This window comes from Micromonospora sp. MA102 (assembly GCF_025460765.1).
GTDB lineage: Bacteria > Actinomycetota > Actinomycetes > Mycobacteriales > Micromonosporaceae > Micromonospora > Micromonospora halotolerans.
Map to the genome: position 1 here is coordinate 222,879 of NZ_JAMWEG010000009.1, position 56,263 is coordinate 279,141.

Annotated in this window: 55 protein-coding genes and 1 tRNA gene (2 of these 56 only partly in view); 22 read left to right on the forward strand and 34 right to left on the reverse strand. The window is 73.3% G+C overall.

Annotation, left to right across the window (positions count from 1 at the left end):
• Positions 1–253, forward strand: the 3' portion of a protein-coding gene (locus tag NFX44_RS20085) for a hypothetical protein (protein ID WP_262285088.1). The gene continues 5 nt to the left of window position 1, outside the view; only the last 253 of its 258 coding nucleotides appear in the window; its start codon lies beyond the left edge, outside the window; its stop codon occupies positions 251–253.
• 59 nt (positions 254–312) lie between these two features.
• On the opposite strand, the gene NFX44_RS20090 is transcribed toward NFX44_RS20085, so the two are convergent.
• From NFX44_RS20090 to NFX44_RS20140, 11 genes are all read right to left on the reverse strand, one after another.
• Complete coding sequence (locus NFX44_RS20090) at positions 313–801, reverse strand: SRPBCC family protein (protein WP_262285089.1); 489 nt, start codon at positions 799–801, stop codon at positions 313–315.
• Complete coding sequence (locus NFX44_RS20095) at positions 801–2,498, reverse strand: ABC transporter permease (RefSeq protein ID WP_262285090.1); 1,698 nt, start codon at positions 2,496–2,498, stop codon at positions 801–803. Before NFX44_RS20095 ends, NFX44_RS20090 begins: the two co-directional genes overlap by 1 nt.
• The gene (locus tag NFX44_RS20100; protein ID WP_262285091.1) at positions 2,483–3,247 is read right to left on the reverse strand and encodes an ABC transporter ATP-binding protein; all 765 of its coding nucleotides are present in this window, start codon (positions 3,245–3,247) and stop codon (positions 2,483–2,485) included. Before NFX44_RS20100 ends, NFX44_RS20095 begins: the two co-directional genes overlap by 16 nt.
• A 138-nt stretch (positions 3,248–3,385) precedes the next feature.
• Entirely contained in the window at positions 3,386–5,026 is a 1,641-nt protein-coding gene (locus NFX44_RS20105) for a cation acetate symporter (protein ID WP_262285092.1), read from the reverse strand.
• A complete protein-coding gene (locus NFX44_RS20110) occupies positions 5,026–5,472 on the reverse strand; it encodes a hypothetical protein (RefSeq protein ID WP_262285093.1) in 447 nt (148 codons plus the stop codon). Before NFX44_RS20110 ends, NFX44_RS20105 begins: the two co-directional genes overlap by 1 nt.
• Positions 5,473–5,634: 162 nt before the next feature.
• Positions 5,635–6,297, reverse strand: coding sequence for a DUF5701 family protein (locus NFX44_RS20115; RefSeq protein ID WP_262285094.1), 663 nt, complete (start codon positions 6,295–6,297; stop codon positions 5,635–5,637).
• An 83-nt stretch (positions 6,298–6,380) separates the two neighbouring features.
• Positions 6,381–7,145: a LytTR family DNA-binding domain-containing protein gene (locus NFX44_RS20120; RefSeq protein ID WP_262285095.1), complete on the reverse strand. Its 765-nt coding sequence runs from the start codon at positions 7,143–7,145 to the stop codon at positions 6,381–6,383.
• Complete coding sequence (locus NFX44_RS20125; protein WP_262285096.1) at positions 7,142–8,365, reverse strand: sensor histidine kinase; 1,224 nt, start codon at positions 8,363–8,365, stop codon at positions 7,142–7,144. The genes NFX44_RS20120 and NFX44_RS20125 overlap by 4 nt, the downstream gene beginning before the upstream one ends.
• Before the next feature lie 27 nt (positions 8,366–8,392).
• Positions 8,393–9,631, reverse strand: a complete 1,239-nt coding sequence (locus NFX44_RS20130) for an ROK family transcriptional regulator (RefSeq protein WP_262285097.1) — start codon at positions 9,629–9,631, stop codon at positions 8,393–8,395.
• Between the two features lie 33 nt (positions 9,632–9,664).
• The gene (locus NFX44_RS20135; protein WP_262285098.1) at positions 9,665–11,173 is read right to left on the reverse strand and encodes a sugar transferase; all 1,509 of its coding nucleotides are present in this window, start codon (positions 11,171–11,173) and stop codon (positions 9,665–9,667) included.
• 324 nt (positions 11,174–11,497) lie between these two features.
• Positions 11,498–12,358, reverse strand: a complete 861-nt coding sequence (locus tag NFX44_RS20140; protein ID WP_262285099.1) for an Fpg/Nei family DNA glycosylase — start codon at positions 12,356–12,358, stop codon at positions 11,498–11,500.
• A 24-nt stretch (positions 12,359–12,382) separates the two neighbouring features.
• Between NFX44_RS20140 and NFX44_RS20145 the strand changes: the two genes are divergently transcribed.
• A complete protein-coding gene (locus tag NFX44_RS20145; protein ID WP_262285100.1) occupies positions 12,383–13,648 on the forward strand; it encodes a glycosyltransferase in 1,266 nt (421 codons plus the stop codon).
• Positions 13,649–13,674: 26 nt separating this feature from the next.
• Here NFX44_RS20145 and NFX44_RS20150 read toward each other — a convergent pair whose 3' ends face one another.
• The 5 genes from NFX44_RS20150 to NFX44_RS20170 form a co-directional block, all read right to left on the reverse strand.
• On the reverse strand, positions 13,675–14,400 hold the full coding sequence (locus NFX44_RS20150) for a CDP-alcohol phosphatidyltransferase family protein (RefSeq protein ID WP_262285101.1): 726 nt from the start codon (positions 14,398–14,400) through the stop codon (positions 13,675–13,677).
• Positions 14,375–15,442: an iron-containing alcohol dehydrogenase family protein gene (locus tag NFX44_RS20155; RefSeq protein ID WP_262285102.1), complete on the reverse strand. Its 1,068-nt coding sequence runs from the start codon at positions 15,440–15,442 to the stop codon at positions 14,375–14,377. The genes NFX44_RS20150 and NFX44_RS20155 overlap by 26 nt, the downstream gene beginning before the upstream one ends.
• Complete coding sequence (locus tag NFX44_RS20160; RefSeq protein ID WP_262285103.1) at positions 15,430–16,161, reverse strand: phosphocholine cytidylyltransferase family protein; 732 nt, start codon at positions 16,159–16,161, stop codon at positions 15,430–15,432. The genes NFX44_RS20155 and NFX44_RS20160 overlap by 13 nt, the downstream gene beginning before the upstream one ends.
• A gap of 71 nt (positions 16,162–16,232) precedes the next feature.
• Positions 16,233–17,042: a hypothetical protein gene (locus tag NFX44_RS20165; RefSeq protein WP_262285104.1), complete on the reverse strand. Its 810-nt coding sequence runs from the start codon at positions 17,040–17,042 to the stop codon at positions 16,233–16,235.
• On the reverse strand, positions 17,039–17,488 hold the full coding sequence (locus NFX44_RS20170) for an NUDIX domain-containing protein (protein ID WP_262285105.1): 450 nt from the start codon (positions 17,486–17,488) through the stop codon (positions 17,039–17,041). Before NFX44_RS20170 ends, NFX44_RS20165 begins: the two co-directional genes overlap by 4 nt.
• Before the next feature lie 114 nt (positions 17,489–17,602).
• Between NFX44_RS20170 and NFX44_RS20175 the strand changes: the two genes are divergently transcribed.
• Positions 17,603–17,995, forward strand: a complete 393-nt coding sequence (locus tag NFX44_RS20175) for a cyclic nucleotide-binding/CBS domain-containing protein (protein WP_148429006.1) — start codon at positions 17,603–17,605, stop codon at positions 17,993–17,995.
• Positions 17,996–18,063: 68 nt separating this feature from the next.
• Here the strand turns inward: NFX44_RS20175 and NFX44_RS20180 are convergent, their stop codons facing one another.
• The 8 genes from NFX44_RS20180 to NFX44_RS20215 all read right to left on the reverse strand — a co-directional run bounded on the left by NFX44_RS20180 (position 18,064) and on the right by NFX44_RS20215 (position 30,318).
• A complete protein-coding gene (locus tag NFX44_RS20180) occupies positions 18,064–21,135 on the reverse strand; it encodes a malectin (RefSeq protein ID WP_262285106.1) in 3,072 nt (1,023 codons plus the stop codon).
• A gap of 219 nt (positions 21,136–21,354) precedes the next feature.
• A complete protein-coding gene (locus NFX44_RS20185) occupies positions 21,355–22,398 on the reverse strand; it encodes a glycoside hydrolase family 26 protein (RefSeq protein WP_262285107.1) in 1,044 nt (347 codons plus the stop codon).
• A gap of 68 nt (positions 22,399–22,466) precedes the next feature.
• On the reverse strand, positions 22,467–24,011 hold the full coding sequence (locus NFX44_RS20190; protein WP_262285108.1) for a lipopolysaccharide biosynthesis protein: 1,545 nt from the start codon (positions 24,009–24,011) through the stop codon (positions 22,467–22,469).
• A complete protein-coding gene (locus NFX44_RS20195; protein ID WP_262285109.1) occupies positions 23,999–24,859 on the reverse strand; it encodes a sulfotransferase in 861 nt (286 codons plus the stop codon). The genes NFX44_RS20190 and NFX44_RS20195 overlap by 13 nt, the downstream gene beginning before the upstream one ends.
• The gene (locus NFX44_RS20200; protein WP_262285110.1) at positions 24,856–26,082 is read right to left on the reverse strand and encodes a hypothetical protein; all 1,227 of its coding nucleotides are present in this window, start codon (positions 26,080–26,082) and stop codon (positions 24,856–24,858) included. Before NFX44_RS20200 ends, NFX44_RS20195 begins: the two co-directional genes overlap by 4 nt.
• A complete protein-coding gene (locus NFX44_RS20205) occupies positions 26,082–27,548 on the reverse strand; it encodes an O-antigen ligase (protein WP_262285111.1) in 1,467 nt (488 codons plus the stop codon). Before NFX44_RS20205 ends, NFX44_RS20200 begins: the two co-directional genes overlap by 1 nt.
• Positions 27,545–28,519 (reverse strand): DUF3048 domain-containing protein, encoded by a 975-nt coding sequence (locus NFX44_RS20210; protein WP_262285112.1) that lies wholly within the window; start codon positions 28,517–28,519, stop codon positions 27,545–27,547. The genes NFX44_RS20205 and NFX44_RS20210 overlap by 4 nt, the downstream gene beginning before the upstream one ends.
• 17 nt (positions 28,520–28,536) lie before the next feature.
• Positions 28,537–30,318 carry a Wzz/FepE/Etk N-terminal domain-containing protein gene (locus NFX44_RS20215; RefSeq protein WP_262285113.1) on the reverse strand — a complete coding sequence of 594 codons (1,782 nt, stop codon included), beginning with the start codon at positions 30,316–30,318 and terminating at the stop codon, positions 28,537–28,539.
• A gap of 319 nt (positions 30,319–30,637) precedes the next feature.
• Here NFX44_RS20215 and NFX44_RS20220 point away from each other — a divergent pair, with 319 nt between their 5' ends.
• Positions 30,638–31,474 (forward strand): hypothetical protein, encoded by an 837-nt coding sequence (locus tag NFX44_RS20220; RefSeq protein WP_262285114.1) that lies wholly within the window; start codon positions 30,638–30,640, stop codon positions 31,472–31,474.
• Between the two features lie 45 nt (positions 31,475–31,519).
• Here NFX44_RS20220 and NFX44_RS20225 read toward each other — a convergent pair whose 3' ends face one another.
• Complete coding sequence (locus tag NFX44_RS20225; RefSeq protein WP_262285115.1) at positions 31,520–32,419, reverse strand: sulfotransferase; 900 nt, start codon at positions 32,417–32,419, stop codon at positions 31,520–31,522.
• 334 nt (positions 32,420–32,753) lie between these two features.
• Between NFX44_RS20225 and NFX44_RS20230 the strand changes: the two genes are divergently transcribed.
• Genes NFX44_RS20230 through NFX44_RS20245 form a run of 4 tightly spaced genes read left to right on the forward strand, consistent with a single transcriptional unit; the run spans position 32,754 to position 35,654 of the window.
• The gene (locus NFX44_RS20230) at positions 32,754–33,194 is read left to right on the forward strand and encodes a UDP-N-acetylglucosamine--LPS N-acetylglucosamine transferase (protein ID WP_262285116.1); all 441 of its coding nucleotides are present in this window, start codon (positions 32,754–32,756) and stop codon (positions 33,192–33,194) included.
• Positions 33,191–33,784 carry a glycosyltransferase gene (locus tag NFX44_RS20235; protein ID WP_262285117.1) on the forward strand — a complete coding sequence of 198 codons (594 nt, stop codon included), beginning with the start codon at positions 33,191–33,193 and terminating at the stop codon, positions 33,782–33,784. Before NFX44_RS20230 ends, NFX44_RS20235 begins: the two co-directional genes overlap by 4 nt.
• Positions 33,781–34,743, forward strand: a complete 963-nt coding sequence (locus NFX44_RS20240) for a sulfotransferase (RefSeq protein ID WP_262285118.1) — start codon at positions 33,781–33,783, stop codon at positions 34,741–34,743. Before NFX44_RS20235 ends, NFX44_RS20240 begins: the two co-directional genes overlap by 4 nt.
• The gene (locus NFX44_RS20245; RefSeq protein ID WP_262285119.1) at positions 34,740–35,654 is read left to right on the forward strand and encodes a glycosyltransferase family A protein; all 915 of its coding nucleotides are present in this window, start codon (positions 34,740–34,742) and stop codon (positions 35,652–35,654) included. The genes NFX44_RS20240 and NFX44_RS20245 overlap by 4 nt, the downstream gene beginning before the upstream one ends.
• 10 nt (positions 35,655–35,664) lie before the next feature.
• Here the strand turns inward: NFX44_RS20245 and NFX44_RS20250 are convergent, their stop codons facing one another.
• Positions 35,665–36,822 (reverse strand): hypothetical protein, encoded by a 1,158-nt coding sequence (locus NFX44_RS20250; protein ID WP_262285120.1) that lies wholly within the window; start codon positions 36,820–36,822, stop codon positions 35,665–35,667.
• Positions 36,823–36,922: 100 nt separating this feature from the next.
• Complete coding sequence (locus NFX44_RS20255) at positions 36,923–37,738, reverse strand: 3'(2'),5'-bisphosphate nucleotidase CysQ (protein WP_262285121.1); 816 nt, start codon at positions 37,736–37,738, stop codon at positions 36,923–36,925.
• Between the two features lie 200 nt (positions 37,739–37,938).
• Between NFX44_RS20255 and NFX44_RS20260 the strand changes: the two genes are divergently transcribed.
• A complete protein-coding gene (locus tag NFX44_RS20260) occupies positions 37,939–39,033 on the forward strand; it encodes a PLP-dependent aminotransferase family protein (protein ID WP_262285122.1) in 1,095 nt (364 codons plus the stop codon).
• A gap of 368 nt (positions 39,034–39,401) precedes the next feature.
• Positions 39,402–40,550, forward strand: coding sequence for a magnesium/cobalt transporter CorA (gene corA / locus NFX44_RS20265; protein ID WP_262285123.1), 1,149 nt, complete (start codon positions 39,402–39,404; stop codon positions 40,548–40,550).
• Positions 40,551–40,617: 67 nt separating this feature from the next.
• Here the strand turns inward: corA and NFX44_RS20270 are convergent, their stop codons facing one another.
• Positions 40,618–41,421: a hypothetical protein gene (locus NFX44_RS20270; protein WP_262285124.1), complete on the reverse strand. Its 804-nt coding sequence runs from the start codon at positions 41,419–41,421 to the stop codon at positions 40,618–40,620.
• 84 nt (positions 41,422–41,505) lie between these two features.
• Here NFX44_RS20270 and NFX44_RS20275 point away from each other — a divergent pair, with 84 nt between their 5' ends.
• Positions 41,506–42,036, forward strand: coding sequence for a peptidylprolyl isomerase (locus NFX44_RS20275; protein ID WP_151465136.1), 531 nt, complete (start codon positions 41,506–41,508; stop codon positions 42,034–42,036).
• 25 nt (positions 42,037–42,061) lie between these two features.
• Positions 42,062–43,003: a rhomboid family intramembrane serine protease gene (locus tag NFX44_RS20280; protein WP_262285125.1), complete on the forward strand. Its 942-nt coding sequence runs from the start codon at positions 42,062–42,064 to the stop codon at positions 43,001–43,003.
• A gap of 6 nt (positions 43,004–43,009) precedes the next feature.
• Here NFX44_RS20280 and NFX44_RS20285 read toward each other — a convergent pair whose 3' ends face one another.
• Complete coding sequence (locus NFX44_RS20285; protein ID WP_262285126.1) at positions 43,010–43,444, reverse strand: PH domain-containing protein; 435 nt, start codon at positions 43,442–43,444, stop codon at positions 43,010–43,012.
• A 99-nt stretch (positions 43,445–43,543) separates the two neighbouring features.
• On the opposite strand from NFX44_RS20285, the gene NFX44_RS20290 reads away from it, so the two are divergent.
• The 8 genes from NFX44_RS20290 to NFX44_RS20325 all read left to right on the forward strand — a co-directional run bounded on the left by NFX44_RS20290 (position 43,544) and on the right by NFX44_RS20325 (position 52,082).
• Complete coding sequence (locus NFX44_RS20290; protein WP_262285127.1) at positions 43,544–44,716, forward strand: acetyl-CoA C-acyltransferase; 1,173 nt, start codon at positions 43,544–43,546, stop codon at positions 44,714–44,716.
• Positions 44,717–44,759: 43 nt separating this feature from the next.
• Positions 44,760–45,737 (forward strand): phosphotransferase, encoded by a 978-nt coding sequence (locus NFX44_RS20295; protein WP_262285128.1) that lies wholly within the window; start codon positions 44,760–44,762, stop codon positions 45,735–45,737.
• 207 nt (positions 45,738–45,944) lie between these two features.
• A complete protein-coding gene (locus NFX44_RS20300; RefSeq protein WP_262285129.1) occupies positions 45,945–47,678 on the forward strand; it encodes a hypothetical protein in 1,734 nt (577 codons plus the stop codon).
• A gap of 140 nt (positions 47,679–47,818) precedes the next feature.
• A complete protein-coding gene (locus NFX44_RS20305) occupies positions 47,819–48,331 on the forward strand; it encodes a hypothetical protein (RefSeq protein ID WP_262285130.1) in 513 nt (170 codons plus the stop codon).
• A gap of 69 nt (positions 48,332–48,400) precedes the next feature.
• Complete coding sequence (locus tag NFX44_RS20310) at positions 48,401–49,093, forward strand: response regulator transcription factor (RefSeq protein ID WP_262285131.1); 693 nt, start codon at positions 48,401–48,403, stop codon at positions 49,091–49,093.
• A complete protein-coding gene (locus NFX44_RS20315; RefSeq protein ID WP_262285132.1) occupies positions 49,086–50,531 on the forward strand; it encodes a HAMP domain-containing sensor histidine kinase in 1,446 nt (481 codons plus the stop codon). Before NFX44_RS20310 ends, NFX44_RS20315 begins: the two co-directional genes overlap by 8 nt.
• 56 nt (positions 50,532–50,587) lie before the next feature.
• On the forward strand, positions 50,588–51,193 hold the full coding sequence (locus NFX44_RS20320; RefSeq protein ID WP_262285133.1) for a hypothetical protein: 606 nt from the start codon (positions 50,588–50,590) through the stop codon (positions 51,191–51,193).
• 181 nt (positions 51,194–51,374) lie between these two features.
• Positions 51,375–52,082 carry a glycosyltransferase family 2 protein gene (locus NFX44_RS20325; protein ID WP_091316602.1) on the forward strand — a complete coding sequence of 236 codons (708 nt, stop codon included), beginning with the start codon at positions 51,375–51,377 and terminating at the stop codon, positions 52,080–52,082.
• Between the two features lie 68 nt (positions 52,083–52,150).
• On the opposite strand, the gene NFX44_RS20330 is transcribed toward NFX44_RS20325, so the two are convergent.
• Together NFX44_RS20330 and NFX44_RS20335 are read right to left on the reverse strand one after the other, a co-directional pair.
• The gene (locus NFX44_RS20330) at positions 52,151–53,044 is read right to left on the reverse strand and encodes a transketolase family protein (RefSeq protein ID WP_262285178.1); all 894 of its coding nucleotides are present in this window, start codon (positions 53,042–53,044) and stop codon (positions 52,151–52,153) included.
• An 8-nt stretch (positions 53,045–53,052) separates the two neighbouring features.
• Positions 53,053–53,745: a transketolase gene (locus NFX44_RS20335; RefSeq protein ID WP_262285134.1), complete on the reverse strand. Its 693-nt coding sequence runs from the start codon at positions 53,743–53,745 to the stop codon at positions 53,053–53,055.
• A 46-nt stretch (positions 53,746–53,791) separates the two neighbouring features.
• On the opposite strand from NFX44_RS20335, the gene soxR reads away from it, so the two are divergent.
• A complete protein-coding gene (soxR, locus tag NFX44_RS20340) occupies positions 53,792–54,250 on the forward strand; it encodes a redox-sensitive transcriptional activator SoxR (protein ID WP_262285135.1) in 459 nt (152 codons plus the stop codon).
• Between the two features lie 3 nt (positions 54,251–54,253).
• Here soxR and NFX44_RS20345 read toward each other — a convergent pair whose 3' ends face one another.
• Complete coding sequence (locus NFX44_RS20345; protein ID WP_262285136.1) at positions 54,254–55,228, reverse strand: NAD(P)H-quinone oxidoreductase; 975 nt, start codon at positions 55,226–55,228, stop codon at positions 54,254–54,256.
• Positions 55,229–55,237: 9 nt separating this feature from the next.
• Positions 55,238–55,777 carry an AAA family ATPase gene (locus NFX44_RS20350; RefSeq protein WP_262285137.1) on the reverse strand — a complete coding sequence of 180 codons (540 nt, stop codon included), beginning with the start codon at positions 55,775–55,777 and terminating at the stop codon, positions 55,238–55,240.
• 97 nt (positions 55,778–55,874) lie between these two features.
• Between NFX44_RS20350 and NFX44_RS20355 the strand changes: the two genes are divergently transcribed.
• Positions 55,875–55,961, forward strand: a tRNA-Ser gene (locus tag NFX44_RS20355).
• Between the two features lie 54 nt (positions 55,962–56,015).
• On the opposite strand, the gene NFX44_RS20360 is transcribed toward NFX44_RS20355, so the two are convergent.
• On the reverse strand, positions 56,016–56,263 hold the 3' portion of the coding sequence (locus NFX44_RS20360; protein WP_262285138.1) for a hypothetical protein. Its footprint extends 1 nt past the window's final position; 248 of the gene's 249 nt are visible here — the last part of the coding sequence; its start codon straddles the right edge of the window (only 2 of its three bases are visible, at positions 56,262–56,263); it ends in the stop codon at positions 56,016–56,018.

A 56,263-nucleotide genomic window follows, 5' to 3' on the forward strand; every position in this document is an offset into this window, starting at 1 on the left:
TCTCGTCCCACCCCAGAAGCTCGCCCAGGAACGCGTCGCCAGCGCCGACGCCATCCTCGGCGGTCAGGTCGACCTGCGCGCCTACCCGCACCGGCACCTCGTGATCACCGCGAAGCACGCCTGGGGGCGTAGCGGGTTCCCGCCGCTCATGGAGGCGGTCGAGCACCTGTCCCACTACGGCTGGGAGCTGGTCAACGTGACAAGCATCGGCGACGGCCACCACCTCTACGCGGCCATGCGCCGCACGGCCTGACCCCGCGGGTCTTGGACAGTTCCCGTTCACGACGGACGGCAACTCTCCAAGATCTCCGGTTACGCGGCGAGGGAGCGGCGGGCGGCGGCCAGCACCTCGGGGTCGGCGCAGCCGGCGGCGTACCCGGCGATCCGGCGGCGGATGTCGCGGCCGAGCAGCCACACCCCGATCCGGTCGGCGACCGGGCGCAGGAACGCGGGCCGGCACCGGAAGTTGTACCGCCAGGTGGCCACCGTCGTGCCCGGCTCGGGGCCGGGCGCGAACCGCCACCCGCCGCCGAACCGCTCGAAGAACCACGGCCCGCGCACCATCTTCATGCCCACGTTGGTCGGCGGCGCCCACGAGACGTACTCGCTGACCATGACGAGGCCGTGCCGGGACCGGGTGAAGGTGCGCACGCCCTTGCCGGGGCGGGTCGCCCCGTCGACGAAGTGCTGCTCCCGGACGAAGGGGTCCCAGCGGTAGCGGACCGGCGCCACGGTCTGCGACACCGCGAAGGCCAGCTCCGGTGGGACCGGGACGGTGGTCACCGCCTCGACGACCGGCATCAGCGCCTCGGGGTGACGGCGGCCAGCAGTTCCGGCTGGCGGCGGTCCAGCGCGTCCCCGGCCAGGTACGCGCCGAGCAGCGCGGCGCCCAGCCCGTACGCGAGACCGACCGGCAGGGCCAGCCAGAGCCAGACGTCGCCGAGCAGCGCGGCGGCCACCACCAGCGGCACGGCGGCCGCCGCGGTGGCCAGCATGGACAGCAGGGTGTACAGGCTCTTCGCGATCCCGGCGCCGGTGTTCATGGCGAACGGGTTGCTCGTCTCCGGCAGCGAGTAGCCGCCGAGCACCGAGACGGACGCGTTGATCGCCAGCCCGCAGCCGTACGCGGCGAACAGCGCGCCGGCCATCACACCGAACCAGCCGGGCCGCCCGAGCACCGCGGCCAGCACCACGGCGACCACACCGAGGATCGGCACCACGTAGAGCGAGAACGCAACCATCCGGGCCCGCAGCTCCACCCGCCCCGGCACGCCCGCCACCACGTTGGCCGCGTACGCGCTGCCGTCGAAACCGAACTGGTTGGCCAGGGTCACCGCGGCGAGCACCCCGACGAAGAGCATCGAGAGGCTGACCAGCACGGGGGACGAGTTGGCGGTGGCCTCGCCGAACGCCGCCCCGCCCTCGGTGACCAGCTGGGAGCCGCCCAGGTTGACCATCACCGGTACGAAGATGCCGACCACCGCCACGGTGATCAGGTTGGCCCGCCGCCGGGCGTCGCGCCACCAGTAGCGGCACTCCCGGGCGACCAGCGCGCCGAACCGGTCCCGTCGGGCCCAGCCGACGGCCCGGGGGAAGAGCTGCGCGACCGCCGCACCGGCGACCGTGCCGCGCCGGTCCCGGGACGGCCCGGCGCTCGCCGCGCCCACCATCGCCGACTCCAGCGACCGCGACCACCACAGCAGGAGTACGCCGATCGCGGCCACGCCGATCAGCAGCTTCAGCACGGCCGACCCGGCGTGCCCCTCGGCCACGTCGACGCCGGCCGTCCAGGGCGCACCGAACGGCGTCCAGCCGACCACCCGGGCCACGCCGGTGAGCCGGTCCCAGTCGGCCTGCTGGACCGCGCCGATCACCAGCAGTTGCAGCGGGCCGAGCAGGGCGGCGAGCACCGCGAGCAGCACGGCGGCCAGGTCCCGCACCCGGCGGGAGCGGAGCATGGTGGCGAAGGCGCTGGTCACCGCGCGGGCGGCGGCCACACAGAGCAGCAGGCCGAGGAGCACCCCGAGCACCTCGACCAGTGCGGCGGACCAGCCCCCGAGGCTGCCGGCGGTGACCACCAGCCCGGTGACCGCGACCAGTGTCGCCAGCACGGGGACGCTGACCAGGGCGGCCGCGAACAGGCCGCTGACGAGGGTGCGGCGGGACAGCGGCAGCAGCGCGAACCGGGCCGGGTCCAGCGTCTCGTCGACGCCGAAGAAGACCAGCGGGAACAGCAGCCAGCCGACGGTCAGCAGGCCACCACCGAAGGCGGCGGTCATCAGCGCGTAGCGGGACTCGCCGACCAGGCCGGGCGCGGCCAGCAGGAAGAAGCCGCCGGCGGCGAACCACAGGCCGACCACCACACCCACCACGAACAGCGCGACCCGCCAGGCCTGACCGCGGAAGTTGTTGCGCAGCACCCGCAGCTTGAGCCGGACGAAGTGCCGGGGCGAGACGGACCGGGCCAGCCGCTCGGCGGCGGTCACCGGGACAGCCACGACAGCTCCTCGCCCGTCGCGGTCCGCCCGCCGACCACCTCGACGAAGACCTCCTCCAGCGACCGCTCGCCGCGGACCTCGGTGAGCGTGCCGACCCGCATGATCCGGCCGTCGGCCAGGATCGCCACGTGCGAGCAGAGCCGCTCGACGACCTCCATGACGTGGCTGGAGAAGACGACCGTGCCGCCGCCCACCACGTAGCGGTGCAGGATGTCCCGGATCAGGGCCGCGGAGACCGGGTCGACCGCCTCGAACGGCTCGTCCAGCACCAGCAGCCGGGGGCCGTGCAGCAGCGCGCAGGCCAGGCCGATCTTCTTCTTCATGCCGGCCGAGTAGTCGACCACCAGGGTGCGGCCGGCGTCGGTGAGTGCCAGCACGTCGAGCAGTTCCGCCGCCCGCTGGTCGACCACCGCCGGGTCCATGCCACGCAGCAGCCCGTGGTAGGCCAGCAGCTCGGCCCCGGTGAGCCGGTCGAAGAGGCGTACGCCATCGGGCATCACGCCGAGCAGCCCCTTGGCGCGCACCGGGTCGGCCCAGACGTCGTGCCCGAGCACCCGGGCCTGGCCGGCGTCGGGCCGCAGCAGGCCGACGGCCATGGAAAGGGTGGTGGTCTTGCCGGCCCCGTTCGGGCCCAGCAGCCCGTAGAACGAGCCGGTCGGCACGTCGAGGTCGACGCCGGCGACCGCGACCTTGGTGTCGAACCGCTTGGCCAGGCCACGGAGGGACAGCGCCGGGTGCTGATCGGTCATGCCCACGACCGTAGCCCGCCCCGGCCAGCGGTCGATCCGGCCAGAGGAGGATCTTCCGTCCTACCTGAGAAGGTTTCCGGGACGGGCGCCGGCCGGTTCAGGCGGCGGAAGCCGAGCCAGCGGTGCGGAAGGAACGATCTACAGACGCAGCGTCTCCGGGGTGTGCAGGCGAAGCATCGTGACGCCGACGTCGCGGGGTAGCCGCCGGCGGGTGGCCATGGACACCGCCACCATCACGGTGAACGCGAGCGGCACCGTCCACGCGGCCGGCTGGGTGGTCAGCGTGGCCGGCCAGCCGGACAGCGGCGGCCCGAGCACGGTGAGCAGCACGGCGCCGATCGCGGCGCCGCCGCCGACCAGCACCCCGGCGGCGGCGCCCAGGTCGGTCAGGCCGCGCCACCAGATGCCCAGCACGAGCAGCGGGCAGAAGCTCGACGCGGCGACCGCGAAGGCCAGCCCGACCACCTGGGAGACGTCCAGCCCGGAGACGTTCAGCGCGAGGATCGCCGGCACACCGCCGGCGATCACCGTGGCCAGCCGGAAGCCGCGCACCGAGCCGCGGCCGAGGACGTCGGTGGAGATGACCCCGGCCACGCTGGTGAGCAGGCCGGACGAGGTGGAGAGGAACGCCGCGAACGCCCCCGCGGCGACCAGCGCGGCGAGCAGCCGGCCGGTGGTGCCGTCGCCCAGCGCGGCACCGGGCAGCAGCACCACCACGGCGTCGGTCTGGCCGGTGACCAGCAACTGCGGCGTGTAGACCCGGCCCAGCACGCCGTAGATCGTGGGCAGCAGGTAGAAGACGCCGACCAGGGCAAGCACGACCAGCGTGGTGCGCCGGGCGGCGGCGCCGTCGGGGTTGGTGTAGAAGCGCACGAGCACGTGCGGCAACCCCATGGTGCCGAGGAAGGTGGCCAGGATCAGCGAGTACGTCCCGAACAGGCCCCGGTCGTCGTCGCCGGCCGTGTCGGGCAGCAGCCAGTCGGTGGCGGCGGTGGCCGCGCCGGAGACCTCGGGCACCGGATCACCGGCGGCGAAGTCGAGACGGTCGCCGGGGCGTACCTCCCGGGTGTCGCCGTCGGGCAGGGTGAGCGTCGCGCGGTGCTCCACCACGACGGTGGTCGCGGTCCGGAACGCCGGCCCGTCGGGCGGGGTCACCGCCGGGCGGGCATCGGCCTGCCACTGCAACGCCAGGAAGATCGCGGGTACGGCGAGCGCGGTGAGCTTCAACCAGTACTGGAAGGCCTGCACGAAGGTGATCGCCCGCATCCCGCCCAGCGCCACGTTCGCGGTCACCACGACGGCGACCAGCAGCGCGCCCACCGGGTAGGGCGAGCCGGCCACCGTGGCCAGCGTCAGCCCGGCGCCCTGGAGCTGCGGCACCAGGTAGAGCCAGCCGATGAAGATCACGAAGACGGTGGCGAGCTTCCGGAGCCGCCGCGAGCCGAGCCGCACCTCGCAGAAGTCGGGCAGGGTGAAGGCCCCGGAACGGCGCAGCGGGGCGGCCACGAAGAGCAGCAGCGCCAGGTAGCCGGCCGCGAAGCCCACCGGGTACCAGAGGACGTCGACGCCGTACTTGAGGATCAGCCCGGCCACGCCGAGGAAGCTCGCCGCCGACAGGTACTCCCCACCGATCGCGGCGGCGTTCCAGGTGGGGCTGACGGCCCGCGAGGCGACCAGGAAGTCGGAGGTGGTCCGGGCCAGCCGCAGCCCGTAGAAGCCGATCCCGACGGTGACCAGGGTGACCGCCACGATCGCGGGGACCACGTAGCCGTTGGCCATCAGCGCTCCGGCCGCTGGACCAGGTCGGTGAAGTCCTGCTCGTTGCGTTCCGCCAGCCGCACGTACGCCCAGCCGACCCCGATCAGGAACGGGAAGGCGGCCACCCCGAGCAGCAGCCAGGGCAGGTTGACGCCGAGCACGGTGACCCGGCCGACCGAGGGCGCGATGGCGAAGAGCCAGGGCAGCCCGCCCAGCCCGATCAGCACCAGCAGGCTCAGCCGCAGGGCCAGCGAGAGCTGGGCCCGCATGAGGCCCTGCACCAGCGTCTCGCCGACCCGGGTCTGCTGGGTCAGCTCGGAGCGGGTGTGATCGGCGCGGCTGCGCGGGCGGGCGACCTCGGCGAGCACGACGCGGGTCCGCCGGGGTGGCTGCGGGGCGCGCGGGCCGGGGACCGGAGCCGACCCGTCGGGCCGCCCCGGAACGTCCTGCTCCTCCGCTCCGGTCATCCCCGGCAGTCTCGCCTGATCAGCGGGAATGTCAAGAGCGCCGGGGACGGCCCTGTGGACAACGTGTGGACAACGCTTCACTCCTGTGGACAACCCCGTGGATGACGGCCGCCTTGTTGTGGACGACGGAGGGCATGTCAGGGTGAGCAGGTAGGTGTGCGATCACGGCAGGCCGACTCGGACCGGGTCGGCCGTGGCCGAGCCCAGCCAGGTGTGCGGGTTGCCGAACCAGCACCAGCCCAGCTTCGGCGCGCCCTGGCTGATCCAGAGCGCCGGCACCCGCTTGTCCCCGCAGCGGGAGCCGACCAGCGAGAAGCATCGGTTGCTGGCCAGCGCCGGCGGGTGCAGGGTGACGAAGGCGAGGCCCTCGTCGATCGTGATCGGCAGCCGGCCCCGCTCGGTCATCTGGGCCAGCGCGGTGGACGGCGGCAGGTTGCGGTACTCCTCGCCCCGGTCGACGTCGAAGAGCAGGTACGCGGGCCCGGGCGGCACCTCCAGCTCCTTGATCGGGTCGAACGCCGGCAGGTCGTCGGCGGGGAAGTTCCGGTCGAGGATGCCGGGCTTCCGCTTCCCGTCGAGCGTGGTCAGCGCGATGCGCTCCTGGACGGGCACCAGCTCGCGCGTGGTCACCAGCAGGAAGGGCACCCGCCCGTCGGTGGGCGCGGCCAGGTCGCCGGCCCCGGTGACGGCCGCCGCGCGCAGCGGGGTGAGCAGGTCGCGGAAGGCCTGCTCGGTCAGCCCGGCCAGGGCCGGGTAGTCGAGCTGCACCAGTCGGTCGAGTTGCCGGTCGAATTCGGTCGCGGCGTCGTAGCGGCTGTCGGGCATGGAGCCTCCACTCTGTCGTACGGCGTCCCGTACAGCGTACGACAACGGGTGCGTATTCCCGACCGGCGGAAGAATTTCTGAAATCAGCGGTTCCAGTCCTGCTTGGCCGCGCGGACCAGCTTGTCCTTCAACTCCCGGGTGTGCCGGCGGCTCACCGGCAGCTCCGCCCCGTCGATCACCACCACGTAGCCGGAGTTGACCAGCCGCAGCTCGGCGATCAGCTTGAGCTGCACCAGGTAGGAGCGGTGCACCCGGACGAACCCCGCGTCGGCCCAGCGCTCGGCGAGGGTGGCCAGCGAGACCCGGACCAGGTGCGAACCGTCCGCGGTGTGCAGCCGGGCGTAGTCGCCCTGCGCCTCCACCCAGCGCACCGCCGAGCGGGGCAGCATCCGCGTGGTCCCGGCCAGCTCGATCGGGATGGTCGGATCCTCCTCGGCCCGGGCCAGCGCCGCCGGGTGCGAGGGCACCACCCGGGAACCGATCACCCGGCGCAGCGACTCGGCCAGCCGCTCCGCGCGGACCGGCTTGCGCACGTAGTCCGTGGCGCCCAGGTCGAAGGCGTCCACCGCGCCGTCGTCGTACGCCGTCACGAACACGATCGCCGGCGGCCGGGCGAACCGGCGCAGCACCCGGGCCAGCTCCATGCCGTCCAGCCCGGGCATCCGGATGTCCAGGAAGACCACGTCCACGTCGCCGTCGCGCAGCACCCGCAGCGCCTCGGTCGCGTCACCCGCCGTGTGCAGCCGGGCCACCCGCGGGTCGGCCCGCAGGTGGTACGCCAGCTCGTCCAGGGCCGGCGGCTCGTCGTCGACCGCCAGCACGCGGAGAAACCCGGTCGCGGTGTTCATGACGTCGCCCGTACCCCGGGGTGGAACTTCGGCACCCGCATGCTGACCTTCGTACCCGAGCCCAGACCGGTCTCGACGACCAGGCCGAACCGGTCCCCGAAGGCCGACCGGAGCCGCTCGTCGACGTTCGAGAGGCCGACGTGCTGGCCCGGGTCGTCGCCCGGGTCGCCGTCGGCGCCCGCGAGCTCGGCGATGCCGGCGGTCAGCGTCGTCGGATCCATCCCCACCCCGTCGTCCTCCACCGTGATGTGGCATTCGGCGCCCGCGTCCCGGGCCTCGATGCTCACCATGCCGGTGCCCGGCTTGCGGGACAACCCGTGCCGGACCGCGTTCTCGACCAACGGCTGGAGGCAGAGGAACGGCAGCGTCACCGGCAGCACCTCCGGGGCGATCTGGAGGCGCACCTGGAGCCGCTCGCCGAACCGGGCCCGCTCGATCGTCAGGTAGCGGTCGATCGAGCGCAGCTCCTCGGCCAGCGTGGTGAACTCCCCGTGCGCCCGGAACGAGTAGCGGGTGAACTCGGCGAACTCCAGGATCAGCTCGCGGGCCCGCTCCGGGTCGGTGCGGACGAACGAGCCGATCGCGGTCAGCGCGTTGTAGATGAAGTGCGGGCTGATCTGAGCGCGCAGCGCGCGCACCTCGGCCCGGGCCAGGCGCTCCCGGGAGGAGTCCAGCTCGGCCAGGGCGAGCTGGTCGCCGGCCCAGTGCGCGGTTTCCAGGGTCGCCTGCACCAGGCCCGGGGCGGGCCGCTCGCCGGCCACCGCCACCAGCGCCCCGACCACCCGGCCGTCCGCACTCAGCGGGGCCACCACCGCGCCCCGGACCGGGCAGTCCACCAGGTCGCAGTGCAGCTCCGACTCGCGCAGCACCGTCGAGCGCCCGGTGCCGACCGCCCTCCGGGCCGCCGCGAGCAGCTGGTCGCCGTGATGCGCGCCGTGCCCGTCGAGGGCCAGCAGGACCTCGCGGTCGGTCAGGGCCAGCCCGGCCGCGCCCACCAGGGCCCGCAGATGGCGTACGGCCTTCGCCGCGCCCGCCGCGCTCAGACCGCCCCGCAGCGGCTCGGCGGCGAGCCCGGCGGTGTGCAGGACCTCGTAGGTGGCCCGCTGGGTGGCCGTGGCGATGCCCCGGCGGGCGCGCAGCCGCAGCACCGCCCACAGCGCCGCGGCCAGCGCGGTGACCAGCGAGACGACGCCGAACACGGCCGAGAGGTTGCCACCCACGACACAGATCCTGGCCGGTGCCGGCCGCTACGCCAACCCGCCGTCGTCCGCCGCACGCCTACCGGCGGGTGGCAGCGCCGGGACGGCACCGCCCAGCGGATCCGCCAGCAGCGCCGAGAAGCCCAGCTCGGCGGCGCCGACCAGGGTGGCGTCGTCGCCCAGCGCCGAGGTGCGCAGCCGTACCCGCTCCCTGGCCACGGGCAGCACGTTGGCGGCGATGCGGGTACGGACCTGGTCCGCCGCCACGCCGGGGTAGACGTCGCGCAGCATCCCGCCGAAGATCACGATGCCCGGGTTGAAGAGGTTGATCAGATTCGCCACGCCGACTCCGAGCCAGTCCCCGATGCGGTGCAGCGCCTCGAGGGCCGCCGGGTCGCCGCGGCCGGCGTCGGTCACCACGTCCCGCAGGGCGTCGCGTCCGGACCGGTCGGCCGGCCGCCCGGCGGCGTCGAGCAGGGCCCGCTCGCCGACCTCCGCCTCCAGGCAGCCGTGGGAGCCGCACCCGCACGGCCGGCCGCCATGCGGGTTGACCACCATGTGCCCCAGCTCGCAGGCGTAGCCGCCGTCACCGTCGAGCAGCTTGCCGCCGACGATGATCCCGCCACCCACGCCGACGTCGCCATGTAGGTAGATCATGTTCTGGAAGCCGAGGCCCGCGCCGCGCCGCTGCTCGGCGACCGCCCCGAGATGGGCCTCGTTGCCCACCGGCACCGGACGGGCCAGGCCCAGCCGGTGGCCGAGCTCGGCACCGAACGCCTGGTCCACCCAACCCAGGTCCGGCCCGAACCGGACCATCCCGTCGCCCGGCCGGATCATCCCGCAGTACGAGGCGCCGACCCCGACACACACCGCCTCCGGCGGCGCCCCGTCGTGCAGTTCGCGCCCGAACCCGGCGAGGACCTCGACCACCCGGTCGAGGTCGGCCCCGGCGCGGGGGCGGGCCGCCCACCGGCGGTCCAGGATGACGCCGCCCAACCCGACGCGGGCGGCGGTCAGCCAGTCCACGGCGACGTCGAACGCCAGCACGTACACCCGGGTGGTCTCCGGTCGCACCACCAGCGACGGCCGTCCCGTGCGGCCGGTGTCCGTCGGGGCCTCCTCGCGGACCAGTCCCGCGGCGGTGAGCTCCAGGGTCAGGGCCATGATGGTGCTGCGGTTCAAGCCCATCCGCTCGGCCAGCGCCGCGCGGGAGACCGACCCGTCGAGGTGGACGTGGCGGAGCAGGGTGCCGAGGTTGCGCCGGCGGATCTCCTCCTGGAGCAACATGACCTCCCGCGTCGGTCGCTCCGGCCGCTCCGCCTAGTAGGCGCCCTTGCGGGCGAGCACCACCCCGACGGTCCGCCACAGGATGCTCAGGTCGTACGCCAGCGACCAGTTGTCGACGTAGTAGAGGTCGAGCCGGACCGCCTCGTCCCAGGAGAGGTCGGAGCGGCCGGAGACCTGCCACAGCCCGGTCATGCCCGGACGGACCAGCAGCCGGCGCCGGACGTCGCCCAGGAAGTCACCGTCGTCCGCGGGAAGCGGACGCGGGCCGACCAGGGACATCTCGCCCCAGAGCACGTTGATCAGCTGGGGCAGCTCGTCGAGCGAGGAGGCGCGCAGGAAGCGGCCCACCGGGAAGACCCGGGGGTCCTGCTTCATCTTGAACAGCATGCCGTCGGTCTCGTTCTGGTCGACCAGGCCGGCCAGCCGCTCCTCGGCGTCGACGTACATGGTCCGGAACTTCCAGACCCGGAAGGTCCGCCCCTCGTGCCCGACCCGGGGCTGCCGGAAGAAGACCGGCCCGGGGTCGGAGATCCGGATGGCGATTGCGATCGCGGCGAAGAGCGGAGCCAGCAGCAGCAGGCCCAGCCCGGCGGCGACCCGGTCCATCAGGTTCTTGGCGAGCAGCGCCGGCCCGGACAGGGTCGGCTCCTCGACGTGCAGCAGCGGCAGGCCCTCGATCGGGCGGATGTGCACCCGCGGGCCGGCGATGTCGGTGAGCTGGGGCGCGACCACCAGGTCGACGCCGGAGCCCTCCAGCTGCCAGGCCATCCGGCGCAGCTCGCCCGGCTCGGCGCTGGCCGAGCCGCAGACCGCGATGGTGTCGCCGCCGACCTCCCGCACCAGCGCGAGCACGTCCCGGCCGGCGTAGACCGGCACCGGCGTCTCGATGCCCCGGGCGGCGGCGTACCCGTCGGTCAGGTGGATGGCCACCGGGACCAGGCCGGCCCCCGGGTTGCGGGTGACCGCGGTGAAGACCTCCAGGCACTCCGGCAGGGTGCCGACCAGCACCATCCGGTGCCCGGCGTGGCCGACCCGGCGGCGGACGGCGTGCAGCGTCATCCGGGCGATCATCCGGCCCAGCAGGATCAGCAGCATGGCGCCGAGCAGGGCGAAGCCGACCGTCCACCGGGACAGCGAGTAGGTCTTGGTCGCGAAGGCGATGAACGAGACGGTGGCGGCCACCGCCACGCCGGCCCGGGTCACCCGCTTGAACTCGTCGGGCCCGAGGCCGAGATAGCGCCGGTCGTAGGCCCGGTTGCCCCACAGGATGAGCAGCCAGCCGAGCGGCAGCAGCAGGAACGCGACGGTGTAGAACCACGACTGGGGCGCGTGCCGGAAGCCCGAGTCGGCCTGCTCGAAGATCTGGATGGCCAGGTAGCTGGCCAGGGCCGCCGCGCCGAAGTCGAGCAGCAGGAGGATCGCGATGTAGGGCCGGTGCCAGCGGGACACCCGGCGGCGGGCGCGAGCCCACGCCAACCGGGGTACGCCGTTGTGCGACGGCGGAGTCGGCGGCTGGATCTCGAAGCTGTCGACGTGCCGCACGCTCTCGCTCCGGCCTGTGTTGGTTACCGGGCGCTGGAGGCTTGTCGTCACCTCAACCCATGTCCTCCCGCATGACTCGCGCCCTCACTCGCCGTGAGGGCCCGGGTCGCCCACCGTCCCAGTCTCCCACGCGGGCCCGGCCCGGACCGCCCCCGGAGGGGAAGCCGTCCGATGATGCTCGCGAGGATCTGGCCGGCTCCGAGTCGGTTGTGAAGCCGGGGACCGAGCCACTATACCGATGGATGGCGGCCCCGGTAGAGGTGCGGAGTGGGACCTTCGGCGATCCGCGGACGATTCCTCTCCGTAACCGAGGAGTGCCGTTACTCACCGTACGAGCCGGGACAACCGTCGGTCAGCCAGCGGCTTGCCGCCGGTCTGACAGGTGGGACAGTATTGCAGGCTCGAATCGGCGAACGAGACCTCTCGCACGAGGTCGCCGCAGACCGGGCACGGCAGCCCCTTCCGGGCGTGGACCTTGAGCCCGGAGCGCTTCTCGCCCTTCAGCTCCGCGGCCCGTTGCCCCATCGAGCGCCGGACCGCGTCACCGAGCACCGCGCGGGTCGCCGCGTGCAGCGTGGCGAGCTGGTCGTCGGTCAGCCGGTCGGTGATCGCGAACGGGGAGAGCTTCGCCGCGTGCAGAATCTCGTCGGAGTACGCGTTGCCGATCCCCGCGAGCACCGACTGGTCGGTCAGCACCCCCTTGACCTGCCCCCGCCGCCCGCGCAGCCGGGCGCCGAAGGTGGCCAGGTCGGCCTCCAGGGCGTCCGGGCCCAGCTTGCCCACCCCCGGCACCAGGGCCGGGTCGGTCACCAGGTACGCGGCCAGCTTCTTCTGCGTGCCCGCCTCCGTCAGGTCGAAGCCGGAGCCGTCGTCGAGACGTACCCGCAGGGCGATCGGGCCCTTGCCGGGGCGCAGCGGGGCGGTCGACGGGAACGCCTCCCGGTAGTGCAGCCAGCCCGCCCGGGCCAGGTGGACCACCAGGTGCAGGCCCTCGTCGAACCGGACGTCCAGGAACTTGCCGTACCGGCCCGCGCCGACCACCGCCCGGCCGGCGACCGCGCTCGGCGGCGGGTCGTACGTCTTCAGCGCGTTGATCGCGGCGACCTCGAACCGCTCGACCCGCCGGCCGACCGCCCGCTCGCGCAGGTAGCCGGCGAGCGCTTCCACCTCCGGTAGTTCAGGCACCGTACAACGGTAGCCTTCTTTCCCGTGAGAATCGTGGTGGCGCACAACCGGTACCGGGAAGCCCAGCCTTCCGGCGAGAACACCATCGTCGACGCGGAGATCGCCCAGCTGACCGCGGCCGGGGTGGAGGTGCTGCCGTTCCTGCGCAGCTCCGACGAGATCCCCGCGATGTCGAAACCGGCCAAGGCGCTGCTGCCGATCTCGCCGATCTGGGCCCCGAAGGCCCAGCACGACCTCGACCGCCTGCTCGCCGAGCACCGTCCGGACGTGCTGCACCTGCACAACCCGTACCCGCTGCTCTCGCCCTGGGTGGTGCGGACCGCGCACAAGCGCGGCGTGCCGGTGGTGCAGACCGTGCACAACTACCGCCAGGTCTGCTCCTCCGGGCTCTACTTCCGGGACGGCGTGATCTGCCAGGACTGCCGGGGCCGCGCGCTGGGGGTGCCGGCGATCGTGCACCGCTGCTACCGGGGCTCCCGGGCGCAGAGCGCCCTGATGGCCACCACGCTCGCCGTGCACCGCCCGACCTGGAAGTCGGTGGACCGGTACATCGCGCTCACCACCGCCGTCGCCGACCACCTGCGCGACTACGGCATCCCGGACGAGCGGATCGTGGTCAAGCCCAACGCGGTGCCCGACCCGGGGACACCTGCGCCGCCCGGGGACGGTTTCCTCTTCATGGGCCGGCTGAGCCCGGAGAAGGGCCTCGACCTGCTGCTCAACGCCTGGCGGCGGCACCCCGTGGGGTCGCTGGGCCCGCTGCGGATCGCCGGCGACGGCGAGCTGCGCCCCCTGGTCGAGGCGGCCGCCGCCGAGCGGCCCGACGTGGTCTACCTGGGCCAGCTCGACCGGACCGGGGTACGCGCCGCGCTGACCGACAGCGCCGTGGTGCTGGCCACCTCCACCTGGCACGACGTGCTGCCCACGGTGATCATCGAGGCGCTGGCCAGCGGCCGGCCGGTGCTCGGCACCGCGCTGGGCGGCATCCCCTACCTGGTCGGCGCGGACGCCCCCCGCGAGCCCGCGGGCACCGGCCCGGCCGAGGTGGCCACCTCGACGCCCGGCGACGGGCACGTCTCCCTGCCCACCGGAGTGCAGCGCGGCGAGGCCGGCTGGGTGGTCGCGCCCGACCCGGAGGCACTGGCCGCCGCCCTCCCCCTGGCCCGGGCCGGCGCGCCGACGCTCGCCCCGGCCGCCCGCACCCGTTACGAGCGCACCTTCCACCCCGACGTGGTGACGAAGCGCCTCATCGACATCTACGCCGACCTCTCCAGCACCACCCGCCGCTGACCCACCCGGTGCGGGGGTGGGGTGGGTCAGCGGAGGGAGGCTCGGGCTGAGAAGGCGATGCTGGCCAGGAGGAAGCCGCCGTTGACGATCGTGAAGGCGACGATCACCCAGACGGTCAGGGCGGGGGCCACGGTCAGGACCAGGCCGGCCAGGAAGATCACCGCGCCGTAGTCGCGGACCAGCTTCGCCAGGCGGACCGGGAGCGAGGTCGAGGTGACCATGCTCGCCGCGTTCGGGCCGGCCTGCATCACCGAGGTGACCAGGTTGACCATCCAGGTGCCCGCGAAGACCGCCACCAGCCAGGTGGGCGTCGAGGGGCGCTGCGCCACGGCGGTCGCCCCGAGCGCGGTCACCAGGGCGATCTGGGCGGCCACGTCGCAGAGCACGTCGACCCGGGCGCCGGCCGGGTTGTTCTGCTTCGTGACCCGGGCGAGCTGGCCGTCCGCGCAGTCCAGCGCGTACGCGATCTGCCAGGCGACCAGGGCGACCAGCCCGACGGCCCAGGCCGGGACGGAGCCCGCCGCCACGTCGTCGGCGAGCGCGACCACGGTGACCGAGGCGGCCAGGCCGAGCACCAGGTTGGTGAGGGTCAGCGCGGTCGGGCGCAATCCCAGGCGCTGCGCGACCAGCGCGAACACCGCGCCGATCCACTGGCTGATCGACTCGCTGAACAGGCCGCCGCCACGGTTGACCCGGTGGAAGTCGGCGACGGAGGGGCGGGACGGCTCAGCCAAGGCGGTCGCGGAGTGCACCGGCGTAGTCTGCCAGCCGCTCCCGCGTCTCGGTAGGCGACATCGCCAGGTGTTCGAGGATGGTGTAGCGGTCCGGCCGGGTGGCCGGCGCGAACTGCACCGCCTCCACGAACTGCTCGTCGGACAGGCCCACGTCGGCGGGCAGCCGGGGCAGGCCGTGCCGGGCCAGGCAGGCCGACATCTCGGTGAGCCGCCGCTCGTCGCCGCGGAGGAAGGTGCAGAACAGGGCGCCCAGCCCGGCCAGCTCGCCGTGCGAGGCCGTGCCCGGGTAGAGCGAGTCCACCGCGTGCATGATCTCGTGGCAGCCGCCGCTGGCCGGCCGGCTGGTGCCCTCGATGGCCATGGCCAGGCCGCTGGAGATCAGCGCCTCGGCCAGCACGGTGACGAAGGCGTCGTCGCTCATGTCGCCCGGGTGGTTGAGCACGGCCTCCGCGCCCGCCCGGGAGAGCGACGCGGCCAGTCCGTCGAACGACTCGCCGCGTACCTTCCGGGCCAGCTCCCAGTCGGCCAGGGCGCTGATGTTGCTGATCACGTCACCGATGCCGGCCCGGTTGTGCCGTTCCGGGCCGCTCTCCACGAAGTCCAGGTCCACGACCACGGCGATCGGGATGTGTACCCCGTAGGAGCCCTTGATCCCATCGGTGATGAGGCTCGCCACCGGGGAGGCGATCCCGTCGTTGGCGAGGCTGGTCGCCAGGGAGACCATCGGCAGGCCCCGGCGGGTCGCCGCGTACTTGGCCACGTCGATGGTCTTGCCGCCGCCGATCCCGACCACCGCGTCGTACGACCGGGCGCGGAGCTTCCCGCCGAGGTCGTCGGCGGCGTCCAGACTGCCCCCGGCGACGGTGAACACGTCGGCCGACCGCAGCGACGGGCGGAGCAGGTCGGCGACCTTCTCGCCCTGCCCCGGACCGACCACGACCGCCACGTCACCCCCGGAGGAGATGCGGCCGTCGGCGAGGATCGCTGCCAGGTCGGCCACCGCGCCCCGCCGCACGTCGATGTGGAGCGGGGTCAGCACGCTCCGGGCTAGTAGCGGCACGCGATCTCCCGCGCCCGGGCCAGGTCGGCGTGGTTGTCGACCTCGACCCAGGAGACGTCGCCGATCGGCGCGGCCCGCACCTCGCCGCCCCGGTCGGCGAACTCCTGGTAGCCGTCCTCGTAGTAGAGGTTCGGGTCGCGCCGCCAGGTCGCCTCCAGGGCGTCGGCGAGCGCGCCGGCCACCTGCGGCTCGATCAGCGTCGCGCCGATGTACTCCCCGAACGCCTCACCCGGGTCCATCAGCTTGGTGATCCGGGTGAGCTGGCCGGCCGCGTCGAAGGTGGTCTTCATCTCCTCCTCGGCCAGCGCCTTGATGTTGTCGACGGCCAGCAGGATGCCGGGCCCGCGCTCGGCCAGCAGCGTCTTCTCCACGCTCACCGGGTGCACGGTGTCGCCGTTGACCAGCAGCACCCCCCGGGAGAAGTACTCCCGGGCCAGCCAGAGCGAGTACGCGTTGTTCCACTCCTCGGCCTTGTCGTTGTGCACCAGGGTGATCGTGACGCCGTACTTCTCCTCCAGCGCGGCCTGCCGCTGCCGGACCGCGTCCGCCGCGTAGCCGACCACGATCACGACCTCGGTCAGCCCGACCTCGGCGAGGTTGCGCAGCGCGATGTCGAGGATGGTGATCTCCCCGTCGACCGGCACCAGGGCCTTGGGCAGGGTGTCGGTGTACGGGCGCAGCCGGCGCCCCGCACCGGCGGCGAGCACCATCCCGATCATGCCGGCACCATCCTCATCTCGACTCCGCTCCACTCGGTGGAGGATATCGTCGCGCCCCCGCGGGCCGTGGTTCAGCCCGGCAGGGCGGCCAGGTCGGCCAGCAGCTCCAGCCGCTCCTCGGCGGCGAGCACCGCCCACGGGCCGGCCGCCCGGCGGTCCGTCTCCTGCTCGATGGCCAGCCGCTCCGGCCCCGCGGGCAGCGCGGCGACGGTCGCCGCGGTGTGCCCCGCGGCGGTCCACGCCGCCGCGTGCGCGTCCGCACGGTGGTAGCGCAGGGTGCCCAGCCGGTTGAGCAGCAGCACGCCGGGCGGGGTGCCGTCCGGCTCGTGCGGCGGGGCCATGGTCGCGAAGGCGCCGGGCCTGGCCGACCCGATCGCGTGCGCCAGCACCCGGCCCAGCGCCGGGACGAGCCGCTCCACCCGCTCGTCGTGCCCGGCCCACAGTTCCTCGGTCACTTCGGCGTGCACGCCGAACAGCTCCGCCAGGAAGGCCAGCCCGCGCTCGGTGGCGCAGAAGCCGCCGTCCGGGAAGCGCTGGATCATCCCGTACGCGACCTGCTTGTCCAGCGCCCGCCGGACGGCGGCCGGGTCCCGGTAGCGGGTCACCGCCGCGAAGCCCGCCGCGTCGATCGTGCCGCCCGGCGCGGCGAGGCGGGTGCGGAACTCCACCAGGGCACCGGTGGCGGCCGGACCGCCGTACCGGGAACTCAGCTCGGCGCCGCCGCCGTCGCGACCGGCGAGCATGCCGGCGACGAAGGTCCGGTCGACGGCCGGTGCGACCAGCCCGGCGAACCGGTGCGGCGGCAGCTCGACGCCGTCGGGTGACCCGGCTCCCCGTGCCGGAGGTGGTGCCGCGCCGCGACCGGGGACGGTCTCCCTCACAGTCCGATCGAACGCAGGGCCGCGAAGCCGTTCTCGGCGATCCGCCGGATCAGCCCGTCGTTGACGTCGCGGTGCTCGTCGAGCAGGTCGACGTCCTGCTCCGCCAGCCAGCGGAACTCGGTGTGCTTGCCCTCCTCCAGCCGGGGCCGGCTCAGATCGCCGTCCACCCGGATCAGGAAGTCGGTCTCCACGCGGGTCAGCCCGTCGTCGCCCGTGTAGCGGTATTCGCCGACCTGGCCGAGCACGTGCGAGACGGTCCAACCGGTCTCCTCGGTGACCTCCCGGCGCAGCGCGTCCTGCACCTCCTCGCCCGGTTCGAGGTGGCCGCCGACGATGTCCCAGCAGTTGGGGAAGAGGCGCCGCTCGGGGGACCGGCGCTGGATGAAGATGCGGCCGTCGTCGTCCACGATCAGCGCGCCGGCGCAGTGGAGGGGCTCGGTGGGCACCTCACGACAGTAGCGATTCTTCGCCGTTCGTGGCGATGCCCGGTCTTGTCCCGTTCCGCATCGATGGCCCACCATGTCCGTACCGAGGCCGCCGTCCCACAGGGGTGATGCGTGATGCAGGTACGCGAAGCGATGTCCAGCGAAATTCTCGTGGTCGGCCCGGAGCACACGCTCCGCCAGGCGGCCCGGATGATGTCGGCCCGCCGGGTCGGGTCGGCGGTCGTGATCGACCCGGACTCCGAGGGGGTCGGGATCATGACCGAACGCGACGTGCTCAACGCCATCGGGGCCGGGCTCGACCCCGACGTCGAACGCACCGGGGCGCACCTGACCTGGGACGTGGTCTACGCGGGCCCGGACTGGACGGTGGAGGAGGCGGCCGCCGCCATGGCCCGGGGCGGGTTCCGGCACCTCGTGGTGCTCGACGGCCGGGAGGTCGCCGGGGTGATCTCGGTACGCGACCTGATGCGCGTCTGGGCGCGGGAGCACACCGCTCCCCGCGTCTGAACAACTGTGGAAAGGGCGATGGCCCGGCCGATACCGGCCGGGCCATCGTCGTGTCGTACCGCCTCGGGTCAGGGGCCGACGAAGACGGCGGTGCCCCGCCAGTCCACGTTGTCGACGCCCGGGCCGCTGCGCACGGTGGCGGAGCCGGTCGGCGCGCCGTCCGACCACGCCATCGAGGAGAGGTTGCCGGTGGTGCGGGAGACGACGTACAGGGTGTCGCCGTCCAGGAACATGCCGTTCGCGTCGGCGAACGCCGTGGTGCCGGTGACCGTGGCCCGCTCGGCACCGACGACGCCGGTGTCGGGCGCGAACCCGCGCCAGAACAGGGTGCTCTGGCCGGCCAGCGTGTAGTAGAGGCGGCCGCCGGAGTAGAACATGGCGGTCACGTTCGGCAGCTCCGCGGAGAAGTTGACCGTCTTGCCCGCGTAGGTCTGGCCTTCCGGCGCGGAGCCGGTGAGGACGAGGTCCCACTTGGCGTCGTGGTACGGGTCGAGCTTCTTCGGGGTACCGAACGCCTCGCCGTCGAAGGAGCGCTTGTAGAGATCGCCGTTGACCCCGTAGAACAGGTCACCGCCGACCCAGAAGGCACCCTTCACCGTGGACCACCGGGTGCTGTCCGAGTTCGCCACCGTGGTCGCGTTGCCCACCGCGGTGGCGCCGTCGTACGACCGCTTGGTGATGCTGTCCACCGTGGTGGCCGGCGGCACCGGCGGGAGCTTGACGATCTCGATGCCCTGCACCAGCGGGTTCTCCAGCACGCGGCCGAAGTCGACGTCGATGTTGCCGTCGCTGGTGACCGCGAAGGCCCGCATGGTGCCCTTGTTGGTGGCGCCGATGGAGGCGATCGGGTCGAAGTCGTTCAGCTTGAGCACGCCGTCGATGCTGACGTCGAACTTGCGCTTGCCGGCCGTGGCCGTGCCGGCGTACCGGTTGGCCAGGTAGAGCCGGACCTGCACCGGGGTGCCCGCCGGGACGGGGAAGTCCCACTGCATGTCCGGCGTGGTGGACTGGTCCCAGCGCTCGCTGTTGAACAGGGCGACCGGGGTGCCGGCCGGCACGGTGGCGTCCAGCGTCGCGTTCGTGGTGTAGGTCGTGACGGTGCTGCCGGCGTTGTGGTAGGCGCTCGGCACGGTGAGGCTGTCGGTGGCCCAGGCCGGGCCGCTCGGCGCGGCCAGCTGGTCGCCACCCGCGTTGACCCGGTAGAGGACGTCGGCCGCGTCCGGGGTCGGTGCGGTCTTCACGATCTCGATGCCCTGGATGAGCGGGTTCTCCAGCACCCGGCCGAAGTCGACGTCGACCACGCCGTCACTGACCGTCGAGAAGGACCGCATGGTGCCGCGGTCGGTGCCGCCGGCGGCGGCCACCGGGTCGAAGTCGTTCAGCTTGAGCACGCCGTCGATGCTGACGTCGAACTTGCGCTTGCCGACCACGCCCGTCCGGGCGTAGCGGTTGGCCAGGTAGAGGCGCACGTCGATGCGGGTGCCGGCCGCGACCGGGATGTCCCACTGCATGTCCGGGGCGGTCGCCTCGTCCCAGCGCTCGGTGTTGAACAGCGTCGCGGGGGTGCTCGCCGGCACCGTGGCGTCGAACGTCGCGTTGGTGGTGTACGTCGAGACGCTGCTGCCGGCGTTGTGCTGGGGGCTGGGCGCGGTGGCGCTGTCGCCGGCCCAGTCGGGGCCGCCGTCGGTCGCCGGGATGGCCGGACCGCCGGCGTTGACCCGGTAGAGGACCTCGGTCTGCGCCGCGCGGCCGGCCTGGTAGACGTTGCCGGGCAGGCCCTTCGTGCTGGTGGAGTGCGGCGCGTTGCCGCCGTCCAGGGGGAAGAAGGCGATCTTCTTCCGGAGGAACTCGCGGTCGCCGATGTAGTCCTGGTCGCTGCCGATCCAGAGGCCCTCCTGGGTCACCAGCATCTCGGTCACGCCGTAGCCGCGCGGGTTGCGGCCCGGGTTCCAGGCCAGCGGCAGGCCGCTGGCCGGGTCGAGGGCCGCGATGCTGGGCCGCGGCACCGCGCCGGGACCCGCCTGGTCGCGGGCGAGCGGGTTGTTCGCCCAGCGGAAGTGGCCGCCGACGTAGACGGCCTCCTCGCTGATGCCGGTGGAGAGGAAGGTGTCGCCGCCGCTGAAGTTGGTCCAGGTGGGCTTCTGCCCGTCACCGGTGGCGGCGGTCTCCCAGCGGGCCGCGGAGTCGCAGAGCGTCCCCGGGTAGGACGCGCCGGTGGTCACCACGACGAAGTACTTGCCGCTCGGGGCGAACTGCACATCGCGGACCCACGAGTCGAACGCGCTGTACTTGCAGGCTCCCGAGTAGCTGTCGGTGTTCCAGTCCGCGATGGTGGCCGCGCTGTCGCCCAGGTTGATCCGGACGATCTGGTCGTGGACGACGCCGTTGGCCTTCTTGAAGTTGCCGATGATGACCAGCTGCTTCTCGTCCGGCGACACGGCGAGCTTCTCAGCTCCCACACCGGCCTTGGCGACACCGGTGCTGCCCGGGGTCCAGTTGTGGTTCTCGGTCAGGGCGACGGTCAGGTAGTCGTCCAGCGCGCCGGTGTTGGCATTGATCGACGCCACCCCGTTGCGGACGACGTCGGTGCCGATCTTGCTGAAGATGCCGCCCACCAGCAGCCGGTCGCCGACCTTGGCGATGTCGTTGACCAGGCCGTTGAAGGCCGGCCCCTTGAAGGTGGTGACCAGCGAGCCGTCGGCGACGTTGAGCAGCGCCAGCTTCCGGCGGTTGACCCCGTTGACGGTGTTGAAGTCACCAGCGATGTAGACCGTCCCGGCAGTGGGGCCGGCGATGATCGCCAGGACGTCGCCGTCGAGCACGGGCGCGAACGCCTCGTCGACAGTGCCGGTGGCCTTGTCGAAGGCCAGCAGCCTGTTGCGGTCGATGTCGGTTGACTTGTTCCGGTTGCGCACCTGGGTGAAGGACCCACCCGCGATCACCTTGCTGCCGGCGTCGTGGATGGCGAAGACCGTGCCGTCCATGATGTTCGGCGTGTTGCTGGAAGTGTCGCTGCTGACCACGGTGTCGTGGCCCGGTGCGGCGAGCGCGGGGCTCGCCGACAGCACGCCGCCAACGCCGAGAAAGGCGGCGGTGACCAGCGCGAAGGATCGGCGCGTGATCCCTGGATGATTAAGCACGGGCAGCTCCGAGGGAGTGACGGAGAATGAGGTGGCCGGCCCTGCCGATCGGGCATGTGGTGCTGAGGGTTGCCGATCGGGGGCGCACGGCCGGTTGACGCGTGATGGGCACACACTTCCGCATTTCAGCTATGGCGTCCACCCCGGATGACCTTTATACCCGTCCACATGACGTGACGGATACCGGGAGAGGTGAACCGACCACACGAACGGTGGAGGTCAACTCACCGGGCCCCCCGGAGTGGCCGCCGGCGCGGGCGCCGAGAAGTACGGGTCCCCGGCCAGCTCGCGGTACGCGGCCAGGCCATCCGGGTCGTCGTCGAAGGTGCTGTCGTACTCGGCCCCCTTGGTCTGCTTGGCCGAGAAGTACACCACCGCCTTGATCTGCGGGTGCCGCTTCACGTAGGTGCGCGCCTCCCGCAGCCACGCCGCGCGCTGGCCCGGCGCTCCATCGTGGGTGACGCCGAACTCGCCGATCAGCACCGGCCGGGGCCGCTCCCGGGCGAAGGCCATGAACGTGTCCATCTGCTCGGCGAAGCCGTCGTACTCCTTGCCCGGGTAGACGTCCGTGCACAGCCAGTCGACCTGGTCGTCGCCGGGATAGTAGGCGGCGGCGTTCCGGTCGGAATCCACGAAGCCGAGCACGTGCGGGCACCAGACCCAGGCGGCGTTCGTCGCACCCACCTCGGTGAAGATGGCCCGGATGTGCTTCCACGCGGCGACGTAGTCCTCGGGCGAACGGACGCTCTGGCGCAGGTTGGGCCGGTCCATCTCCCACCGCCAGCGCAGCAGCACCGGCACCCCGAAGTCCTTGATCCCCTTGGCGCGCTGCCGGATCAGCTGGTCGTACACGCCGTCCGTGATCGACCGGGTGTCGGCACCGGACCAGGAGATCATCTGCAGCATCCCGGCGGCCTGGAGCGCGTTCTCGGTCGGGCCGGGGAACTCGTCCTCCCACTCGTGGAACATGTGGGCCAGGGTGACCTTGCCGCCGGTCTGCTCGCCGAAGGCGGCCAGGGCGTTGACCCGGCCGTCGGGCGTCTGCCAGTCCGGCTTGACCCACGCGCCGAGCCAGGCACCCCGCGCCGGCATCTCCGGGCCCCGCCCCGTGGTCTCCAGGCCGTTCACCGATCGGGGCTTGACGGGCGCGGTCGCGCTGCCCGCCGGGGCCGGTGTGAGGGGCGCGGGTGCCTCCCGCTGGCAGGCCGTCAGGGCGAGTACCGATCCCATCAGGAGTGCCACCGCGCTGTGGGCCCTCTTCATGATTTCCTAGCCTCCCCGTGCTAATGCCACCGGCCGTGCCGGTGATCGAAGTCGTGTCGGGCCGTCGGTCATCGCCTCCGGCCGCGCCGCAGCGTCCGCAGGTTGTCGAGCTGGAGCACCTCACGAAGTCGCCAGACCGCCGCGGCGTAGCCGGCAGCACCCAGCACAGCGACCACCAGCAGGGCGACCACGCCCGGGTCGGTGACCGTGTGCAGCACCAACGACGGCAGCCCGAAGCAGGCCAGCGCCAGCCCGGCCGCCGTGAGCGTGGCCGGCCCGAACGGGTGCAGCCGGAACGCCCGGTGCAGCTGGAACAGCGGCACGAGATTGGTGATCAGAATGGACGCGGACCAGGCGACCGCCGCTCCCATGATGCCGTAGTGGGGGATGAGCAGCACGTTGGCGACCACGTTGACCAGCGTGCCGGACAGCGCGTTGTAGAACGTCCATGCCGTCTTCCCGGCCATGTTCAGCACCGTGTCGACCATGCCGCAACCGGTGGCGACCAGCATCATCAGGGCCAGGTAGACGGTGACCCCCCGCCCGGCGTCGTAGCCGGAGCCGAACAGGGCCAGCATGGGTCCGGCGAACGACGCGAACAGCAGGTAGGCGGGCCAGGTCAGCAGCACCAGCCAACCGGTCGCGGCCTGGTAGAGGCGTCCGGCCGCCGCCCGGTCGTCGCGGGCCAGGTGCTCCGCCAGCCGGTGCTGGACGGCGGTGGAGAGCGCCTGACCGGAGAGCTGACCGAGGGTCAGGAACCGGGTGGCCGCGGTGTAGAGGGCCGCCTCGGAGAGCCCGCGCAGCGCGCCCAGCAGCACGATGTCGAGCCGCTGCACCACCATCTGGGCGAGCCCGCTCAGCGCCCGCGGCCCGCTGTACCGCCAGTACGGGCCGAACTCCTCCCGCCAGCCGACCGGCGCCGGGCGTCCCGGTCCGGCGGCACGTTCCGCCCGCCGGACCAGCTGGGCCAGCCAGAGCACGGCGACGAGCGCGGCCGGCACGTACGGCAGCGCCCAGGCCAGCGGCAGCGCCGTGGTGGCGGAGAGGCCGAACGCGGCGGCCAGCAGCACGGCGAGCAGCTGAAGCACGGTGCGTCCCAGCCGCTCGATCAGCAGCAGCGGCCGCATCTTGCCGAAGCCCCGGCAGGCGGCCAGCGCGAAGTCGCTGAGCGCGGCCACCGGTACGAAGAGCAGCAGAGCCCGGACCGCCGGCACTGCGCCGGGGACCGGGTCGGCGAAGGTCAGCTCGACGACCTGCGGGGTGAGCAACCAGCCGACCACGGTGAGCAGGACACCCACCAGCAGCAGCGGAAGCAGCCCGACCAGCACCGAGGCCCGGATCCGTTCGGGCTGCCCGAGCGTCCGGTACCGGCTGATGAAGTAGACGGAGCCGATGCCGGTGCCGAGCCGGGCGGCCGCGTACGCGATCATGAAGGCGCTGGTGGCCGCGAAGAACAGCCCCGCCTCCGTCATCGACCAGCCACGGGCGACCACGATGTTCAGCCCGAAGCCGGCGATTGCCGCCACCGCCACGCCGAGCAGGTTCAGCACGCCGTGCCGGGCCGCCCCGCCCAGCTCGGTGTTCGCCGGGCGGGTGGGCGTTACCGTCGCCACGACGGTACGCGTCCCCACCAGGCGGCCAACCGATCGTCGTACGGGGTGAAGTGCGCCTCCAGCCGGGCGCGCAACTCCGGGTCCATGGGCGAGCGGGACCGCGAGTTGTGCTTGCCGAACGAGATGTCCGCCCAGTGCGGCAGGCCGAGGAAGTCGCACACAGCGTCGAACGACGGTCGCGGGTCCGCGAAGAAGTCGTCGGCGTCGATCACGTGCAGCCGGTCCCGACCGAAGATCGACTCCAGTCGCTCCAGCTGTTCGATGTACTGCCCTCGGGTCAGGTAGGCGTTGTGCTGGTAGTGGTGGCTGTGCGCGGTCGGGTCGGCGAGCAGCCGCTCCCGCTCGCCGGCGATGCGGCTCTGCTCCAGTTCGAGGGCCCGCTCGAACGGCTCGCTCTCGAAACCGCGGGCCGACTCGTGCGCGTGCGCCGAGTACGCCCGCTCCACCGGGTCGCGCAGCAGGACCAGCAGCCGGACCGCGGGCAGGTCGGCGGCGATCCGGTCCGCGGCCAGCGGGTGGAACATGTAGTACGGGCTCGACTCGCCGGTCACCCCGCGCACGCCGAGCTGCTCCCGCACCGCCTCGGCCCGGCGGGTCGTCGGGAAGTGCCCGAGGTACCAGTCCATCCCGCGGTCGTAGCCGGTGTCGAAGTAGTGGACACCCTTGTGGTAAACCGCCGGCAGCACGGCCGGGTGCTGGGAGAGCGTCTTGAACAGGGACGTCGTGCCGCACCGCTGGGCGCCCACGATGAGGAAGTCGGGGGTCAGCCGCGAGCCGGCCGTCCACCGACCGACCGTCCGCGTCACCGAGCGCACGGCCCGCCGGGCCGTAGCCTTGGCCACCGTCATTTCGCCACTCCTCCCGCATCCGGCCGGACGGCCAGACGATCCTCCACCGCCGGCAACAGCCAGGCGGCCACGTGTCCCAGCCGGGCGCCCGCCTCGGCCTGCCGGTCGCGCAGGTAGCGCGCGGCCAGTTCGATCAGGTAGAGCACCGCCACCAGGTCCTCGGTGCCGGCCGGCGGGGCGAACGGCGCCAGCGTGCCCGTCGCCCCCGTCAGCAACTCGCGGGCCGCCGTCGTCGGCTCCACCCCGGCCTTGGTGATCGCCGTCTGGAGCCGCCGGTGCAGCGCGTCGTAGCCGAGCGGCACGCCGGCCGCGAACCGCTCCCAGTCCCAGATGAGCATCCGGCCGTCGGCCAGCGCCGCGCTGTTCCCACCGTTCCAGTCGCCGTGCCACGCACCGAGGTCGACGGTCGGGTCCAGCCCGCGCACGGCCGCCAGGACCGCGCCCAGCCGAACGGCCTCCGGCCGGTCACCCAGCGCCTCGACCTCGGCAGCGAGCCGCTCGGCGTACCCGCTGCCCGCGAAGGGCCGGCGGTCGACGCCCAGGCAGCGGCTGACCGCGACCATCGCCGCGCGCTCCCGCTCGGCGGCCACCGCGGGCGCCGCCCGGGGCAGCGCCACGGGGAGGGCGCTCTGCACGAGCAGGGCGTGCCCGCCCCAGCCGCCGTGGTGCAGCACCTCGGCCACGGCGATCCCGGGCAGGTCGACGGTGGCCAGCCGGCGCAGCACCGCGGCCTCCGCGTCGACCAGGTCGCGGGTCAGCCGGTCCACGCCCAGCTTGGCGTACCCCAGCGGCCGGCCCCGGTCGTCGAGCAGCTGGATCACCGGCTTGCGGTTGGCCCGGGCCGGACCGATGTGGACGCTCAGCAACGCCGGGCGGCCGAGCACCTCGGCGAGGTGGTCCTCCAGCGTTCCCGTGGTCGCCCCGACGAGCAGGCGGTCCCGGAAGGCGAGCCGGCCGACGCCGGTGCGGAATGCGGTGGCCAGCAGCGACCGGCGCAGCCGGGCCTTCGTACCCACCGCTTCCGTCGAATGCCGGACCGCGCTGGCGGCGGCCCGCCGCGAGCCGGCGGGCACCAGCAGCCGCGGCCGCGCGGCCGACGGCACCACGGCGTAGCCGGCGCCACCGCGGCGCAGGGTCGGGTCGGCCGGTTCCGGCCAGACCACGGCGGCCAGCTCGGGCAGGTACGCCGCGCGCGCGTCATCGACGCGTGGGGTTGCGGTCATCAGCGGGTCCGTTCCGGTCGGTCGGTCGATTCGGCGGACTGCGCGGCGGCCAGCGCCTCCCGGCGCAGCGTGCGGAGATGCCGGTCGTTGCGGGCCAGCACCGCGACGCTGATCAGGCCGTACGCCAGCGTCGTGTTGAGCGCGCCGTAGAGGAACTGGAAGAACAGCATCAGGATCAGCACCACGCTGCCGGCGATGCCGATGGGGGTGTTGTCCCGCCGGAACCGCCACAGGCACCAGAGGAAGAACGCGCTGTAGCAGAAGGCGCCGACCCAGCCCTGCCCCACGAGCAGGTTCCAGACCTGCCCGTTGCTACCCAGCTCCCGGTTGCCGCACTGCTTGCAGTCGGCCGACTTGCCGATGGCGATCGACCGGTTGCTGCCGATCAGCGCGCGGTTGGCGCCGTAGCCCAGCACCGGGGAGTGCCTGGCCGCGTCGACGGCCCCGCTGGACAGGGTGGCCCGGATCTCGTCGCTGTGCCCGTTCTGCATCCGCTCGTCGAGCAGCCCGCCCAGCGGCGACGCCAGCACCAGGACCCCGGCCAGCGCGGTGGCCAGCGCCATCCCGGCGAGGACGGCGATCCGGCCGCGCAGCGCGAGCCGCAGGGCGACGTAGACCGCGGCGATGACCAGGCCGATCCAGAGGCCACGGTTGAGTGAGAAGACGATCGGGAAGATCGCGGCGGCCACCAGCAGGTACCCGCCGAGCCGGCGCCAACCCCGGCCGTACACCACCCAGCCGATGAGGAACCACACGAGCAGGATGCCCATGTTCTCGCCCCAGGTGTTCGTGTACTCGAAGGGGGCGGCCGGACGCGGCGAGCTGGCCTCGCCCTCCAGCACCTCCTGCACCTGGGCCACCTCGACGTGCATGAGCCGGTTGACGAACGGCTCCTGGGAGACGACGTCGGGCAGGATGTAGTTGAGCGGAGCCGTGAACTTCAGGTCGGGCAGCAGCGCGCCGACGTACCCGCCGATCACGGTGACCACGGCGAGGAACGCGAAGAGCCGCACCATCCGGATCCGCGGCAGTTCCTTCTCGCTCAGGTTGAGCACGTACAGCATCGCGACGGTCAGCGCGGTGTAGTTCATCACCCGGATGCCCCAGCCGATGTACCGGCCGAAACCGTTCGGGGTCAGGGTGTTCGGCGCGGTGATGTCCAGCATCAGCCCGGAGAGGACCACCCAGGCGAGCAGGATCAGCCAGAATCCGAAGCCCGGCGGCACGCGGATGCGGTCCCGCCTGCGCAGTTGGAGCGCCATCGGCACGGCGAGGATGGCGAAGATGAACGAGGGCAGGCCGAGCGCCCACCACACCGGGTAGAGCACGAAGAGCGCGGTCAGCGGCCACGCGGCCGGTAGCCGCCGGCGTCGGGCGGCGCGTGCTCCGGCCGACGTGCCCGCCGGGACCGGGTCCGTCGGCACCGGCTCCCGCCGCGGAGGCTGGAGCGGGACGAGCGTCTTCATGTGACCGATACCCGGGCCGTCGCCGGTGCGTAGATCACCCAGGTGGTGCCCGGCTGCGGCCGGATCTGGTACCCGCCCAGGTCGGTGACGTTGCAGACGAGCTTCTGACCCGGCTTGCTCCACTCGGCCTTGGCGCTCGACGGCCCGGACACGACCAGCGCCTTGCCCTTGCCGTAGACGTTGGCGCTCGGCAGCGACCGGGGGCTGGGCTTGCGGACAGTCAGCGTCCGGTACTCCATGGTGAGCACGATGACCGAGGCGGCCTTCACCGTGGTGCGGCCGACCCGCCCCGACCACAGCTGGCTCGCCTGGTCGTACGTCCAGGTCTGGGTGGGGTGGCCGGACGCCGAGACGGTGAGCTTGCCGGCGGCCGTGACGTCCCGGGTGGCCAGCGGCGTGCCCACGGTCGCGTAGTCGAACAGCGGCGCCGGGGCGGTGCCGCCCTTCGGCGCGGCCGCGCGCAGTGCCGTGGTCGAGGTGTATCCGCTCGGGAACGCTGCGCTGCGCTGTGCCGGTGTCACACCGGTGAGGTCGGCGGCCGAGAGCTGGTTGACGAAGCCGGTGGGACCGCCCGCGTAGCCGAGCCAGGGGCGGAGCACCCCGACGCTGCGGATGTCGACCGGGCGGACCTCGGCGACCGGGCCGATCTTCTTCGCGTCGCGGGACTGGTAGACGGCGCTGAGGTGCAGGCTGCCCGACTCGGCGAACTCCTGGTAGACCAGGTCCGCAGCATCGAGCCCGGTCGGGGTGCCGGTCTCGCTCACTCGGATCGGGACCGCGATCGCCTGCCGTGCGGCCACGGCCGGCTGGGTGACCGGTTGTCCGGAGAGCGGCCCCGCCGGCAGGCTGGGCGTCGGACTGGGCTTCGGCGCGGGGCTACCCGGATCGACCAGGTCACTGGCGCCCGGGGGCGGCGGCTCGGAGCAGGCGGCACCCAGCGCGGCGATCAGCACTCCCGCGGCCGATGCCACGACAGCCCGTCGGAGCCTCACTCCTGGTCCTCCACCGGGTCGAAGGCCATCGAGAGCCGGGTCTGGCCGTCGGAGCCGTCGCGCTTGGACCCGTAGACCGTGGACGGCGCCGGCCGGGCCGCGCCGGTGGCCTTGACCGGCGCGGGCGCCGGGGCGGGCGCGGGCGTGCCGGCCTGGGGGGTGCGCGGGCCCGGCTTGGGCGGGGTGCCCGCCGGACGGCTGACCGGCCGGGGCAGGATCATCGTGCTGTCACTGGCCGGCTGCGCCCCGGGGCGGAAGGCCGGCTCCGGGCGCGGCCGGGGCGACGGCTTCCGGTCCGGCTGGCCGCCCCCGGTGGCCGGGCCGCTCGCCTGTTCGGGCAGGCGGGGCGCCAGCACGCTACCGAGCACCGGTGCGTCCACCTGCTCGAACTGCTGCAGTGCCGCGGTGATCTCGCTGGTCCGGGTCCGCCCGCTCTCGATGACGAGGATCACGCCGTCGACGTGCCGGGCCAGGGCCTGCGCCTCGACGGCCTGGGTGGGTCGGGCGGTCTCGATCAGCACGTGGTCGAAGCGGTCGGCGAGCTCGTTGAGGATCGCCAGCATGCTGGCGACCGGCAGCTCAACGTCGGTGTCCAGGTCGCCGGGCAGCAGGATGCGCAGCGTGTTGAGACCGGGCGCGGGGGTGAGCGCGGCGAGCGCGCCGACGTCGTGCCGCAGCACGTCGGCGAGGGTGCGCCGCGGCTTCAGCCCGCCGAACATGGCGGTCAGCGGCGAGTCGGCCCTGGTCGTGACCACCGCGACCTGCGCACCGGTGCGGGCGTACGCGGCGGCCAGGTTGCCGGCGATGAAACCGGCCGCCGGGCCGGGCGAGGTGTCCGTGAGTAGCAGCTGACGACCGCGACCCGGACGGGGCTCCGGCATGATCGAGAGCAGCACGTTGCGCAGCCGGCCGAGCTCACGGGAGACCCGGTGGGCGGGTGGCAGGACGGTCAGCGACGGCGCGCGGACCGGCAGCTCCAGCAGCGTCGGCAGGCCCGTGCGTGCGGTCACGTCCCGGCCCCGCCGGACGCGGGTGTCGAGCCGATCCAGGACCAGGGCGAGCACGATGCCGAAGAGCAGCCCGGCGCCCATCCCGCTGGCCAGGTTCAACGTGCGGTTCGGCGAGCTGGGCTTCCGGGGCAGGGGCGCGTCGGAGATGATCTGGCCCGGGTCGGGCGCGTTGTCCTGCAGCGGGCTGAGCCGCTCGTTGAGCCGCGTCAGCTGGTTCGTGAGGACCTGCCGGTTGGCCTCGGCCTGCGCCCGGGCGGCGGAGTTGGCCGGAGCCGCGGCGATCTTGCCGGCGGTCGCGGTCAGCTGCTTGTTGACCTCGGTGATCTGCTGGTTGATCGAGGTGATCTCGTTCTCCACCGCCTTGGCCGCCGTGGCGAGCCGCAGGTCGAGGTAGGCCTGCGCGAAGGAGTGCGAGCCGTTCTGCGCCGCCTGCGGCGTGGTGCCCTCGTACGCGATCTGGAGAACCTGGCTGTTCGGTGGGACGGTGACCGTCAGCGACCGGACCAGGTCCTCGCTGGAGGTGCCGGTCTTCAGCAGGGCCCGGGCCCGCTCGGCCACGACCAGGGAGCGGACCACCTGCGCCTCGGTGTCGAGGTTGACCTTGGTGCCGGGAACGGCGTCCGGACCCACCTGGCGCACCAGCACCGACGTGGTGGAGGTGTAGGTGCGGGTCTGCAGTTGGGTGACGAGCAGACCGGAGCCGATGCCGAGCAGGGCCGCGAGCGCGAGGATCCACCATCGGCGGCGGAGCCACTCGACGTACGACATCAGCGTGGGTCCGTCCGCGTCGTGTCGCAGATCGGGGTGGTGAGGCGAGGGCATCGGAGTGTGTCGCTCCCTTTCGACCGGACCGGCCAGTCAGCCGTGGGACGTCCGCGCCACGGTGAAACCTGAGTCTCCCTGATCGGCGCGGAGAGTGGAAGTCGCCGAAGGTCCGCCACTTCTGCCCGGAGGGTGCCGGGACGATAATGCACGGGTGCGCTTCTGCTATCACATCCAGAGTCACCGTTCACCGGAGCAGCTGACCAGGCTGGTTCACGCGGTGAAGCGGTACAGTCCGGACAGTATCGTGCACATCAGCCATGATGTGAACGGGGCTCCGCTCGACCTTGCCGAGCTGCGCACACTACCGGACGTGGCGGTCCAGTACCACGAGGGTGGTTACGGCGACTTCAGTCACGTCGACCGCTACATGGCGGCCGTGGACTGGCTGAACGGTGAGGGTGTCCAGGTCGACTGGCTGGTGAACATCACCGGTCAGGACTATCCGATCCGTCCGCTCGACCAGGCGGAGGCCGAGCTGGTCGACTCCGGGGCCGACGGGTTCATGGAGTACTGGGACGCGTTCGGTCCGGAGAGCCACTGGCCGCGCAGCCGGGTCCGCTCCCGCTACCACTTCCAGCACCGTCGGCTGGGCGGGCTCAGCCCGCGGGCCAAGAAGCTGCTCCGTCCGCTACAGGCGGTCAACCGGGTCCAGCCGTTGATGCGGGTGCACGTGTCGTACGGGCTGGTGGTGGGTCGACGGGCCCGCACCCCGTTCGGGCCCGACCTGCGGCTGCACGGTGGGTCGGCGTTCTCGTCGCTGACCTGGCCGGTGGTGGCCTATCTGCGGGAGTACTTCGACCGGCGGCCGGACGTGGTGGACTACTTCCGGCACTGCCTCTCCCCGGTCGAAGCGGTCTTCCAGACCATCGTGTGCAGCGCGGACCGGTTCAACCTGGTGCCCGACTGCAAGCGCTACTTCGACTTCCGGAACAGCTCGTTCAACCACCCGAAGTCGCTCACCGCGGAGGATCTGCCCAGGGCGTTGGCCAGCGGCGCGCACTTCGCCCGCAAGTTCGACTACGAGCGCAACCCGGAACTGCTCGACGTCCTCGACGCCCACCTGGCCGCCGTGGCCAGCCCCGGGGCCGCCCGATCCTGACCGGGTTCCGGCGGGCCCGAGACGCGGCCCGCCGGACCCAGCCGGTCAGCGGTAGTCGTACCTCCGACGCAACGGCCAGGTCATTGCGCCGACCATCCGGCGGCGCCCCGGCGCGTACTCCCGGCGCCACTTCTCGTCGAGGCTGAGCGCGATGGGCCCGCTGCGCATCCGGATCCGTCCGCCGGCCACCGCGTGCGAGCCGGCCTGCTCGAACTCGGTGCCGTGCAGGAACGACAGCGGATCGACCTGCCCGGTCACGTCGGCGGTGAGGGCGGCGATCCGGCCCAGCTCGCCCCGCGGGTCGCGGACCAGGTCCTCGTACCGCACGACCACCCGCGGTACGCCGGACCGGGCGAGCGACGAGATCATCGCGTTGACGGTGACCCAGCGCCGGGCGGTCAGCCGGGCCGAGCGCTGGTTCATCCGGCCCTTGGTGGAGGTGCCCTCGGGGAGCTCGACGAGCTGGCTCCAGGAGTAGGCCACCCCGCGCGGGTCGCGGAGGATGTGCACCAGGCGCAGGTCGATCTCCGGAGCGCGGGCCAGGATGTAGGCCAGCGAGGGGCGTTTGGTCGAGTCGACCACCACCTTGGCCCCGGACACCTCGGCGATCGCGCGGTAGAGCTTGGTGATCAGGGCCGTGTAGCGCTCGAGGTCCTGCCGGAAGCCCGGCGTGACCCGGGAGCCCACGATCAGGGGCACCTTGCCGGTGGCGTCGACGCGGCGCTGCAGCGCCCGCACCTCCTGCACGTCGATGTTCGCCCAGCCGCCGTACGCCCGCCGGCCGACCTCACCCCAGAACGGGCACTCGTCGAAGTGCTGTCCGCAGGCACAGCGGAAGTTCCGCTCCACCCCCGACTGCCAGAGGTAGAACAGCTCGCCGACGTCGCAGTGGTCGACGAACTGCCCGAGCATCAGGTCGAGCAGGGTGGAGCCACTGCGCGGCATCCCACAGACGTAGAGCACCGTCACCCGGCCGTTGCCGGACGGAGCACCAGCCCCTGAACCGTCTCCCGCCAGAGGCTGCTGGGCCGTCATCGATCGCTACTCCTCGTCCCCGGGTGGATGTCAAGCGGCAGTGTAGGCGCGATCGGAGGAGCGGGGGACTGGCGGAAAGCTCGGAATCGTCCATCCGGCAGGTTCGTGAATGCGACTGCCACTTCTGTTCCGTGGGCCGTGCCGTTAGATTGTTCCGGCGCTGCGTAGCTCAGGTGACCGTCCCAGGTGGGTGGCACGGGTGTGCGATGGGGGAGGCGGTTGAGACGTGGAGCCCGGTGAAGTCATGCTTGTGGGTTCCAGCGGCGGGCACCTTGCCCAGCTGCTGGCGCTTGCTCCCTGGTACCGCGGCCGAGCTCGGTCGTGGGTGACCTTCGACACCCCGGACGCGCGTTCGCTGCTCGAGGGCGAGCAGGTGGTGTGGGCGCACCATCCCACCACCCGCAACCTGAAGAACCTGGCCCGCAACCTGCTGCTCGCGGTCCGGACGCTCAAGCGGCGGAACGTCGACGCGGTGGTCACCACCGGCGCGGGCGTCGCACTGCCGTTCGTCGTGGTGGCCCGGCTGCGTGGTGTCCCCACCGTCTACATCGAGGTGTACGACCGGATCGACAGCCCGACGCTCACCGCCCGGCTCTGCCGCCCGTTCCTCTCGGCAATGCTGGTGCAGTGGGAAGAGCAGCGCCGCTTCTACCCCGAGGGCACCGTGGTGGGGAATCTTCTGTGACCGCGTTCATCCCCCGGCAACCGGGAACCGGACCGGAGCCGGACACCGTGCTGGCCATGGTCGGCACCGACGTGCACCGCTTCGACCGGCTGGTCGGCTGGCTGGAGCGCTGGTGGACGGCGCGGGCCGATGGTGCGCGACAGGTCCGGCTCGTCCTGCAGTACGGCAGCAGCACCCCGCCGAACCTGCCGGACGCGGTGCCGTTCCTGGCCCACGAGGACTTGCAGCGGGCGATCGCCGAGGCCAGCGTCGTGGTCTGCCACGGCGGGCCGGCCACCATCACGGAGGCCCGGCGCACCGGTCACCTGCCGATCGTGGTCCCGCGCGACCCCACCCGCCACGAGCACGTCGACAACCACCAGCAGCTCTTCGCGCGGCGCCTCGGCGCGGCCGGCATGGTGCGGCTGGTCGAGACGGAAGCCGACCTGGTCGAGTCGCTCGACAAGGCGCTCGTCGACCCGCGGGCCTTCCGGTTGGTCGCCGACCCGGACCTGCCCGACCCCCGGGCCGCCGCGGCCGTGCGCGTCGGCCAGATCGTCGAGGACCTGGTACGCCAGCGTGCGTCGGGACGGCGACGGTGGCGGCGGTGACCGGGCCGGCCCGCGTGCTCTTCGTGGGTGGCCTGGGTCGTAGCGGCTCCACCCTGCTCGAGCTGATCCTCGCCCAGCACCCCGACGTCTGTGCCGTGGGCGAGGTGGTGCACCTGTGGGAGCGGGCCCTCGGCGGCGACGAACGCTGCGGTTGCGGCGAGCGCTTCACCGCCTGCGACTTCTGGCAGCAGGTCGGCGACCACGCGTTCGGCGGCTGGGATGCGGTGGACCGGGACGAGGTGCTGGCGCTCAAGGCCGAGGTCGACCGGACCCGGCACATCCCGCAGCTCGCCCGGGGCGACCTGCCGGCCGAGCAGTTGGCGACGGTGCGCCGGTACGCCGACCTCTACACCCGGATCTACCGCGCGGCGACCGAGGTCACCGGGGCGGAGGTGGTGGTGGACTCCAGCAAGCACGCCTCATTGGCGTTCGCCCTGCGCTGGGCGCCGGATCTCGACCTGCGGGTCGTCCACCTGGTCCGCGACAGCCGGGCGGTCGCCTACTCCTGGGCAAAGCAGGTCCGCCGGCCCGAGGTGGTGGACAGCGAGGCGTACATGCCGACCTTCTCCCCGTTCACGGTGAGCGGCCTGTGGACCGCGCAGAACGCCGCGTTCCACCTGCTCGCCGCCCGGGTGCCGGTGGTCCGGCTGCGCTACGAGGACTTCACCGCCGACCCGCGCGGCACCGTCGCCCGGGTACGCCGGTTCGCCGGCCTCGCCGACACCGCGGACGCGCTGCGGGTGCTCGACGAGCCGCCCGTGCCGCTGGTCCGGGCGCACAGCATCGCCGGCAACCCCCTGCGCTTCAGCGCGGGCCCGCTGCGGGTGCGACAGGACAACGCCTGGCGGGAGAACCTGCCGACGCGCAGCCGGGCGGTGGTCAGCGCCGCGACGCTGCCGCTGCGGTTGCGCTACGGATATCTCGGCGGCGGCCGAACGAACAGCACGGAGGCGTCGTGACCGGGAACAACTCACCACAGGTGACCGCCGTGGTCCCGACCCGGGACCGGCCGGTGCTGCTGCGCGCCGCCCTCGACGCGATCCTGGGTCAGGACTATCCCGGCGGGATCGACGTGGTGGTCGTCTACGACCAGTCCGAGCCCGACCTCACCCTCGCCGACGACCCGAGGATCCGGGTGGTCACCAACAGCCGTACACCCGGCCTGGCGGGCGCCCGCAACACGGGCATCCTGGCCGCCACCGGCGAGTTGGTGGCGTTCTGCGACGACGACGACGAGTGGCTGCCCGGCAAGCTGGCCGCCCAGGTGGCCGCACTGCGGGCGGCGCCGGACGGCGCCTTCGTCAGCTGCGGCATCCGGGTCGACTACGACGGTCGCAGCGTCGACCGCTCGTTGCCGATGGACCGGGTGCCGCTGAAGGCGCTGCTGCGGGACCGGCACACCGAACTGCACCCGTCCACCTTCCTGATCCGGCGGGACGCGCTGGTCGACGCGATCGGGCTGGTCGACGAGGAGATCCCGGGCAGCTACGCGGAGGACTACGAGTTCCTGCTCCGGGCCGCCCGGCACGCGCCGCTGGTCAACCTGGTCGAGCCGTACGTGACGGTGCGCTGGCACAAGCGGTCGTACTTCGCCCAGCGCTGGGAGACCATCTCCACCGCGTTGCAGTGGCTGCTCACCCGCTACCCCGAGTTCGCGACCGTGCCGGCGGGGGAGGCCCGGGTCGCCGGGCAGATCGCCTTCGCCCAGGCCGCGATGGGAAACCGCCGGGAGGCCGTCCGCTGGGCCCGCCGGACGCTGGCCGGCAACCCGAAGGAGCCGCGCGCCTACCTGGCGCTCGCCGTGGCCAGCAAGGCGGTAAACCCCGACCGCGTCCTGCGTACGCTGCACAAACGCGGTCGGGGCATCTGAGCCGGACCGGTCAGCTGGGCGCCGAGCACCAGGCGCGCCAGGCGTCCCTGCTGGGCGCGTCGGTGAGCCGGAAGTCTCCGCCGGACACCTGGTAGTCGTAGTACGCGACCCAGAGCGGTCGCTGGCCGTTCAGGTAGCTGCTCATCGAGCGGATCCAGGCGGCCCGTCCGGCTCCACTGTCCCCGGCGATCCGCACGCTGCCGGTCTCGGCGAGGCCCCACGGCTTACCGAGCGCCTTCGACTTGCTGATCATCGGTCCGAAGACCTTGGCCGGCTCGGTGTAGCGGTTGTACTTGCCGCCGCTGTTGTAGCAGTCCCAGCCGAGCACGTCGACGACGTCGCCGCCCGGGTAGTAGTCGTTGAAGCTCCGTCCCGAGTTCGGGTTCAGCGTCCAGCACATCAGGACCAGGGTGGCCCGCAGCCGCGGGTTCTGGGCGCGGTCGGCGAGGCCGGCCACCCGGCGCCAGGCGGCGCGGAACTGGGCGGTGGTGTAGTTGCCGTCCTCCACGTCGTTCTCCGGCTCGTGGAAGTACGACCAGTAGACGTCGTGGTCACGCGGGATCGAGGCGAACCACTTCGCCAACCGGGCGTCGTGCTTGCCGGCCGTGACCTCGCCCGGCGGCGCCTTGAAGGAGACCACCACCGTCCGGTTGACGACGTCGGCGCGGCTGCCCGACCAGGCGGGCGGCAGGCCCGGGTAGAACACCCGGACCATCCGCAGCGGCCCGTAGGTGCGGTCGGAGCGGGCCAGCCCGGCGGTGAAGCTCTCGCCGCCGAGCAGGTGGATGCTCGCCCCGGGCAGAGTGGTGCGCGGCGCGGGGAAGGGCCGGAAGCCCGTGCCGGGAGTCGCGGACGGGGACGCGCTGGGTGCGAGGCTCGGATTCGTTCCCAGCCCCGTCACGCCGCCCGGCGAGCCGGCCGGCAGGGATGCAGCCGGGCCGGGCGCCGGTGCGTCGCTCCCCGGCCCGTTCGCCCCCGGCGCGGCCTGCCGGGCGGACTCGCCATCCCGGGTGACCGCGATGGCAACCGTCGTGCTGAGCAGGACGACGGCCGCGGTGACGGCGACGAGCCAGCCGCGCCTGAACAGGCGGCGGGGCCGCCGGCCCGGCGGCGGAGTCGGGGCCGGGTAGGCGTCGAGAACGGGGGCGATTGACGGGCCGGGTCCCATGACCCTCCTCTGGATCGGCGTGTCAGCTGCTTCCCGGCTCAGCGCCGGCGCCACCTCGAAGTGCAACGAGCCAGGCGGCGGGCCGGTGCGGCGACCGGTCTCACAGGAACCGGTCGATGGCCTTCAGCAGCTGCTCGGCATGCTCGGGCCGGCAGACGAGCAGGTCGGGCAGGCGGGGGTTGGCCGCGTTGTAGCGCAGCGGCGAACCGTCGATGCGGGACGCGTGCATCCCCGCACCCAGCGCGACGGCCACCGGGGCGGCGGAGTCCCACTCGTACTGCCCTCCGGCGTGCACGTACGCGTCGGCCTGGCCGGTCACCACCGCGCACACCTTGACGCCTGCCGAGCCCATCGGCACCGCCTCCGCGTCCAGCTCCTCGATCAGCTGGGGGACGAATGCGGGCGGCCGGCTGCGGCTGACCGCGATCCGCAGCGGACCGTCGGCCGCCGGAACGGTAGGCTCACTCGTTCCCAGGACCAGTGGGTTGCCGTCCGCGCCGGTCCGCGCTGGCATGCCGACGGCGCCGGCGGTCAGCCCACCGTCCGGGCCGGCCGAGCGCTCCCAGAGGGCCACGTGGACGGCCCAGTCGGTGCGGCCCTCCTCCGAGAACTCGCGGGTGCCGTCTAGGGGGTCGATGATCCAGACCCGGTCGGCGTCGAGCCGGGCCGCCCGGTCGCCGGTGGAGAAGTCCTGCCGGGAGTCCGCCTGCTCCTCAGAGAGCACCTCGTCGGCCGGCCGGTAGCGGGCCAGCGCCGCCAGCATCAGTTCGTGCGAGGCGCGGTCGCCGGCGTCCTTGAGCGCCCGCGGGTCGGCGAAGCCCTGGCTCGCGCGCAACGCGGTCAGCGCGCGGCCGGCATGACCGGCCAACCACCGCGCGAAGGCCTGATCGTCGAGCCGGTCGATGTCGTCCGACACCTGCTACCCACCACCTTCTCTGGCGTCGACGGGCGGCCGGGGTCCCTGCCGCCCGGACCGCACCATATTGGCGGGTGGGGCGAGCCGACAACAAGTGCGACGGCCGGAACAGTACGCCCGGCCCACCGACTTCTGCCCGCATGTTGAACTTCGCGTGTATGGCGGTCGGACCCGCCGGGCCAGGCCCTAGGCTCGTGCGCATGACCGCCGAGCAGCTGATCTCCTTCGCCCGTGGGGCTCCCTCGCTGGACATCGTCGATGTCGAGGGGCTCAAGGCCGCCGCCGTCCGCGCCTTCGACGCCGACCCTGCCGGGATCACGGCGTACGGCACGTCCGTCGGCTACCCGCCCCTTCGGAAGTGGATCGCGGAGAAGCACGGCGTCGAGGCCGACCAGGTGCTGATCACCAACGGCTCGCTCCAGGCCGACGCGTTCCTCTTCGACCACCTGGTCCGCCGGGGCGACACGGTCGTGGTCGAGCGCCCGACGTACGACCGGACGCTGCTCAACCTCCAGCAGATGGGCAGCGAGATCCACGGCGTCACGATCCAGCCGGACGGCCTGGACACCGCGGAGCTGCGCAAGCTGCTGGAGTCGGGGGTCCGGCCGCGGCTGGCCCACGTCATCCCGAACTACCAGAACCCGGCCGGCGTGACGCTCTCCCTGGAGAAGCGCCGCGAGCTGCTCGACCTGGCCGCCGAGTACGACTTCACGATCTTCGAGGACGACCCGTACGCGGACATCCGGTTCCGGGGCGAGCCCCTGCCCTCGATGCTGTCGATGGACACCCGGGGCGTGGTGGTGCACGCCTCCAGCTTCACGAAGACGGTCTGCCCGGGCGTCCGGGTCGGCTACCTGGTCGGCCCGCCCGAGGTGATCGCGAAGATCGCCAAGCGGGCCACCAACCTCTACATCTCGCCGGGCATGGTCTCCGAGGCGATCGTGCACCAGTTCTGTGTCTCCGGCGAGATCGACCGGTCGATCCACACGGTGCGGACGGCGCTGGGTGAGCGCGCCGAGGTGCTGGCCGACTCGCTGCGGCGGCACATCCCGGAGGCGCGGTTCGTGGAGCCGGACGGCGGCTACTTCCTCTGGATCGAGCTGCCCGAGGACGTGGAGGTCGACCGGCTCGCCCCGGCCGCGGCGGAGCGCGGGGTCGCGGTGGTCAAGGGCAGCGACTTCATGATCGACGGCGGCCGGCACGCGCTGCGGCTGGCGTTCTCGGCGGTGACGGCCGACCGGATCGACGAGGGCGTCCGGCGGCTGGCGGAGGCGGTGGCGTCCGTCCGAGGCTAGCTTCCTGTCGGGTTTCCGACAGAAAGGCGATACCGGCCGGTTCGGCTCTCCCGCTGGGCCGGCCGGGGACCCACAATGCTGCGAGCGCCGCTCACCTTTTCTCGGTGACCGGTCCGCCGACCGGGCAGCCACGGGCCGCCCCGTCCGGGCCGCCGGCGCGCACAGCACTACTCCCGCCCCCAAATGGGTGCCGGGTGGGCCGTGTCGCCCCTCACCCCCCGACGCGGCCGGCCCGCCCGGCGCCGTCACCGCTCCCGCCCGGGCGTGACGCGGGTCGCAGTCCGGCCGGCCGCCCCGTGCTCGCCCGCGCCGCGCCCCGTCCCGACCGGCGTAACCTGCAAGCCGCAGCTTCGTGGAGAGGGGGCGAGATGACGGACCGGGTGGCACGCGACCGCGGCGCCGCGCAGAACGGCGACCGGGCACCCCGACCACGGGCCTGGGCGGCGCCGGTACGCGCCATGTCCCGCATCCTCAACGCCGACGGCTCTCCGCGTACGACCGAGCCGGCCGGCTCCGACCGGAGCGGGATCGTCGACTGCGGCCTGTACGTCGACGGCGAGCGCCGGCCCGGCGAGTGGACCTACGCCGACGCCCTGACCGCCGCGCGCCGGGAGCGGAACGGTTTCGTGTGGCTCGGCCTGCACGAGCCGGAGCTGGAGGAGATGACCGCGATCGCGGCCACCTTCGGCCTGCACGAGCTGGCCGTCGAGGACGCGGTCAAGGCCCAGCAGCGCCCGAAGCTGGAGCGCTTCGGCGACGTGACCTTCCTGGTGCTGCGCACCGCCCGCTACTGCGAGCACACCGAGCTGACCGAGAACTCCGAGGTGGTGGAGACCGGCCAGGTGATGCTCTTCATCGGGCCGAACTTCCTGATCAGCGTCCGGCACGGGGACGCCTGCCGGCTGTCGCCGGTCCGGGCCGACCTGGAGGCGAAGCAGGACCTGCTGCTGCACGGCCCGTGGGCCGTCGCGTACGCGGTCACCGACCGGGTGGTGGACCTCTACCTGGAGGTGGCCGACCGGCTGGAGGACGACCTCGACGTGCTGGAGGCGGACGTCTTCGACCGGCAGGGCAGCGGGCGGATCCAGCGGATCTACCAGATGAAGCGGGAACTGGTGGAGTTCAAGCGGGCCGTGGTGCCGTTGCAGCGCCCGCTGCTCACCCTCACCTCGCAGGTCAACCGGGAGGTGCCGCAGGAGGTGCGGCGCTACTTCCGGGACGTGCAGGATCACCTGAGCCGCACCGTCGAGCAGGTGAACTCCTACGACGACCTGCTCAACTCGATCCTCCAGGCGCGGCTGGCCCAGGTCACCGTCGACCAGAACAACGACATGCGCAAGATCGCGGCGTGGGCCGCGATAGGTGCCGTGTGGACCGCCATCGCCGGCATCTACGGCATGAACTTCAAGAACATGCCGGAGCTGGGCTGGACCTACGGCTACCCGGGGGTGTGGGCGCTGATGCTGATCTCGTCGTTCACGCTCTACCGGCTGTTCCGCCGCAACGGCTGGTTGTGACCGGCAGACGGAAGCGCCGGCCGCGCGGGATCATCCCCGCACGCCGGCGCTTTCCGTGACCGTCCGGTCAGCGACGACCGCTGGACTTGGCGGTGCTCCGGCCGTTCTGCGTGGCCTTGGTGACGTCGTCCGCCGGGCGGCCGGACACGTCCCTGGCACCCTCGGCGACCGAGGGAACCTTGTCGTTCGGGTGGATCACCGGCTGGCTGCTCGACGTGGCGGTCGAGGCGCTGCCGCTGCCGGCCACGGCCGAGCTGCCGGCGCCGGTCGGCCCGGCCTGGGTGACCTTCGCGGTCGCGTCGGGGGTCTCCACCACGATGGTGTCCACGTCCTCCCGCATCGGCTCCAGCTTGCCCGTCGGGTCGTACTCGGCCCATTCCTGCTGCTCGCGGCGGCGGCGCATGGCCATCGCGCCGGCCAGCCCGGCGACCGTGCCGGCAACCAGCAGGCCGGTCGTCATGCCGCGCGACCTCTTCTGCTTCTTCTTCGCGGCCTTCATGTTCTTCGCCTTCACCTTCTTGCTCATCGCGGCCTGCTTGGCGGTGGCGGCCTTCCGGCCGGTCAGGGCCTTACCGGCGGCCTCGGCCTGCGCGTTCCGCATCGCCATGAGCAGCGGCGCGAGCGCGGCGGCCGTCGACGCCACGCCGCTCGACGCCCGGTCCCGGACGACGATCGCGGTGGGCGCGACCGCGCCCCGGGCCGCCTGGACGCGCGGGCCGACCGTGGCGCCGGCACCCTTCGCCGCGTGCGCGGCGGCCTGCCTCAGGTGACCGATGCCCTGGTTCAGCTCAGCCTTCGCGAGCTGCCCCCGGGTCTTGCGCCGCCCGATTCCAAACACGGTCCCACCTCCTGGGAGTTGTTCCTTCGTCATCCTCCACCTTCGGATGCCTCCGCATGGCCAGATCGGGCACATGGGAGGATCCGCATGGAACTGACCAACGAGTGAGGAGTACCCGTGGCCGAGGCTGTCTACGCCACCTTGCACACCAACGCTGGCCCGATCCGGTTGGAGCTCTTCCCGAACCACGCGCCGAAGACCGTCCGCAACTTCGTCGAGCTGGCCGAGGGCACCCGGGAGTACATCGACCCGCGCACCGGCCAGCCGGGCAGCGGGCCGTACTACGACGGCACCATCTCGCACCGCGTGATCAGCGGCTTCATGGTTCAGATGGGTGACCCGACCGGCACCGGTCGCGGTGGGCCGGGCTACAAGTTCGGCGACGAGTTCCACCCGGAGCTGCGCTTCGACCGGCCGTACCTGCTGGCGATGGCGAACGCCGGGCCGGGCACCAACGGCTCGCAGTTCTTCATCACGGTGGGCCCGACGCCGCACCTGAACAACCGGCACACCATCTTCGGTCAGGTCGCGGACGAGCAGTCGGCGAAGGTCGTCGACTCGATCGCGAACACCCCGACCGGCCCGAGCGACCGGCCGCTCCAGGACGTGGTCATCGAGCGCGTCGAGATCGAGCGCAAGCCGGCGTGAGCGTGACGCGGGTACCTTTGCTCGCATGACTGAGCGCTCCGGGCAGGCAGGTGACGCCACAGGCGGGCCGGCGCCGACCACTCCGGTCTGCTACCGGCACCCGGATCGGGGGACGTACGTCCGGTGCACCCGCTGTGACCGGCCGATCTGCCCGGAGTGCATGCGGGACGCCTCCGTCGGCCACCAGTGCCCGGAGTGCGTCAGTGAGGGACGCCGCACCGTGCGGCCGGCGCGTACCGCCTTCGGGGGCGGTGCCGCCGGCCGCCAGGGCTATGTCACAAAGACCCTGATCGCGCTGAACGTGCTGGTCATGGTGCTGTCCATCGTCTCGGCCCGCAGCGGGAGCGCGGTGGCCGGCGGTGGCCTCGGCGGCCTGATGGGCAACTCGACGCCGCTGACCGACTGGGGCGCGGTGCTGGGCCAGGCCGTCTTCTCCGACGGCACGATCGGCGGGGTGGCCCAGGGCCAGTGGTACCGGCTGGTCACCGCCATGTTCCTGCACTACGGCGTGGTGCACCTGCTGCTCAACATGTGGGCGCTCTGGGTGCTCGGCCGGACCCTGGAGGCGGTGCTCGGCCCGCTGCGCTTCCTGGCGCTCTACCTGATCGCCGGGCTCGGCGGCAACGTGGCGGTCTACCTGTTCAGCGCCCCCAACCAACCCGCCGTCGGGGCGTCGACGGCCATCTTCGGCTTGTTCGCCGCGATCTTCGTGATCATGCGCCGGCTGGGCCGGGACACCTCGGCCATCGTGCCGATCCTGGTGATCAACCTGATCTTCACGTTCACCGTGCCGGGCATCTCGGTGGCCGGGCACCTCGGCGGGCTGGTGGTCGGCGCGCTGATGGCGCTCGTCCTGGCGTACGCCCCGCGGATGCGGCGGACCGCCTTCCAGACGGCCGGTGGGGCGATCCTGCTGGTGGCGCTGCTCGGGCTGGTCCTCGTCCGCACCGCCGCGCTGACCGGCTGACCGGTCTCAGCGCCCGGCCGCGCGGGCGGCCTCCAGGGCGGCGGCGACCTCCTCGGGCGGCGCGTCCAGGTCGTAGCGGCCGAACAGGTGCAGCGACTCGCCCGCGTCGATCTCCAGCGTCTCGGCGGTGAGCCCGCGCCGGGTACGCCGTTCCACCCGGATCGCCTCCACGGCCGCCCAGGGCAGCCGCCGGCGGCCGGCGTAGCCGTGGATCACGGTGATCCCCTCAGGGTCGGCGGCCAGCCGGACCGGCGCGACCAGGTCGCGCAGCGCCCAGCCGAGCAGCGCGGCGGCGGCCAGCCCGGCGAGCACCAGCTGGACCCGGTCCTCGGCGGCGAACAGCAGGCCCAGCGCGACCAGGACGAGCGCGCCGAGCGCCTTGACCGCCGGCACCACCGGCGACACCCGCCACTGCGGGGCCGGGGAGGACTGTGGAGTCACCGCCCCAGCATGCCAGCCGGGTGGCCCCGGGAACGGGGGAGGACGACCGCCCGGGTCAGCACGTAGGATCGGGGCAAGCCAGGTTACCGGGGAGTAGACATGAGTGACGCGGTCATCGTCGGAGCGGTCCGGACCCCGGTCGGGCGGCGCAAGGGCAGCCTTGCCGGCGTCCACCCGGTCGACCTCTCGGCGCACGTGCTGCGCGCCCTCGCCGAGCGGACCGGCATCGACCCCGAGCAGGTCGACGACATCGTCTGGGGCTGCGTGTCGCAGGTCGGCGAGCAGTCGTGGAACGTCGCGCGCAACGCCGTCCTCGCCGCCGGCTGGCCCGAGTCGGTCCCCGGCACCACGCTCGACCGGCAGTGCGGGTCGAGCCAGCAGGCGCTGCACTTCGCCGCCGCCACCGTGCTCTCCGGCCAGGCCGACCTGGTGGTCGCCGGGGGCGTCGAGTCGATGACCCGGGTGCCGATGGGCTCCAGCGTGGCCGGCGGGATGCCGTTCAGCGCCGCGATCCTGGAGCGCTACCGCGGCGTCGAGGGCGTCGCCGAGGACAGCCCGCTCCCGTTCAACCAGGGCGTCGGGGCCGAGCTGATCGCCCAGCGGTGGCGCTTCTCGCGCACCCAGCTCGACGAGTTCGCCCTCGCCAGCCACGAGAAGGCGGCCGCCGCGCAGGACGCCGGGGCGTTCGACCCCGAGCTGGCCCCGGTGGCGCTGGCCGACGGCGGCAAGTTCACCGCCGACGAGGGCATCCGGCGGGACACGTCGCTCGCCAAGCTGGGCGAGCTGCCCACCCCGTTCAAGGCCGACGGCGTGGTCACCGCCGGGTCCGCGTCGCAGATCTCCGACGGGGCGGCGGCGCTCGCGGTCACCACGAGCGAGTGGGCCAGCCGGCACGGCCTGCGCCCGCTGGCCCGGGTGCACACCGCCGTGGTCGCCGCCGACGACCCGGTCGCCATGCTCACCGCCCCCATCCCGGCCACCGCCAAGGCGCTGCGCCGCGCGGGGCTGGGCATCGAAGAGATCGGGGTGTACGAGGTGAACGAGGCGTTCGCCCCGGTGCCGCTGGCCTGGCTGGCGGAGACCGAGGCGGACCCGGAGCTGCTGAACCCGCGCGGCGGCGCGATCGCGCTCGGCCACCCGCTCGGCGGGTCCGGCGCCCGGATCATGACTACCATGCTCCAGCACATGCGGGACAACGGGATCCGCTACGGCCTGCAGACCATGTGCGAGGGCGGCGGCATGGCCAACGCCACCATCGTCGAGCTGCTCTGAAATCGGCTGGCCGCCGCCGGAGGCAGCGCCTAGCGTGCCGACCGTGACGACACCGGACTGGTCCGATCCGTCCTGGCGGGACGCCGCGCTGGCCTGGGTCGGCGACGCGCTGGGCCGGCACGGCCGGCGGGTGACCGGCCCGGTCGAGCCCCGGGTCCGCCCCTGGTCGCTGGTCTGGCGGGTGCCCACCGGGACCGGCCCGGTCTGGTTCAAGGCCAACAACCCGGGCACCCGCTACGAGGCGGCGCTCCTGGCCGAGCTGGCCCGGCTCGCCCCTGGCACCGTCCTCGACCCGCTGGCCGTGGACGCCGCGCGCGGCTGGTCGCTGCTGCCCGACGGCGGCCCGAGCCTGCGCGACGTGCTCGCCGGGGACCTGAGCCGCTGGGAGCGGGTGCTGCCGGCGTACGCGGCGCTGCAGGTCGCGGTCGCGCCGCGGGTCGACCGGCTGCTCGCGGCGGGCGTGCCCGACCACCGGCCGGAGCTGATGCCGGAACTCCTCGACGGGCTGCTCGACGACGAGGAGGCTCTGCTGGTCGGCCAGCCGGACGGGCTGACCCCGGAGCTGCGCGCGCGGCTGCGCGCGTACCGGCCGGAGTTCGCCGCGACCTGCCGCCGCCTGGCGGAGTTCGGCGTCCCGGCCAGCGTGCAGCACGACGACCTGCACGACGGGAACGTCTTCGTCGCCGACGACGGCTACCGCTTCTTCGACTGGGGGGACGCCTCGGTGGCCCACCCCTTCGGCACGCTGCTCGTGACGCTCAACTCCGTGGCGCACGGCGCCGGGCTGGCGCCAGGCGACCCGGTGCTGGGCCGGCTGCGGGACGCCTACCTGGAGGCGTGGACCGACCGGTACGACCGGGCCGCCCTGCGGGAGGCCGCCGGCCTGGCCATGACGGTCGCCACGGTGAGCCGGTCGCTGTCCTGGCGGCGCGCCCTGGCCACCCCCGATCCGGCCCGGGCCGAGTACGCCGCCGCCGTGCCCGGCTGGCTCGGCGAACTCTTCGCCCCGACCCCGGCCTGACCTGCCGTTCACCACCGGGCATCGCCCTGGTTGCGCGGCGGTGAACAGTGGACGGTGGGTGGACCGGTGCGTAACGCGGACCCGCCCGGCGACGCCTGAATCGACGGATGCCGGCGGAGATCGACCCGGCCCCGACGGGGTGCGGTGGTGGTCTCGGGCACCCCGGTGGCGCCGGTCGCGCCGCCGTCCGATCGACGAAAGGCAGGCATGCCCGTCATCCGTTTCATCCGTCCCGGGGGCCCGGCACTGCGCGCCGGAGCGGCCGCCCTCGCCCTCTCCGCCGCCGTCACCGCTCTCGGTGCCGGCCCCGCCTCCGCCGCCCCGGCCCGGGCCGACCTGGGCCTCACGGTGACCCCCGACCCCGCGCGCGTCCTGGTCGCCGGTCAGGTCGCCGGCATCGGGGTCGACCTGGTCAACCACGGCCGCGCCGGTGCCGAGGGGATCACCCTCACCTTCCGCCTCCCGCAGGGCGTCGCGCCCGCCGGTGAGGGCGGGATCCCGTCCGACAGCCCGTGGCACTGCGTCCTCGCCACCCCGGTCACGACCTGCACCCACCCCGCGCTCGCCGCCGGAGCGGCCGCCGCCCCGCTGAAGCTCCAGGTGCGGCTGCCCGCCGGCCGGGACGGCGGCAGCGTCACCGTGCCGGTCGGCGTGACCACGACCAGCCGGGAGAGCGCCACCGCCGACAACGCCGATACGGCCGTCTTCACCTACGACGCGAGCATCGTGGTGCCGGAGCCGGAGGTGGCGGACCTCGGGCTCACCGTCACCCCCGACCCCGAGCGCGTCCGGGTCGACGGCCAGGCGGCCGGCGTCGGGCTGGCCCTGGTCAACCGGGGCAACGCCGTCGCCGACGGAATCAGCCTCCACGTCCGGCTGCCCGACGGCGTGACCGTCGCCGGCGACGGGGGCGGAGTGCCCGCGGACGGCCCGTGGCAGTGTGACGTCTCCTCGCCGGTGGTCGCCTGCACCCACCCGGCGCTCGCCGCGGGGGAGGCCGCCGCCGCGCTGACCCTGGGGGTGCAGCTCCCGGCCGGCGCGGACGGTTCGACCGTCACCGTGCCGGTGGACGTCAGCACCACCAGCGCGGAGACGAACAGCGGCGACAACATCGGCGACGCGGTCTTCACCTACGACGCGAGCATCGGGTCGTCCGACCCGCACGGCGCCGACCTCCGCTTCACCACCCTCGACGTGCGGCCGTACTGGGTCGTCGAAGGGGACACGGTTCGCACGGTCTGGGAGTTCGAGAACGTCGGCGACCTGGTCGCCGAGGACGTCACCATGCGGATCACCCTCGACCCGCGGCTGCGCCCGGTCCCGGCCGACGGGGTGAGCGCGCCCTGGCAGTGCAGCACGCTCACCGACGGCTGGGACTGCCGGCACACGCCGATGGTCACCGGCGAGCAGGCGGTGCTACCGCTGGAGTTCACGGTGGTCGGCGGGGGCGCCGGTGACCTGATCCCGTTCCAGGGCGTGCTCACCACCTCGACCCCGGAACTTCCCTCCGGGGCCAACGAGATCGGCACGAGCGTCGAGTTCGCGGACACCAGCACCGTGCACGGTCAGCTCTGGCAGGACCTGGACGGCGACGGCCGGCGTGACGCCGAGGACGTGGCGGTCGACCCGGTCGCCGCGAACGCCTCGGTCTGGGTGGTGCCGACCTTCGCCGGGCAGCCGAACGGCACCCCGATCGCCGTGCCGGTGGCGGCCGACGGCAGCTGGACGGTGGAGGTCAAGCCGAACCAGTACCGCGTCGAGGTGCGGGTCGCGGCGGCGTACGACTTCACCGGGCGGGACGCGACCGACGACGCCGTGGACTCCGACGTCTCCCGGTACGCCGTGGAGGGCGACGAGGTGATCGGCCACAGCGTCGACACGTACGTGCCGAACGGCAGCGACTGGCAGGTGGACGCCGGGCTGATCCGGGCCATCTCCTGACCCCGGGACGGGCCCCGACCGCCACCTCGGCGGCCGGGGCCCGTCGTCCGTCGCACATCGGGTGCGATTTGCACGGGTGGAACTTCCAGAAATCGGGAGTGACCCATATCACCCCTGCTCACATGCTCGTTGCATCTTGCATGGACGTGTTCTCGCGAACGTTCCTTCCGGCCGCCGCCGAGACCGGCCTGGCGACCCAGACCGTCAGCCGACACATGCCGGTCTTCCGCCGGTGCGTCGGCTCCGGTGACGCCACCATCCTGGTCACCCGATGCAGCCGCCCGGACCACCCGATCGGCGGCGACTACCTCATGCTGCTCACCCACCGCCGCCTGGTGGTCACCCAGCAGACCCGGGTGCTGCACCGGCTGCGCCTGCACCTCAACACCGAGCTGCGCGAACTGAGCAACGTCACCTGGAGCCCCGACCCCCGGTCGCACAGCGTGGAGCTGGCGGCCACCGCGATCGACGGGGTCCGGGAGCGGTTCCTCATCCGGACCCACCACCCGAAGCAGGTATGGCAGCTCGACGCCCTGCTCAACCACGCCTTCCGGACCCGGCTCCGGACGCCCGCGGAGCGGCTGGTCGCCACCATCGGCGAACCGCCGGCCGCCACCCGCCCGGCCGTGTTCCGCCCGGCGCCGGTCCGCTGACCGGCTCCTTACCGAATCCGAACACTCCCCTGACCTTCCGGGCGGCCCCCGGTCGGTAATCATGGGCCGGTGACCGTCGACGCCGCACCGCGCGGGCTCGTCCTCGTGGTGGAGGACGAGCCGGCCATCGCCGACCTGGTCCGGCTCTACCTGAGCCGGGACGGGTTCGGCGTACACCTGGAACGGGACGGTGCGGCCGGGCTCGCCGCCGCGCGGCGGCTGCGCCCGGTGGCCTGCGTGCTCGACATCGCGCTGCCCGGCCTGGCCGGCACCGAGGTGTGCCGGCGGCTGCGCGAGGCCGGCGACTGGACGCCTGTCATCTTCCTCACCGCCCGCGACGACGAGGTGGACCGGATCGTCGGCCTGGAGCTGGGCGCCGACGACTACGTGACCAAGCCGTTCAGCCCGCGCGAGCTGGTCGCCCGGGTCCGGGCCGTGCTGCGCCGCACCGCCGGCGCGCCCGCCACGGCCGAGCAGCCCCGGGTGGTCGGCGCGGTCACCCTCGACCCGGCCCGCCGCACGGTCACCGCCGCCGGCGCGCCGGTGCAGCTCACCTCCACCGAGTTCGACCTCCTCGCGCACCTGATGGCCCGGCCGGGACGGGTCTTCACCCGGGAGGAACTGCTCGCCGGCGTCTGGGGGTACGCGGCACACGCCGGCACCCGGACCGTCGACGTGCACGTGGCGCAGGTGCGGGCCAAGCTCGGCCCGGCCAGCGTGATCCGCACCCACCGCGGCGTCGGGTACGCGGCCGATGCCTGAACAGCCCACCGTCGCGCTGCCGGTCATCGGGTCCGGCCCGCCGGCCCCGCCCCGGCGGCGGTTCGCGCACACCCTGACCGCCCGCGCGGTGCTGGTCACCTGCGCGGTGGCGCTGGTGTCGGTGCTGGTCACCGCGCTGGTCGCAGTGCCCCTGGCGGTGCGCGGGGCGGAGCGGCGCGATCAGGAGGCGCTGGCCGCCCAGGCCCGGCTCGCCGCCGAGGTGCTCCGGGTCCGCGCGGCGCGCCAGCGGGACAACGCCGGGGACCGGCTCATCCGCCAGCTCCGCCAGCAGCAGATCGAGGTCTACCTGATCCGGGCCGGCCAGGCCGACCACGCCGGCCTGCCCCCGCCGGTGGTGAACCGGCTGGCAGCCGGCCGGGACGTCTCCGGCCGGCGGATCGTCGCCGGCGAACGCTCCCTGGTCGAGGGGCGGGCGCTGCCCGGCGGTGACGGCGTCGTGCTGGCCCGGCCGACCCGGAACGGGCCGTGGCGGCAGGTGCTGCTCAGCCTCTGGTTGCCGATGCTCGCCGGCCTCGGCGCCGGGGTGGCCGCCGGCCTGCTGCTGGCCCGCCGGCTGGCCCGGCCGATCCGGACCGCGGCCACCGCCGCCGCGCGGCTGCGCGCCGGGGACCGGGCGGTCCGGGTGCCGGTCGAACCGCCCGACGAGGTGGCCGACCTGGCGTACGCGCTGAACGGGCTGGCCGCCGCGCTGGCCACCAGCGAAGGGCGGCAGCGCGAATTCCTGCTCTCGGTCTCGCACGAGCTGCGCACCCCGCTCACCGCCATCCGCGGCTACGCCGAGGCGCTGGCCGACGGGGTGATCGACGCCGACGGGGTGCCGGCCACCGGCCGGACCGTGCTCGCCGAGGCCGAGCACCTGGACCGGCTGGTCAGTGACCTGCTGGCGCTGGCCCGGCTGGAGGCCGCCGACTTCCCGCTCGAACCCGGGCCGGTAGACCTGACCCGGCTCGCCGCCGACGCGGCGCGCACCTGGTCCGACCGGTGCGCGGCGGTCGGCGTGCCGTTCCAGGTGGAGGCGCCGGACGGGCCGGTGCCCGCGTACACCGATCCGGGGCGGATCCGGCAGGTGGTGGACGGGCTGCTGGAGAACGCGCTGCGGGTCGTACCCCCGGGGGCGCCCGTGGTGCTCGCGGTCCGGGCGGCCGGCGCGGACCCGGCGGCGGGCGGCCTCGTCGAGGTCCGGGACGGCGGACCCGGCTTCACCGACGACGACCTCGCGGTGGCGTTCGAGCGCGGGGCACTGCACCAGCGGTACCGGGGGGTGCGCAAGGTGGGCAGCGGCCTGGGGCTGGCGCTCGCCGCCGGCCTGGTCCGGCGGCTCGGCGGCGACATCACGGCCGGGCACGCCCCGGAGGGCGGCGCGGCCTTCACCGTCCGGCTGCCCGGCGATCCTTACCTGACCCGAACATCGGCCTGACGATCCGCTCGCCCGCGTGGGGCAGGCTGACGGCACCACGGACGAGAGGAACACTGATGGCACGTCAGGGAATCGTCACCGGCGTCACCGCGCTGCTCGCCGCGGCCGCGCTCGGGCTCGCCGGATGCGGCCCGGCGCAGGTCGCGCAGGACTCGGCCAGGGAGACCGCCGTCGAGGTGGCCGCCGCCCTGGGCGCGGACGGCCAGGCGCTGGCCGCGCTCGGCGTCGACGCCGCCGAGCTGGACGTCGACCCGGTCGCGGCCCCGGCGCCCTCGGCCTCCGGCACGCCCGGTGAGAAGGCCGGTCCGCAGGACAAGCGGGAGCGGGCGCAGGAGTGGCGCAAGCGGCACCGCGCCCGGGTGCTGCTGCGGAAGAACACCCTGCACGGCGAGGTCGTGGTGCAGACCAAGGACGGCGGTACGAAGACCGTCGCCGTGCAGCGCGGCCAGGTGACCGCGATCGACGCGAAGTCGATGACCGTGAAGTCGACCGACGGCTTCTCGATGACCTGGACCTTCGACGAGAAGCTCCGCGTGGTCGAGCGGCGGACCACCGTGCAGTCCAGCGACATCAAGGTCGGCTCGACGGTCGGCGTGGCCGGCGCGAAGGACGGCGACAACGGGGTGGCCCGGCTGATCGTGGTCCCGGTCAAGCAGAAGTAACGCCGGAACATGGGGCCGGCGCGACCGCGCCGGCCCCGGCCGGGTGCGGATGGGCACTTCTCCGGCCTATCGGACGGGCGGCGCCGGGATGTCCGCCCAGGCCGGGGGCAGGCTGTGGTGACCTCGGCGACCAGCCGGGTTACGCTAGGCCCCGACTTGCCGTCGCCACCGTGGAGAACCCGTGAAGCTCTCGATCCTCATGCCGGTCTACAACGAGGAAGAACGCATCGCGGATGCCCTCAAGCAGGCACTGGCGGTGGACTACCCGTGCGAGATCGAACTCGTCGTCGTGGACGACGGCAGCCGCGACGGCACCGGCGAGGTGCTCGGCCGGGTGGACGACGCCCGGCTGCGGGTGATCACCCACCAGCGCAACGCCGGCAAGGGCGCGGCGATCAAGACCGCCGTCGACAACGCCGAGGGTGAGTACATGGTCATCCTCGACGCCGACCTCGAGTACGACCCGCAGGACATCCCGCGGCTCCTCGAGCCGGTGCTCGACGGCCGGGCCACCGTGGTCTACGGCAACCGGACCTTCGGCAGCCACAGCTCCTACAGCTTCTGGTACGTGATGGGCAACAAGGGCGTGACGCTCGCCGCCAACGTGCTCTACAACTCGTACATCGGCGACCTGGAGACCTGCTTCAAGCTGATGCCGCTGGAGCTCTACCGCTCGCTCCAGGTCCGCTCGCGCGGCTTCGGCATGGAGGCCGAGGTCACCGGCAAGCTGCTCCGCCAGCGCATCCGCCCCTACGAGGTCCCGATCAGCTACCGCGCCCGGGGCCGCGAGGAGGGCAAGAAGATCACCTGGAAGGACGGCGTCGAGGCGATCTGGATCCTGGCGCGCGAGCGCGCCCGCCGCCGTCCGGTCGGCCCCGCCGCCCGCTGACGCCCCCGCACGACACGGACCCCGCACCCCGGCCGAGGCCGGTGTCGCGGGTCCCGTCGTCTCGGCGGTCAGGCGGCCGCGCGGGCCGGGGTGAGGAACGCGTCGACCGAGCGGCGCAGGCCGGCCGCGTCCAGGCCGTGCCAGCGGTCGTGGTCCTCGGGCGTGCCGTAGCGGCGCAGGTCCGACCGCCCCACCCCGAGGGTGAGCAGCCGGTGCGGCCGGTCGGCCAGCGCCGCGCCGACCACCCGGGCCGAGGTGCCCGCCAGGTACGGCTCGACCAGGATCACCTCGGTGCCGGCGAGCGCCCGCAGCCCGGCCGTGTCGAACGGGCGCGGCCGGTGGGTCCAGGCCACCGTGACCGGCCGGTCGGCCACCGCCGCGAGGGCCGCGTCCAGCAGCGGCCCGACGGCCACCAGCAGCGGCGCGCCCGGCCCGGCGTCCCGCATCACCCGCAGGTCGCCCGCCTCGGGGTACGCCCGCGCGTTGGTCTGTGTGGACAGCCGCAGGTATGCCGAGCCCCGCCCGCACACGGCGTCGCGCAGCAGACCCGGCACCTCGTCCGGGTGGCCGGGCACGTGCACGGTCCAGTCGTTCAGCGTGTCGATCAGCGCCACGTCGGCGGGCGCGAGGTGGGTCCGCCCCGCCGCCGCCCGGTCGTACGACGCGCCGACGCTGACCAGCACCGCACCGACCCCCTGGTGGTCGAGGTCCAGCTTGATCTGCTCGTACGCCCGCTCGACCAGGAACGGCGCGTAGCTGTGCACGATCGGCCGCTGCCCGGTCAGCGCCAGCCCGCCGGCCACGCCCATCATCAACTGCTCCCGGATGCCCACGTTGACCACCCGGTCCGGGTAGCGCGCGGCGGCCGGGGCGAACGCGGCGGCCGAGATGTCGGCCAGCACGATCGTGGTGCGGGGATCGGCCAGCACCTCCTCGGCGGCGGTCACGAAGATCTCGCGCATGGTCATGGTCACTCCCCGTCGGTGACGACCGCGACGACGACGTGCGGCCGGTGGTGGTCGTGCCCGGTCAGGGCGGTGTGCAGGACCGCGTGGTCCCGGCCGTCGACGGTCGCGGCGGTCCACCCGTTGACGGTGAACCGGCTGGCCGCGCCGCCCGGCCAGCCGTGACTCGCCGACCGGTTGTCCACCACGATCGCGGTGAGGTTGCCGAGCCCGATGGCGCCCGCGTACGCGATCGCCTCGTGGTTCGAGCCCTCGTCCAGCTCGGCGTCGCCGAGCAGCACGTACACCCGGGGGTCGGCGCGGCCCTGAGCCCGCAGCCCCAGCGCGGTGCCCACGCCCAGGCCGAGGCCGTGGCCCAGTGACCCGGAGCCGATCTCCACCCCGGGCACCAGCAGCCGGTCCGGGTGGTCGCCGAGCCGGCTCTCCGGGCCGCCCTGGTCGTCCAGCCAGTCCGCCGGGACGAAGCCCTTGGCGGCGAGCAGCGCGTAGTAGCCGGCGACCGCGTGCCCCTTCGAGAGCAGGAAGCGGTCGCGGTCCGGGTCGTCCACGGTCGCCGGGGTGATCCGGAGCACCCGGTCGTAGAGCACTTGGAGCACGTCCAGCGTCGAGTACACGTTGGCGCCGAACTCGCGGCCGGCGCGTACCCGGTCGAGCAGCACCCCCAGCAACGCGGGGTCGGTGGCGGTTGTCGTCGTCATGCGGATAGCCTCGGAGTTGAAGCGCACTTCAACTCAAGGCCCTGTGATGCACGAAGCAACCCTGACCATCGGCCAGCTCGCCGACCGCAGCGGCGTGGCTCCCTCCGCGCTGCGCTACTACGAGCGGCTCGGGCTGATCCGCGCCGAACGGACCGGCGGCAACCAGCGCCGCTACGCCCGCACCGAGCTGCGCCGGGTGGCCTTCGTCCGGATCTCCCAGCAGGTCGGTGTGTCGCTGGAGGAGATCCGGGAGGCGCTGGACTCGCTGCCGTCGGGACGGACCCCCACCCCCGACGACTGGGCCGCCCTGTCCCGCTCCTGGCGCGAGCGGCTGGATGAGAAGATCCGGCTGCTCGGCAAGCTCCGTGACGACCTCGACGGCTGCATCGGCTGCGGCTGCCTGTCGTTGCAGCGCTGCACCCTCTACAACCCGGGGGACGCGCTCGCCGCCGAGGGCGCCGGCGCCCGGCTCATGCTCCCCCGCCCCGGACCCGACGCCGCCTGACCGTCAGCGGACCAGCAGCACCTTGCCCACGTGGTCGCTGGTCTCCACCAGCCCGTGCGCGTCGGCGGCCTCGGCCATCTTCGTCCGGGCGTGGACGACCGGCCGGACCTGCCCCGACTCGACAAGCGGCCACACCTGCTCGCGGACGCCCCGGACGATCTCCGCCTTCTCGGCGAGCGGGCGGGAGCGCAACGCGGTCGCGTGCACCGAGGCCCGCTTCGCCAGCAGCATCCCCAGGTCCAGCTCGCCCTTGCGGCCACCCTGCATGCCGATCACCACGAGCCGGCCGCCGGTGGCCAGCGTCGCCACGTTCCGCGGCAGGTAGGCCCCGCCCATGATGTCCAGGATCACGTCCGCGCCCCGGCCGTCGGTGAACCGGCGCATTTCCTCGACGAAGTCCTGCTCCGCGTAGTCGATCGTGTGCGCGGCACCCAGCTCGCGCAGCCGCTCGTGCTTCGCCGCCCGCGCGGTCACCACCACGGTCGCGCCGAGCGCCACCCCGAGCTGGATGGCGAACGTGCCGATCCCGCTGCCGCCGCCGTGCACCAGCAGCGTCTCGCCCTCGGCCAGCCGGGCCAGCTGCACCACGTTCGACCAGACCGTGCAGGCCACCTCCGGCAGCGCCGCCGCGTCGACCAGGTCGACGCCCGCCGGCACCGGCAGCAACTGGCCGGCCGGCACGGCGACCCGCTCGGCGTACCCGCCGCCGGCCAGCAGCGCGCAGACCTCGTCGCCGACCGACCAGCCGGTCACCTCCGGCCCGACCGCGGCCACCACCCCGGCGCATTCCAAACCCGGGTACGCCGGCGCGCCCGGGGGCGGCGGGTAGTGCCCCTGCCGTTGCAGCAGGTCGGCCCGGTTCACCGCACTGGAACACACCTCGACCACCACCTCACCCGGGCCGGGCTCCGGGTCGGGCACCACCGCCCAGACGAGAGCCTCCGGGCCACCGGGTTTCGAGATCGTGATCGCGTGCATGCCCCAGTCTTACCCGATCCGGCCCGCCGTCCACGCCCGGGCCAGGATCTCGTCCACCGTCTCCCCCGGTGTCTGCTCGGAGGTATCCAGCCAGAGCCCGATCCGCGGCGTGGTGGACCGGAAGTCGGCGTCCAGGTCGGCCACCGGCCAGCCGCCGTACCCCTGCTTGGGCCGGTCCCGCTCCCGGGCGGCGACCACGTCGGCGCGCGGCGCGAGCACCACCACGGCCAGCGGCCGGTGCCGGATCCGCTCGACCAGCGCCGGCAGCTCCGCACCGAGCACCACGTCCTGGAGCACCACGGTGAAGCCCGCCGCGGCGTAGCGGTCGGCGGCCGACGCGGCGAGGTCGTAGCGGAGCCGGAGCTGCCGCCACGCCTCGCCGCTGAGGTCGGCCGTCATCTCCGCCCGCCCGCTGACGATCATGCGGCGGAACACGTCCCCGCGCAGGTGCACCGCGCGGGGCAGCCGCCGGGCCAGCAGCTCGGCCACAGTGGACTTGCCGGCCGCCATGATTCCGCTGATCAGCACCACCGCCGGGGTCTCCCACACGGGAGCATCCTGACCGCAGGGGTGGGACGGCGGCTCGCCCATTTAACCGGCCGTGGCAGACTAGGCACGGCCGCGTACCCCGTCGGGGACGTGGCAGGGAGGGTTCGCCTAGTGGCCGATGGCGCTGGTCTTGAAAACCGGTAAGGCAGCGATGTCTTCGTGGGTTCGAATCCCACACCCTCCGCCCTTGAACAGCAGGAACGCCCTCGGGACCGGCGCGAATGTCGACGGAGGGGAACTAGAGACCCGGCATCTCCGGTCCGCGGCGTTTCCAGATCACCGTGACCGCCGCCCAGTACGGGATGGCCACGGCGCCCAGGGTGACCTCTTTGTCCCAGCCCGTCCGTGCCTCCAGCCACCACGTCCCGAGCCCCAGTAGCGCGAACAGGCCAAGGGTCACGCTCCGCCAGCGGATCCGGCGCCCCCGCTGCTCCCGGGGGTAGGCGTCATAGCCGTGTTTCGGCTGGTAGACGGGTTCTGGGGGCA

What these genes read in the sequence shown, in the direction of transcription:
- NFX44_RS20090 (WP_262285089.1), bottom strand. Translation starts at nt 801, where the DNA reads ATGCCGGTCGTCGAGGCGGTGACCACCGTCCCGGTCCCACCGGAGCTG.
- NFX44_RS20100 (WP_262285091.1), bottom strand. Translation starts at nt 3,247, where the DNA reads ATGACCGATCAGCACCCGGCGCTGTCCCTCCGTGGCCTGGCCAAGCGG.
- NFX44_RS20105 (WP_262285092.1), bottom strand. Translation starts at nt 5,026, where the DNA reads ATGGCCAACGGCTACGTGGTCCCCGCGATCGTGGCGGTCACCCTGGTC.
- NFX44_RS20110 (WP_262285093.1), bottom strand. Translation starts at nt 5,472, where the DNA reads ATGACCGGAGCGGAGGAGCAGGACGTTCCGGGGCGGCCCGACGGGTCG.
- NFX44_RS20115 (WP_262285094.1), bottom strand. Translation starts at nt 6,297, where the DNA reads ATGCCCGACAGCCGCTACGACGCCGCGACCGAATTCGACCGGCAACTC.
- NFX44_RS20120 (WP_262285095.1), bottom strand. Translation starts at nt 7,145, where the DNA reads ATGAACACCGCGACCGGGTTTCTCCGCGTGCTGGCGGTCGACGACGAG.
- NFX44_RS20130 (WP_262285097.1), bottom strand. Translation starts at nt 9,631, where the DNA reads ATGTTGCTCCAGGAGGAGATCCGCCGGCGCAACCTCGGCACCCTGCTC.
- NFX44_RS20160 (WP_262285103.1), bottom strand. Translation starts at nt 16,161, where the DNA reads ATGATCGGGATGGTGCTCGCCGCCGGTGCGGGGCGCCGGCTGCGCCCG.
- NFX44_RS20175 (WP_148429006.1), top strand. Translation starts at nt 17,603, where the DNA reads ATGCAGGTACGCGAAGCGATGTCCAGCGAAATTCTCGTGGTCGGCCCG.
- NFX44_RS20185 (WP_262285107.1), bottom strand. Translation starts at nt 22,398, where the DNA reads ATGAAGAGGGCCCACAGCGCGGTGGCACTCCTGATGGGATCGGTACTC.
- NFX44_RS20195 (WP_262285109.1), bottom strand. Translation starts at nt 24,859, where the DNA reads ATGACGGTGGCCAAGGCTACGGCCCGGCGGGCCGTGCGCTCGGTGACG.
- NFX44_RS20200 (WP_262285110.1), bottom strand. Translation starts at nt 26,082, where the DNA reads ATGACCGCAACCCCACGCGTCGATGACGCGCGCGCGGCGTACCTGCCC.
- NFX44_RS20205 (WP_262285111.1), bottom strand. Translation starts at nt 27,548, where the DNA reads ATGAAGACGCTCGTCCCGCTCCAGCCTCCGCGGCGGGAGCCGGTGCCG.
- NFX44_RS20215 (WP_262285113.1), bottom strand. Translation starts at nt 30,318, where the DNA reads ATGTCGTACGTCGAGTGGCTCCGCCGCCGATGGTGGATCCTCGCGCTC.
- NFX44_RS20225 (WP_262285115.1), bottom strand. Translation starts at nt 32,419, where the DNA reads ATGCCGCGCAGTGGCTCCACCCTGCTCGACCTGATGCTCGGGCAGTTC.
- NFX44_RS20230 (WP_262285116.1), top strand. Translation starts at nt 32,754, where the DNA reads ATGCTTGTGGGTTCCAGCGGCGGGCACCTTGCCCAGCTGCTGGCGCTT.
- NFX44_RS20250 (WP_262285120.1), bottom strand. Translation starts at nt 36,822, where the DNA reads ATGGGACCCGGCCCGTCAATCGCCCCCGTTCTCGACGCCTACCCGGCC.
- NFX44_RS20260 (WP_262285122.1), top strand. Translation starts at nt 37,939, where the DNA reads ATGACCGCCGAGCAGCTGATCTCCTTCGCCCGTGGGGCTCCCTCGCTG.
- corA (WP_262285123.1), top strand. Translation starts at nt 39,402, where the DNA reads ATGACGGACCGGGTGGCACGCGACCGCGGCGCCGCGCAGAACGGCGAC.
- NFX44_RS20270 (WP_262285124.1), bottom strand. Translation starts at nt 41,421, where the DNA reads ATGACGAAGGAACAACTCCCAGGAGGTGGGACCGTGTTTGGAATCGGG.
- NFX44_RS20280 (WP_262285125.1), top strand. Translation starts at nt 42,062, where the DNA reads ATGACTGAGCGCTCCGGGCAGGCAGGTGACGCCACAGGCGGGCCGGCG.
- NFX44_RS20290 (WP_262285127.1), top strand. Translation starts at nt 43,544, where the DNA reads ATGAGTGACGCGGTCATCGTCGGAGCGGTCCGGACCCCGGTCGGGCGG.
- NFX44_RS20300 (WP_262285129.1), top strand. Translation starts at nt 45,945, where the DNA reads ATGCCCGTCATCCGTTTCATCCGTCCCGGGGGCCCGGCACTGCGCGCC.
- NFX44_RS20305 (WP_262285130.1), top strand. Translation starts at nt 47,819, where the DNA reads ATGGACGTGTTCTCGCGAACGTTCCTTCCGGCCGCCGCCGAGACCGGC.
- NFX44_RS20315 (WP_262285132.1), top strand. Translation starts at nt 49,086, where the DNA reads ATGCCTGAACAGCCCACCGTCGCGCTGCCGGTCATCGGGTCCGGCCCG.
- NFX44_RS20320 (WP_262285133.1), top strand. Translation starts at nt 50,588, where the DNA reads ATGGCACGTCAGGGAATCGTCACCGGCGTCACCGCGCTGCTCGCCGCG.
- NFX44_RS20330 (WP_262285178.1), bottom strand. Translation starts at nt 53,044, where the DNA reads ATGCGCGAGATCTTCGTGACCGCCGCCGAGGAGGTGCTGGCCGATCCC.
- NFX44_RS20335 (WP_262285134.1), bottom strand. Translation starts at nt 53,745, where the DNA reads ATGACGACGACAACCGCCACCGACCCCGCGTTGCTGGGGGTGCTGCTC.
- soxR (WP_262285135.1), top strand. Translation starts at nt 53,792, where the DNA reads ATGCACGAAGCAACCCTGACCATCGGCCAGCTCGCCGACCGCAGCGGC.
- NFX44_RS20345 (WP_262285136.1), bottom strand. Translation starts at nt 55,228, where the DNA reads ATGCACGCGATCACGATCTCGAAACCCGGTGGCCCGGAGGCTCTCGTC.